At 44.8% G+C, this 57671-nt stretch carries 55 protein-coding genes (2 of these 55 running past the window's edge); 34 read left to right on the top strand and 21 right to left on the bottom strand.

Annotated features, from left to right (window positions below; translation table 11 throughout):
* The 3 genes in view from Q3W13_RS13270 to Q3W13_RS13260 are tightly spaced (at most 2 nt apart) and all read left to right on the top strand, a layout consistent with a single transcriptional unit that may run on beyond the window.
* Nucleotides 1-65, top strand: the 3' end of a protein-coding gene (locus tag Q3W13_RS13270) for a sugar transferase (protein WP_302864562.1). 544 nt of this gene lie to the left of the window's left edge; only the last 65 of its 609 coding nucleotides appear in the window; its start codon lies off the left edge, out of view; its stop codon occupies nucleotides 63-65.
* The gene (locus tag Q3W13_RS13265; protein WP_302864561.1) at nucleotides 62-667 is read left to right on the top strand and encodes an acetyltransferase; all 606 of its coding nucleotides are present in this window, start codon (nucleotides 62-64) and stop codon (nucleotides 665-667) included. The genes Q3W13_RS13270 and Q3W13_RS13265 overlap by 4 nt, the downstream gene beginning before the upstream one ends.
* A gap of 2 nt (nucleotides 668-669) precedes the next feature.
* Nucleotides 670-1797: a DegT/DnrJ/EryC1/StrS aminotransferase family protein gene (locus Q3W13_RS13260; RefSeq protein ID WP_302864559.1), complete on the top strand. Its 1128-nt coding sequence runs from the start codon at nucleotides 670-672 to the stop codon at nucleotides 1795-1797.
* Nucleotides 1798-1841: 44 nt separating this feature from the next.
* Here the strand turns inward: Q3W13_RS13260 and Q3W13_RS13255 are convergent, their stop codons facing one another.
* On the bottom strand, nucleotides 1842-7172 hold the full coding sequence (locus tag Q3W13_RS13255) for a PKD-like domain-containing protein (protein ID WP_302864557.1): 5331 nt from the start codon (nucleotides 7170-7172) through the stop codon (nucleotides 1842-1844).
* A gap of 838 nt (nucleotides 7173-8010) precedes the next feature.
* Between Q3W13_RS13255 and Q3W13_RS13250 the strand changes: the two genes are divergently transcribed.
* Both Q3W13_RS13250 and Q3W13_RS13245 read left to right on the top strand, forming a co-directional pair.
* A complete protein-coding gene (locus Q3W13_RS13250; protein ID WP_302864556.1) occupies nucleotides 8011-8163 on the top strand; it encodes a hypothetical protein in 153 nt (50 codons plus the stop codon).
* A gap of 82 nt (nucleotides 8164-8245) precedes the next feature.
* Nucleotides 8246-9655, top strand: a complete 1410-nt coding sequence (locus Q3W13_RS13245; RefSeq protein WP_302864554.1) for a glycoside hydrolase family 30 beta sandwich domain-containing protein — start codon at nucleotides 8246-8248, stop codon at nucleotides 9653-9655.
* Between the two features lie 95 nt (nucleotides 9656-9750).
* Here the strand turns inward: Q3W13_RS13245 and Q3W13_RS13240 are convergent, their stop codons facing one another.
* From Q3W13_RS13240 to Q3W13_RS13225, 4 genes are all read right to left on the bottom strand, one after another.
* On the bottom strand, nucleotides 9751-10596 hold the full coding sequence (locus Q3W13_RS13240; RefSeq protein ID WP_302864552.1) for an oxaloacetate decarboxylase: 846 nt from the start codon (nucleotides 10594-10596) through the stop codon (nucleotides 9751-9753).
* Between the two features lie 145 nt (nucleotides 10597-10741).
* A complete protein-coding gene (locus Q3W13_RS13235) occupies nucleotides 10742-11617 on the bottom strand; it encodes a YitT family protein (protein ID WP_302864550.1) in 876 nt (291 codons plus the stop codon).
* Between the two features lie 43 nt (nucleotides 11618-11660).
* A complete protein-coding gene (locus Q3W13_RS13230) occupies nucleotides 11661-12161 on the bottom strand; it encodes a hypothetical protein (RefSeq protein ID WP_302864548.1) in 501 nt (166 codons plus the stop codon).
* A 73-nt stretch (nucleotides 12162-12234) separates the two neighbouring features.
* Nucleotides 12235-12573 carry a hypothetical protein gene (locus tag Q3W13_RS13225; protein WP_302864546.1) on the bottom strand — a complete coding sequence of 113 codons (339 nt, stop codon included), beginning with the start codon at nucleotides 12571-12573 and terminating at the stop codon, nucleotides 12235-12237.
* A 172-nt stretch (nucleotides 12574-12745) separates the two neighbouring features.
* Here Q3W13_RS13225 and Q3W13_RS13220 point away from each other — a divergent pair, with 172 nt between their 5' ends.
* The 7 genes from Q3W13_RS13220 (at nucleotide 12746) to Q3W13_RS13190 (ending at nucleotide 17035) form a co-directional block, all read left to right on the top strand.
* The gene (locus tag Q3W13_RS13220; RefSeq protein WP_302864545.1) at nucleotides 12746-13279 is read left to right on the top strand and encodes an SRPBCC family protein; all 534 of its coding nucleotides are present in this window, start codon (nucleotides 12746-12748) and stop codon (nucleotides 13277-13279) included.
* Between the two features lie 45 nt (nucleotides 13280-13324).
* Nucleotides 13325-13729, top strand: coding sequence for a VOC family protein (locus tag Q3W13_RS13215; protein WP_302864543.1), 405 nt, complete (start codon nucleotides 13325-13327; stop codon nucleotides 13727-13729).
* A 16-nt stretch (nucleotides 13730-13745) separates the two neighbouring features.
* Nucleotides 13746-14168: a hypothetical protein gene (locus Q3W13_RS13210; RefSeq protein WP_302864541.1), complete on the top strand. Its 423-nt coding sequence runs from the start codon at nucleotides 13746-13748 to the stop codon at nucleotides 14166-14168.
* Between the two features lie 196 nt (nucleotides 14169-14364).
* The gene (locus Q3W13_RS13205; RefSeq protein ID WP_302864540.1) at nucleotides 14365-14883 is read left to right on the top strand and encodes a DinB family protein; all 519 of its coding nucleotides are present in this window, start codon (nucleotides 14365-14367) and stop codon (nucleotides 14881-14883) included.
* 39 nt (nucleotides 14884-14922) lie between these two features.
* Complete coding sequence (locus Q3W13_RS13200) at nucleotides 14923-15312, top strand: DoxX family protein (RefSeq protein WP_302864538.1); 390 nt, start codon at nucleotides 14923-14925, stop codon at nucleotides 15310-15312.
* Complete coding sequence (locus Q3W13_RS13195; protein WP_302864536.1) at nucleotides 15312-16721, top strand: MATE family efflux transporter; 1410 nt, start codon at nucleotides 15312-15314, stop codon at nucleotides 16719-16721. Before Q3W13_RS13200 ends, Q3W13_RS13195 begins: the two co-directional genes overlap by 1 nt.
* 71 nt (nucleotides 16722-16792) lie before the next feature.
* Nucleotides 16793-17035 carry a hypothetical protein gene (locus Q3W13_RS13190; RefSeq protein WP_302864535.1) on the top strand — a complete coding sequence of 81 codons (243 nt, stop codon included), beginning with the start codon at nucleotides 16793-16795 and terminating at the stop codon, nucleotides 17033-17035.
* 108 nt (nucleotides 17036-17143) lie between these two features.
* Here the strand turns inward: Q3W13_RS13190 and Q3W13_RS13185 are convergent, their stop codons facing one another.
* Nucleotides 17144-17755: a YhcH/YjgK/YiaL family protein gene (locus tag Q3W13_RS13185; RefSeq protein WP_302864533.1), complete on the bottom strand. Its 612-nt coding sequence runs from the start codon at nucleotides 17753-17755 to the stop codon at nucleotides 17144-17146.
* A 116-nt stretch (nucleotides 17756-17871) separates the two neighbouring features.
* Here Q3W13_RS13185 and kduI point away from each other — a divergent pair, with 116 nt between their 5' ends.
* The gene (kduI, locus tag Q3W13_RS13180; RefSeq protein WP_302864531.1) at nucleotides 17872-18702 is read left to right on the top strand and encodes a 5-dehydro-4-deoxy-D-glucuronate isomerase; all 831 of its coding nucleotides are present in this window, start codon (nucleotides 17872-17874) and stop codon (nucleotides 18700-18702) included.
* Nucleotides 18703-19012: 310 nt separating this feature from the next.
* On the opposite strand, the gene Q3W13_RS13175 is transcribed toward kduI, so the two are convergent.
* On the bottom strand, nucleotides 19013-19183 hold the full coding sequence (locus tag Q3W13_RS13175; protein WP_302864529.1) for a hypothetical protein: 171 nt from the start codon (nucleotides 19181-19183) through the stop codon (nucleotides 19013-19015).
* 216 nt (nucleotides 19184-19399) lie between these two features.
* Between Q3W13_RS13175 and Q3W13_RS13170 the strand changes: the two genes are divergently transcribed.
* From Q3W13_RS13170 to Q3W13_RS13160, 3 genes are all read left to right on the top strand, one after another.
* Nucleotides 19400-20686, top strand: coding sequence for a serine hydrolase (locus Q3W13_RS13170; RefSeq protein WP_302864527.1), 1287 nt, complete (start codon nucleotides 19400-19402; stop codon nucleotides 20684-20686).
* A gap of 85 nt (nucleotides 20687-20771) precedes the next feature.
* The gene (locus tag Q3W13_RS13165) at nucleotides 20772-22100 is read left to right on the top strand and encodes a Gfo/Idh/MocA family protein (protein ID WP_302864525.1); all 1329 of its coding nucleotides are present in this window, start codon (nucleotides 20772-20774) and stop codon (nucleotides 22098-22100) included.
* 63 nt (nucleotides 22101-22163) lie between these two features.
* The gene (locus Q3W13_RS13160) at nucleotides 22164-23531 is read left to right on the top strand and encodes a DUF1080 domain-containing protein (protein WP_302864524.1); all 1368 of its coding nucleotides are present in this window, start codon (nucleotides 22164-22166) and stop codon (nucleotides 23529-23531) included.
* An 89-nt stretch (nucleotides 23532-23620) separates the two neighbouring features.
* Here Q3W13_RS13160 and Q3W13_RS13155 read toward each other — a convergent pair whose 3' ends face one another.
* Nucleotides 23621-24631, bottom strand: a complete 1011-nt coding sequence (locus tag Q3W13_RS13155; protein WP_302864523.1) for a cytochrome d ubiquinol oxidase subunit II — start codon at nucleotides 24629-24631, stop codon at nucleotides 23621-23623.
* 7 nt (nucleotides 24632-24638) lie between these two features.
* Nucleotides 24639-25949, bottom strand: coding sequence for a cytochrome ubiquinol oxidase subunit I (locus Q3W13_RS13150; RefSeq protein WP_302864522.1), 1311 nt, complete (start codon nucleotides 25947-25949; stop codon nucleotides 24639-24641).
* Nucleotides 25950-26135: 186 nt separating this feature from the next.
* On the opposite strand from Q3W13_RS13150, the gene Q3W13_RS13145 reads away from it, so the two are divergent.
* From Q3W13_RS13145 to Q3W13_RS13110, 8 genes are all read left to right on the top strand, one after another.
* The gene (locus Q3W13_RS13145; protein WP_302864521.1) at nucleotides 26136-26684 is read left to right on the top strand and encodes a hypothetical protein; all 549 of its coding nucleotides are present in this window, start codon (nucleotides 26136-26138) and stop codon (nucleotides 26682-26684) included.
* A gap of 344 nt (nucleotides 26685-27028) precedes the next feature.
* Nucleotides 27029-27967: a hypothetical protein gene (locus Q3W13_RS13140; RefSeq protein ID WP_302864520.1), complete on the top strand. Its 939-nt coding sequence runs from the start codon at nucleotides 27029-27031 to the stop codon at nucleotides 27965-27967.
* 4 nt (nucleotides 27968-27971) lie between these two features.
* Complete coding sequence (locus tag Q3W13_RS13135; protein ID WP_302864519.1) at nucleotides 27972-29528, top strand: phosphatase PAP2 family protein; 1557 nt, start codon at nucleotides 27972-27974, stop codon at nucleotides 29526-29528.
* A gap of 45 nt (nucleotides 29529-29573) precedes the next feature.
* Nucleotides 29574-30674, top strand: coding sequence for a hypothetical protein (locus Q3W13_RS13130; RefSeq protein ID WP_302864518.1), 1101 nt, complete (start codon nucleotides 29574-29576; stop codon nucleotides 30672-30674).
* An 89-nt stretch (nucleotides 30675-30763) separates the two neighbouring features.
* Nucleotides 30764-31228, top strand: a complete 465-nt coding sequence (locus tag Q3W13_RS13125; RefSeq protein ID WP_302864517.1) for a RidA family protein — start codon at nucleotides 30764-30766, stop codon at nucleotides 31226-31228.
* A gap of 79 nt (nucleotides 31229-31307) precedes the next feature.
* Nucleotides 31308-32408: a D-TA family PLP-dependent enzyme gene (locus Q3W13_RS13120; RefSeq protein WP_302864515.1), complete on the top strand. Its 1101-nt coding sequence runs from the start codon at nucleotides 31308-31310 to the stop codon at nucleotides 32406-32408.
* Between the two features lie 42 nt (nucleotides 32409-32450).
* The gene (locus tag Q3W13_RS13115) at nucleotides 32451-33521 is read left to right on the top strand and encodes a dipeptidase (RefSeq protein ID WP_302864513.1); all 1071 of its coding nucleotides are present in this window, start codon (nucleotides 32451-32453) and stop codon (nucleotides 33519-33521) included.
* A 64-nt stretch (nucleotides 33522-33585) separates the two neighbouring features.
* Entirely contained in the window at nucleotides 33586-36177 is a 2592-nt protein-coding gene (locus Q3W13_RS13110; RefSeq protein WP_302864512.1) for a glucosidase, read from the top strand.
* 12 nt (nucleotides 36178-36189) lie between these two features.
* On the opposite strand, the gene Q3W13_RS13105 is transcribed toward Q3W13_RS13110, so the two are convergent.
* Nucleotides 36190-37032, bottom strand: coding sequence for a DNA/RNA non-specific endonuclease (locus tag Q3W13_RS13105; RefSeq protein ID WP_302864510.1), 843 nt, complete (start codon nucleotides 37030-37032; stop codon nucleotides 36190-36192).
* Nucleotides 37033-37218: 186 nt separating this feature from the next.
* On the opposite strand from Q3W13_RS13105, the gene Q3W13_RS13100 reads away from it, so the two are divergent.
* Nucleotides 37219-38148: a sugar phosphate isomerase/epimerase gene (locus Q3W13_RS13100; protein WP_302864508.1), complete on the top strand. Its 930-nt coding sequence runs from the start codon at nucleotides 37219-37221 to the stop codon at nucleotides 38146-38148.
* A 77-nt stretch (nucleotides 38149-38225) separates the two neighbouring features.
* Here Q3W13_RS13100 and Q3W13_RS13095 read toward each other — a convergent pair whose 3' ends face one another.
* On the bottom strand, nucleotides 38226-38573 hold the full coding sequence (locus Q3W13_RS13095) for a hypothetical protein (protein WP_302864506.1): 348 nt from the start codon (nucleotides 38571-38573) through the stop codon (nucleotides 38226-38228).
* Nucleotides 38574-38594: 21 nt separating this feature from the next.
* A complete protein-coding gene (locus tag Q3W13_RS13090) occupies nucleotides 38595-38873 on the bottom strand; it encodes a hypothetical protein (RefSeq protein ID WP_302864505.1) in 279 nt (92 codons plus the stop codon).
* Nucleotides 38874-39073: 200 nt separating this feature from the next.
* Between Q3W13_RS13090 and eat the strand changes: the two genes are divergently transcribed.
* Genes eat through eutC form a run of 3 tightly spaced genes read left to right on the top strand, consistent with a single transcriptional unit; the run spans nucleotide 39074 to nucleotide 42533 of the window.
* A complete protein-coding gene (eat, locus tag Q3W13_RS13085; RefSeq protein ID WP_302864504.1) occupies nucleotides 39074-40408 on the top strand; it encodes an ethanolamine permease in 1335 nt (444 codons plus the stop codon).
* Between the two features lie 5 nt (nucleotides 40409-40413).
* Nucleotides 40414-41787: an ethanolamine ammonia-lyase subunit EutB gene (locus Q3W13_RS13080; RefSeq protein ID WP_302864503.1), complete on the top strand. Its 1374-nt coding sequence runs from the start codon at nucleotides 40414-40416 to the stop codon at nucleotides 41785-41787.
* Entirely contained in the window at nucleotides 41784-42533 is a 750-nt protein-coding gene (eutC, locus tag Q3W13_RS13075; protein ID WP_302864501.1) for an ethanolamine ammonia-lyase subunit EutC, read from the top strand. Before Q3W13_RS13080 ends, eutC begins: the two co-directional genes overlap by 4 nt.
* Before the next feature lie 43 nt (nucleotides 42534-42576).
* On the opposite strand, the gene Q3W13_RS13070 is transcribed toward eutC, so the two are convergent.
* From Q3W13_RS13070 to Q3W13_RS13045, 6 genes are all read right to left on the bottom strand, one after another.
* Nucleotides 42577-43455: a diiron oxygenase gene (locus tag Q3W13_RS13070; RefSeq protein ID WP_302864499.1), complete on the bottom strand. Its 879-nt coding sequence runs from the start codon at nucleotides 43453-43455 to the stop codon at nucleotides 42577-42579.
* 205 nt (nucleotides 43456-43660) lie between these two features.
* Nucleotides 43661-44086 (bottom strand): VOC family protein, encoded by a 426-nt coding sequence (locus Q3W13_RS13065; RefSeq protein WP_302864498.1) that lies wholly within the window; start codon nucleotides 44084-44086, stop codon nucleotides 43661-43663.
* Nucleotides 44087-44165: 79 nt separating this feature from the next.
* Nucleotides 44166-46892, bottom strand: a complete 2727-nt coding sequence (locus tag Q3W13_RS13060) for a carboxypeptidase-like regulatory domain-containing protein (RefSeq protein WP_302864497.1) — start codon at nucleotides 46890-46892, stop codon at nucleotides 44166-44168.
* 105 nt (nucleotides 46893-46997) lie between these two features.
* Nucleotides 46998-48254, bottom strand: coding sequence for an aspartate kinase (locus Q3W13_RS13055; protein WP_302864496.1), 1257 nt, complete (start codon nucleotides 48252-48254; stop codon nucleotides 46998-47000).
* Nucleotides 48255-48317: 63 nt separating this feature from the next.
* On the bottom strand, nucleotides 48318-48788 hold the full coding sequence (locus Q3W13_RS13050; RefSeq protein ID WP_302864494.1) for a GNAT family N-acetyltransferase: 471 nt from the start codon (nucleotides 48786-48788) through the stop codon (nucleotides 48318-48320).
* Between the two features lie 63 nt (nucleotides 48789-48851).
* Nucleotides 48852-49541 (bottom strand): YggS family pyridoxal phosphate-dependent enzyme, encoded by a 690-nt coding sequence (locus tag Q3W13_RS13045; protein ID WP_302864493.1) that lies wholly within the window; start codon nucleotides 49539-49541, stop codon nucleotides 48852-48854.
* 42 nt (nucleotides 49542-49583) lie between these two features.
* Between Q3W13_RS13045 and Q3W13_RS13040 the strand changes: the two genes are divergently transcribed.
* The 3 genes from Q3W13_RS13040 to Q3W13_RS13030 all read left to right on the top strand — a co-directional run bounded on the left by Q3W13_RS13040 (nucleotide 49584) and on the right by Q3W13_RS13030 (nucleotide 53551).
* Complete coding sequence (locus Q3W13_RS13040) at nucleotides 49584-49982, top strand: DUF4296 domain-containing protein (protein WP_302864492.1); 399 nt, start codon at nucleotides 49584-49586, stop codon at nucleotides 49980-49982.
* On the top strand, nucleotides 49982-52342 hold the full coding sequence (locus Q3W13_RS13035; RefSeq protein ID WP_302864491.1) for an endonuclease MutS2: 2361 nt from the start codon (nucleotides 49982-49984) through the stop codon (nucleotides 52340-52342). The genes Q3W13_RS13040 and Q3W13_RS13035 overlap by 1 nt, the downstream gene beginning before the upstream one ends.
* 129 nt (nucleotides 52343-52471) lie before the next feature.
* Nucleotides 52472-53551, top strand: a complete 1080-nt coding sequence (locus Q3W13_RS13030) for an SGNH/GDSL hydrolase family protein (RefSeq protein ID WP_302864490.1) — start codon at nucleotides 52472-52474, stop codon at nucleotides 53549-53551.
* A gap of 58 nt (nucleotides 53552-53609) precedes the next feature.
* On the opposite strand, the gene Q3W13_RS13025 is transcribed toward Q3W13_RS13030, so the two are convergent.
* Entirely contained in the window at nucleotides 53610-54188 is a 579-nt protein-coding gene (locus Q3W13_RS13025) for a hypothetical protein (protein WP_302864489.1), read from the bottom strand.
* A gap of 165 nt (nucleotides 54189-54353) precedes the next feature.
* Between Q3W13_RS13025 and Q3W13_RS13020 the strand changes: the two genes are divergently transcribed.
* From Q3W13_RS13020 to Q3W13_RS13010, 3 genes are all read left to right on the top strand, one after another.
* Nucleotides 54354-55052, top strand: coding sequence for a CoA transferase subunit A (locus Q3W13_RS13020; protein WP_302864488.1), 699 nt, complete (start codon nucleotides 54354-54356; stop codon nucleotides 55050-55052).
* A gap of 69 nt (nucleotides 55053-55121) precedes the next feature.
* Entirely contained in the window at nucleotides 55122-55505 is a 384-nt protein-coding gene (locus tag Q3W13_RS13015; RefSeq protein ID WP_302864485.1) for a four helix bundle protein, read from the top strand.
* Nucleotides 55506-55508: 3 nt separating this feature from the next.
* Nucleotides 55509-56165 (top strand): 3-oxoacid CoA-transferase subunit B, encoded by a 657-nt coding sequence (locus Q3W13_RS13010; RefSeq protein ID WP_302864483.1) that lies wholly within the window; start codon nucleotides 55509-55511, stop codon nucleotides 56163-56165.
* 64 nt (nucleotides 56166-56229) lie between these two features.
* Here Q3W13_RS13010 and Q3W13_RS13005 read toward each other — a convergent pair whose 3' ends face one another.
* Both Q3W13_RS13005 and Q3W13_RS13000 read right to left on the bottom strand, forming a co-directional pair.
* A complete protein-coding gene (locus tag Q3W13_RS13005) occupies nucleotides 56230-56862 on the bottom strand; it encodes a uridine kinase (RefSeq protein ID WP_302864481.1) in 633 nt (210 codons plus the stop codon).
* Nucleotides 56855-57671 carry the 3' portion of a LysM peptidoglycan-binding domain-containing protein gene (locus tag Q3W13_RS13000; protein WP_302864479.1) on the bottom strand. It continues 332 nt past the right edge of the window, so only the last 817 of its 1149 coding nucleotides appear in the window; its start codon lies off the right edge, out of view; the stop codon is at nucleotides 56855-56857. Before Q3W13_RS13000 ends, Q3W13_RS13005 begins: the two co-directional genes overlap by 8 nt.

The raw sequence follows: 57671 nt of genomic DNA, 5'->3' as shown, positions 1-57671 counted from the left end.
TTTCAGAAGGCATTAATTCTGCAACATCGGCAACAATGGAAAAATTCACAGGAGAAGGGGTATGATATATTTGTATGGTGCAAGCGGACATGCAAAAGTAATCATTGATATATTGGAAAAGAATGGCATGATTATATCCGGGCTAATAGACGGCAATCCTGAGATAAAAAAGCTCATGGAATACGCAGTAAAACCGGAAGTTGAAATTACCAATTCAGATTGCGGTGTTTTAGTGAGTATAGGGAATAACACCTCCAGAAAGCGGGTAGCCGAATCATTAAATTCAAAATTTATAAACGCCATTCATCCAAACGCTGTTCTTGCGGGCCGCGTATCATTAGGAAGCGGTGTGTCAATAATGGCAGGCGCCGTAGTTAATTCTGACGTGACCGTGGGTAACCATGTGATATTGAACACAAATTGCACAGTAGATCATGATTGCAGTATAAGCGATTTTGTGCATATATCGCCGAACGCAGCTCTCGCGGGGAACGTAGAAGTAGGTGAGGGAAGCCACGTTGGGATAGGCGCATGTGTAATACAGGGAATTAAGATAGGGTGCTGGGCTACTATTGGGGCAGGTGCTGTTGTTATAAGAAACGTTCCAGACTATGCGGTTGTTGTCGGCAACCCTGGAAAAATTATTAAATATAATCATCCTAAATAAATATGAATTCAAAAATCTGGCTTTCGAGCCCACACTTAGGACCCGGCGAATTTAATTTCGTTAAAGAGGCGTTTGATACAAATTGGATTGCGCCCTTGGGTCCGCATGTTGATGGTTTTGAAAGCGATTTGGCTAAGTTTACCGGTTCTGCTCATGCAGCAGCTTTAAGCTCAGGAACCGCAGCTTTGCACCTGGCTTTAATTATGCTCGGCGTAGAAGCTGGTGACGAAGTGATCTGTCAAAGTTTTACATTTTCAGCCAGCGCAAATCCTATAGTTTACCAGGGCGCAACGCCGGTTTTTATCGACAGCGAGGAGCAAACCTGGAATATGGACCCGGCATTGCTTGAGCAGGCTATAATTGATCGTATAGCGAAGGGCAAAAAGCCCAAAGCCATTATACCCGTGCATTTATACGGCATGCCTGCGCAAATGGGCAGGATAATGGAAATTGCCAATAAGTATGACATCCCGGTTATCGAAGATGCAGCTGAGGCTTTGGGCTCAACTATAAACGGAAAAGCCGCCGGAACTTTTGGATTGATGGGCATTCTATCTTTTAACGGTAATAAAATAATTACTACCAGCGGGGGAGGTGCACTTATTTCGAATGACGAAAACTACATCAGGCAAGCTCATTTCCTGGCAACGCAGGCACGTGACGCAGCGCCGCATTACCAGCATTCTTCTATCGGTTATAATTATCGTTTAAGTAATGTTTCCGCCGGCATAGGCCGCGGTCAAATGCAGGTTCTGAAAGAACGAATTGAACAACGGCGGGCTGTCTACGAATTTTACAAAGAGCAACTTTCCGACATTCCTGCAATAGAATTTCTAAGTGAATCAACAGGTTCTTTCAGCAACCGGTGGCTTACTGCAGTATTGGTACATCCGAACCTATCAAACGGTGTTACACGGGAAACACTCAGGGCGTCATTACAAAATGACAACATCGAATCGCGGCCACTGTGGAAGCCCATGCATCTGCAACCCGTATTTGAATCGTACCCCGCCTACATTAATGGCGTCAGTGAAAAATTATTTAACGACGGATTGTGTCTTCCTTCTGGGTCAAATTTGACCAGGGAAGATTTGAAAAGGGTTGTTGATAACATCAGGAGCAACTTTTAAACAAATGCTTGTGGTGTAACCTACCGAAGTTCAGGCAGGATACATCACCTCAATAGCGTCAGGCTTCCAGATAACACCTGGTTAAATAGTTTAGTATCAATTACATAGTAATACACCCCTGTGGGTAATTGTTTTCCATTGAAGATACCATCCCATGGCTTGTCGTATCCGATGGAATGATACACCTTTTGACCGTACCGTGTGTAAATGTCTACTACCGCGTCAGTATAAGCAATAAGCCCGGTGATGTTCCAAAAATCGTTTATGCCATCGTTATTTGGAGTAAAGGTGTTGGGTACTACAAGCTTTGGCGCTACTTTTACCATAGTGGTGTCGGAACTGATACACCCGCGGGAATCGGTGATTGTTAATTTATAAGTGATATCATCCACGCCGGTAATCACCGGGTTCTTTACGGTGTTATCTTCTATATTAATATTAGGTGTCCATAAATAGGTAACGCTGTCGCTGCTTATGTTTGGATGAAGGGTGATTGTTCTGTCCTTTAAAACATATCTTAGTTTTTCGGTAGCAACAGTTGGCGGCGGTATAAAGTTTATTTTTACGGTATCGGTTTCGATCTCGCATGGCCCGTTCTTAACAACGTGCAGCACTAATTTTACCGATCCGCTTGCTGCATCTGCCGCACTTGGGAAATATTGGGCATTGTAATCAGTAACTGACGAAAAATTGCCTGTGCCGGTCGTAGTCCAGCTTCCTCTTGTGCCGCTAACTAAAGGAATACCGTGTAATTGTATTACGGGACTTTGTGAACAAACACTTTGATCAGGCCCTGCATTCACAGCAGGCAACGGACCGAAATTTACCACTACGGTATCTGTAGAAATGGCACAATCATCGTCGCTGGTGGTGGTAAGTACAAAAGTTACCTTAGCGGCATCTCTTTCCTGCTGTGTTGGCGTGTAATGCGCATTCAGGTCTGTAAGTGAAGAAAATTTACCAGGCGTCGCGCTTGTAGATGACCAGATGCCCTGGCCGGTGCCACCAGTTACTTTACCGGCAAGTTTGATTTCGGGGTCGGTGATACAAATAATCTGATCCGGACCAGCATTGGCAACGCCGGGGCTTCTAACTACCACAGATGCTGTCGAAACTTCGCTTGAGCAGCCGTTAACAGTAACCACAAGGTGATAATCGCCAATATTGGCCATGGTAGCATTCGGGATATTCGGATTCTGATCTGTCGAACTAAATCCGTTAGGGCCGGTCCATAAAAACGATCCGTTCGCTACATCCTCGGTCTTTAACTGTATGGTACTTCCTATGCAAATGGGCGAATTACTATTGGCGACGGGCTTTACCGGTTGCGGATTGACGATTACTACATAAAAAAGTGCCGAATCGGCCGGGCAGCCATTAGCCATAGCCTGAATTTTATAAACTGCATGCGTAGGAATAGGCAGCGTATTAATCAACGTTTCGGTAATGGTAGAAGTTGTTTGTCCGCTTAAAGGCGGGTTGCTTATGCCCGGCGAACCTTCGGCGCTACGGCTCCAGACATAAGTGGCTGTAGGTATATTTGAGGTAATTACATAATTCTGTGGTACATTGCTGCAGGCGACACCCGTTTGCGGACTTGTTATTCTTACAGTAGGGTTCACTGTTACGGTAACCTGGAATGGGGTACCGGCACAAGTTGCAGTCCTGGAATTGATTACGTACACCACATCAACCGGTGCATTGGTTGTATTGATCAGCGTCTCCCTGATCGTTGCAGTATTTTGGCCCGATACTGCAGCGTTGCTGATCCCGGGCACAGCGGCGCGGCTCCAGTCAAAATCGGCGGCGGTATTGAATGTAATTACATAATTCACCGGCGCTTTATTACAGATAGCAGGTGGCTTAGCAGCGCTGGTAACGGCGGGTGTGGGATATACCGTAACAATATAGGTAAATGGCGTACCCGGGCAACCATTGTTTATTGGTGTAATGATATATTTAACGTCAATAGCGTTTCTGCTGGTATTGATCAATGTTTCGGTAATAGGATTAGCAGTCTGACCGGTCGCTGCCGGATTGCTGATGCCGTTAATTGCAGCCCGGCTCCACGAGAAGGTGGCAGCAGGTACACTTGCTGTAATAGTGTAGTTTAAAGGATTACCACTGCACACAGAACCCGCGCTTGAACTGGTAACGGCGGCCAGCGGTATAACTGTTACATCAACCTGCGCCATGGGGCCGGTGCATCCATTGATGGTTTGTTGTACAAAATACGTTTTATTCGCTGTCAATGCCGGAGTAGTATACGTGCTGGTTTTAGCAAGCAGGGTACCCCCGGTGGCGGCATCAAACCATTCAAAAGTGCCTGTTTGGTCGTTAGGGGTTAATGTTATGTTATTGCCCGCGCAAACAGGAGTTACCGGAACGACCGGTGCAGCAGGAATAGCGTTAACGGTGACGTCTACCTGTGTCCGGGGGCTTGCAACACCAGCAGCATTTACCGTTTCCACATAATATGTAGTGTTAGCCGTGAGTATAGGTGTAGTAAAATTAGCGCCGGTATGCAGAAGGGTGCCTCCGGCTGCAGCATCGTACCATTTATAAGTCCCGCCGGGAGCAATGGCTGACAAATTAGCGGCACTGCCCGAACATGTTGAGTTGCCCGTTACTGTAGGTTTTGGCAAAGTGTTTTTAAATGCGATGACTACTTTATCCGATTTTGCCAAGCATGAACCGGTTGGATCATCGGATGTGTAGGTGAGTGTAGCAGATGTTTCGCCAGCGCCAGGCGTATAAACAGGATTAGGAATAGTTTTATCTGAAAAAGTTCCGGTACCGCCAGTCGACCATGTGCCTTTTGGCACGCCGCTAACCTTGCCCGCCAGTTGGACAGGTGTACCTGCTGCCACAGTTTGATCTGCGCCTGCGCTTATGGTTACGCCCTGGTCGATAGTTACCGTAGCCGTTTTGGTGTCGCCGCTGCAGCCTCCGGCCGAAGATATCGTATTGGTAATGGTATAAGTGCCCGGAGTACTCTTCTTGAGGTCGATTTCGCCGGTGCTGCTGTTAGCAAAAACCAACCCGGCCGGGGATGCTGTAAAGGTGCCTGCGCTGCCGACGCCCCCGAAGTTAGGTTTGGGGTTTTTGGCATCCTGGCAATAAGCAGCATTATAGGTAAATGAAGCATTTGCCGCTGTAAATATTTTAAAGCTTACAGATTCCGCTGTTACACATGTACCGTTACCTGCAAAGGTGATGGTATATGTGCCGGGAGCGCTGTTGCCGGGATTGATTTTACCGCTTGCCGGGTCTATATCAAGGCCAGCGGGCGTTGCACTAAAGGTACCGCCGGAGGTATTATTTATAGTAGGAGTGGGACTTCCCGGATCAGATTGGCAAACAGAGCCTGATGGATAAATAAACTGCGGCTCAGCCGGCGACGTTATAGTTATGTTAACTGCGGTGCGTGCACTTATGCAGCCGCCCAGTGTACTTTGCACATAATAGGTGGTATTAGCTGTGAGCGCCGGCGTTGTAAACGTCGTCCCGGCTTTCACCTGGTTTCCACCGGTAGCAGCGTCAAACCATTGAAAGGTACTCCCAGCAGGCCCACTGGCGGTGAGTGTTGTTCCAGACCCGGAACACACGTTAAGATTACCACTCACTGAGGGGGCCGCCGGGACAGGATTTATACTTACTGTTACAGATGTTCGTGCGCTGGTACACCCGTTAACCGTCCGCTCCACGTAGTAGGTGGTATTTGCCGTTAACGGGGGTGTTGTAAACGCCTGCGTCGTAGCGACCGGTGTACCACCGGTTTGTACGGAATACCAGGCGTAGCTACCACCGCCGGATGCCACAAGCGTAGCTGGGCTTCCTGAGCAGGTTGTTACATTAGCTGCTGTGGGCGGAGAAACAACGGCGTTTACCGTTACAGTTACCAGTTTACGCGAACTGATACAGCCTGATACGTTAGTTTCGACATAGTATTTTGCAGTGGCAGTTAGCGCTGGCGTTGTAAATGTTGAACCTGTGTACAAGGGAGTGCCCCTGGTAGCTACATTATACCAGCTATACGTGCCGCCGGGCCCTGTTGCGGTTAAAGTTGTGGATGAGCCATTACAAATTATAGCGCCAGCCACCGATGGGGCAGCGGGTGGAGGACTGATGATCACACTTATTTTCGAGCGCACGCTGCTGCATCCGCCGTTGTTTAGTAAAACATAGTAATTTGTATTGGTGCTAAGCACAGGAGTTTGGTAGGTTAAGCCGGTGGCTACGGGCGTAGTGCCCGTAGCGCTCGTATACCATTCATAAGTACCGGATGCCGGAGGTGATGCTGAAGCTGTCAGTAATACAGATGAGCCCTTGCAGATTGTCTGCGTCTGATCTCCCGGAGCCGCCGGTATCTGGTTAACGGTTACCTCGACACGTGTCCGTGCGCTTTCACAGCCGTTCCTTATATTCTGAACATAGTAAGTTTTATTAGCAGTTAAGGGGGGCGTAGTGTAGTCCGGGCTTAAGATGAGCGCTGTGCCGCCGCTTTCTACATCGTACCAGGCAAAAATACCAGGTCCGGGAGTTGCATGAAGGCTGGCCGTGGAGCCGGAACAAATGGTTACATTGGAAGCCACGGGTACCTGCGGGGAGGGCGTTACAATAGCATGTACAGGCGTTCTTGCGCTTAAACACCCGTTGATGGTAGCCTGAACATAGTAGGTTGTAGTTGCAGTTAACACAGGGGTAGTAAAGTTAGCACCTGTGCCAACCATAGTCCCCCCGGTCTGTGCATCGAACCATTGATAATTGCTGCCGCCTGTAGCTGTGAGAACGGTGCTTGTGCCGGAGCATGTCTGAACGTCGTTAGCTACGGGGTTGCCTGTTGCATTACAGAAAACACCAGTACGTAAACTGGGACAACCGTTAATAGTTGTTTGTACATAAAATGTTATACCTGAATTTATTGGGGGGGTAGTGTAAGTATCTCCGGTAAATAAAAAGTTACCTCCGATGGGTGCGTCGTACCACTGATATGTTCCGCCCGGGCCTGTTGCCTGCAGCGTTGCTGATGTGCCAGGACAAACCAGTGTGTTACCGGTTACTGTCGGCGCCGCCGGGCTTGTTCCCACGCTGATATTTATGCTTTGTTGCACACCCGGGCAGCCTGGTGTTTGATCGGTTACCGTCACGGTATAAGTGCCCGCTTTATTTACGTTGATAGACTGCGTGCTTTCGCCGGTATTCCATACATACGCAAGCGAACCGGCGCCTCCGCTCGCATTGGCGGTCAGTAATACCTTATTTCCGGAACAAATACTTGTATTAGACGCAGAAATGCTAACGTTCAGGGTGCACTGACCGTAGCCGGATGCTGATACTAAAAGAAAAATCAAAACAAATAAACGGTTCAGCATAGCGGCTAAAAATCTTTTTTTAATTCCAGGTAGATCGTTTGTTGAACCATTACTGCTTTAGTTGCCCCTCATTTTTATTTGGCGCAAGGGGCCGCTGTCATTACCGTGTTTACGTAACAACGGTTGCTTTGGTTTAATAATAACCAGCATTTAACCTTTGATTCAGGCCGCCGCTTAATTATTAAGTAAAAGTAATAAAAAACCTGTTTTATGTAACAAACTTATGACGATATAAGTTATTCGCTGTTACGCAGAGCGTGCGTGACAGGCTAAATGCCTGTCAACAAAATTACAACAGCATTAATGCGTGGAAGTTTTCCTAAAAAGCAACAATTTTCCCGGAAACATTTGTGTTTAAATTGTCTTATTGACTTAAATGGATATCAATTTTCTCAATAATTAAATTCAATATTCAAAAAGCATTATTATCTATAAATTAAATCATTAATCCTATGAAAAGAAAAACTACTTTACTGGTAGTTATTTTGCTTGCGCAATGTCTGACATTGTTTGCTCAAAATAGCACCACTGTAAAGGGAGGATCAAAGACGAACGGGGCGGCCCTATGGCCGTGACCGTTAAGGGAACGACGAGCGGCACAGTCTAGGTTACTGCCGGAGATTTCTGGAACATATTCATTTAAAAAATTCGACCTCCCTGCAAATGATCTGGTGGATTTGTTTAAAAGCCAGGGCGATGATACTCGTTTACATGCGTCTGTTTATACCGCAACTGTCGGTGCTGATGTCATGGCGGCGGCGACCCTATAGCAGCACCGTATATCGATAAATCGCCAATCATTCCGTTTTTATATAGCGGAAAACAAACATATCGCAATTTGGAAGCGGTACAGATAATGAAAGCGCAGGTGGGGCCGTTTGGTAAGGCGTTAAATTACCATGTTACCCAAAACAAGCTGCTGTTCCCGGTTCCGCTGAATGAGATCCAGCTGGTTGGTAATCTTACAAAATCCCGGGTATTAAATACGTGAGACAATTAAAGCGGCAAGGAGATGACTTCAAATTGCCGTTTTAGTTATATTAGTCCGCGGTAATTATCTAAACAAAATCATTATGACTTTCATTTTCAGGAAATTCTCTTTAATACTATTGGCCCTGTGTGCTTCAGTTTTTGTTGAAGCCCAGCATGCTAATCGCTCTAAAAACAGTGCTGAGCTATGGCTAACCGATCCGGCTGATTCCGTATTGTTTAAAAGACAGCCTGTTGAAACGGGCGAAGTTGCTGGTAAACAAACCATAACTGTCAATAAATCTAAAGTCTATCAATCTATGGATGGTTTTGGATATGCATTGACGGGCGGCAGCGCGATGCTGATACATAAAATGAGTGCACCGGCGCGGGCGAAATTGCTTAACGAATTATTTTCGACCGACGGCAATTCTATAGGAGCGAGCTATTTGCGGATAAGCGTTGGCTCGTCGGACTTAGACGACCACGTTTTCTCGTATGACGATTTGCCTGCCGGCGAAACCGACCCGCAGTTGAAAAAATTCAGCCTGGCAAATGACGAAAAGTATTTGATACCGGTGCTCAAGCAGATACTCACCATCAACCCGAAAATAAAAATACTGGCATCGCCATGGTCGCCTCCGGCCTGGATGAAAACTAATCGCCAGACCTATGGCGGCAACCTGAAACCCGGGTATTATCAAACGTATGCGCAATACTTTGTGAAATATATTAAAGGGATGAAAATGCATGGCATCCCGATTGACGCTTTAACCATCCAGAACGAGCCGCTTAATCCAAAAAATAACCCAAGCATGGTAATGGAAGCTCCTGAGCAGGCTGATTTTATCATTAAAGCGTTAGGCCCGGCTTTTCAAAAAGCGATGGTTAAAACCAAGATTGTTTTGTACGACCACAATGCAGACAGGCCCGACTACCCGATATTGATACTGGATAATAAGGAAGCTGCAAAATATGTAGATGGCTCCGCATTTCACCTATATGGCGGAAAGATTGATACCTTAACCAGCGTTCATAATGCACATCCCGACAAGAACTTATACTTTACTGAACAATGGGTGGGAGCGCCGGGAAATTTAAGAAATGAGCTGAAATTCCATATTAAAGAACTGATCATCGGTGCGCCGCGTAACTGGTGCCGAAATGTGATAGAGTGGAATTTGGCCTCCGATCAAAACCAGGAACCGCATACCCCTGGCGGTTGCGACCGCTGCCTGGGTGCAGTAACCATTAACGGCGAGAATGTAACGCGCAATCCGGCTTATTACATTATTGCCCAGGCGGCTAAATTTGTACGGCCAGGCTCCAGACGGGTTGAATCGAACTTGCTGCCGAACTTGCCGAATGTAGCTTTTGTTAACCCTAAAGGAGAAACCATAGTTATTGTGTATAACGATGGTGATGCTAAAGAAAGCTTTAATATAAAGGACGGTAAGATGATGATTACATCGTCATTGAATGCCGGTGCTGTCGGCACATATCTATTGAGATGAATTGTTAAAGTATAAAGAATCCCCCTCCTTCGGCGCAGCACCACCCTGCGCAGAAGGAGGGTTAGCTGTAATTCTTGTTTACATTATTTAACCGGCTATCCTCCAAACATCCTGTTAAACTCCGCATACGGAACCGTGCCATTGGCAAAGTTAAATGTGCCATATTTACTAACTTCTTCCGCGCCTTTTAAAAATGCTCCATAAGCAGCGCGGGCCAATGATGAACCCAGGCTAATCCTTTTTACGCCAAGCGCAGCAAGGGCGTCAATGGTAAAATTGGATGAGCTAAGCCCCATCACGACACTTACCGGCTTTGGCGCAACTGCCTTAACTACCGCTTTGATATCTTCTTCGGTTTTTAAACCCGGCGCGAAAAGCACATCTGCGCCGGCTTCGGCAAATGCCTGCAGACGACGAATGGTGTCGTTTAAATCCGGCCGCCCATGTATCAGGTTTTCGGCACGGGCTGTTAAGGTAAAATGAAAGGGCAGGGTCCTCGCTGCTTCTACCGCTGCCTTTACACGCTCAACAGCAAGTTCAAAAGGGATGATCGGATCGGTGGGATCGCCGGTGCTATCTTCGATAGACCCGCCTACCAGTCCGGCTTTTGCGGCCATCAATATCGTTTCAGCACAAGTTTCAGGTGATAATCCAAACCCGTTTTCCAGATCGGCTGCCACAGGCAAATGTGTTGCTGCAGCAATATCGCCTGCATTTTTTAAGGTTTCCCCGCGTGTTACTTTGCCGAGTCCGTCGGGCTTACCCAACAAATAGGCAAGCCCCGCACTGGTGGTAGTTAAGGCTTCGAAGCCCAGGCTTGTCAATATTTTGGCTGAGCCTGCATCCCATGGATTTGGAATTACAAAGGTACCTTCGCGCTGATGCAGCGCTTTCATGGCGTCGGCTTTCGCAGATTGGGTGGGGGTAGTTGGTGTTTCCATTATCATAGATGATTATACATGTCGTTTTATAATCCTTTATTGCCAAGCTGCCTAACTCAGCTTCGCCCGGCTATCAAAGTCGTATCACAGGGCAAAGCCCACGTTTGGTTAATTGTCAATGGTCTAAGCATTATCAACCATTCAATCAATGCGACAATACATGCCGTTTAATTAAACCACCTTTAACCTCTGACACAGAGTGCGTTATTATAAAAGCGGCAGGGTCTATCTGTTGTACTGTGTTTACCAGGCGCGATACATCAAGCCGGGTAATTACCACATATAGTATGTCGATGTCCTTTTCATTGATTGCATTTTTGCCATAGCCGCGTTCCCCTTTATAAACGGTAACACCCCGGCGCAATTGCCGGATAATAACGTTCTTTATCAGTTCACTTTTAGGTGAAATAATCGTTACCGCCGTGTATTCGTCAAAACCCTGGACAATATAATTTATCATTTGCGAGGCAGATAGATATGTGAGGATTGAATATAAAGCTGATTGTATCCCCAGGAAAAATGCGGCGATACCAAATATCACTATATTTATTACCAGGATGATTTGGCCAACCGAAAGGAATGACTTTGGATTGATATAAACGGCCAGGAGCTCTGTCCCGTCAATTACACAACCTCCGCGCATGGCCAACCCTATACCCGTGCCCAGAAAAAATCCGCCGAAAACCGCTGTAAGCAGTTTGTCATCAGTAACGTGCGGGAATTTGACAAGAAACAAAATAACCGACAGCACAAATATGGCTGCCAGTGTTTTAATAGCATATAATTTGTTAATGCGTTTATAGCCCAGCCAAATAAACGGCAGGTTAATGGCCACGATCAAAGCTGATATGGGCGCCCCGGTAATCGAACTGATCAGTAATGATATACCGGTAACACCTCCGTCAATGAAATGATTGGGTATCAGGAAGCCCTTCAGGCCAAAGGCGGCGCTGAAGGTTCCTGTTAAAATAAACAAAGCATTGGTAACTTCTTTTCGTGGTTTTACCCTTGTTCTTTTCATATAAAAAGATGATGCTTTAAAATTATTGAAAATTTGCGGCAGTTTAATCGGCCTTACCTAAAATCACAAATGGCGTCGTTTGGATAATTACACTTTTAACCATTTCGTGCCATTCCTCTGCCAGCACCCGGGTGCTTTTTAGATTGCCTTCATTATCGGCATATTGCTTGTAGAAAATTATCGGTGGCAGAGATCTGTCTTTTTTGTCAGTAAGTATCAACTGCAGCAACTGTGTAGTTTTGCCCTGCGTTCTTTCCTCAAGCCGGCAGTCGTCCATCTCCTTTAAATCGAATATTTCTGATTCGAAATCGTTCAGTCTTAATGTTACCATAAATTTCTTGATTTTACCGATCGCGACGGTGACAGAATCGAATTGAGCCATTTTTTGAAGCGAAATATTATGCTGCGTTTCAAGCAAATGAAGGGCGTCCAAAATTTTATTCATTTTCCGTTTTTTGGCATTACGTATTGAAATATAAATGGGTATGGCTATAATTATCATCAGAACGGCCGCAATAAGGGCGTTCTCAATAGAGTTACTCATGTATTTTGGATTTTTAGTGTAATAAAATGTGTTTAAATATGCCTTGCGGCATCAGCGGGAAGTCACACAAGTATTAACCAAAAAAATGCGGAGGATAGAGCAGCAATTGCAAATATTGCTGGAAGTGAATATTTTCCGATTGCCTGGGCAAAGCCGCACAACCACAACCGGCTGCCGGGCAACCTGGGATGCTTCCGGTCCATAAAGGTTTGGCAAAGCAGGGCTGCGGGCTGGCAACGTTATCTTTGGTATGCACATATTTTACCAATGGTAAAACCTGCGATTGCTTATTAGTACAAGCCTTGTAATAATCGTTTAAACCGGTGTTTGCAGCAATGGCATTGCCTGCACCGGGATAAATAACCCCAAGTATAAAAACCGCCAATATGAGCTTCAACATTGCCTTCTGCATGGTACAAATGTAGCATTTATCCTCTCCAGAAAGCTAATTAAGGGCTTTTTTGCCATCTGCACCGGATAATCGTTGTCACAATTACCCCCTTATGTTGTCGCGCACAGCACCCACGTATGCAAATTTTGCGCTGTATGTTTGTATCGTTCAACCAAATAAAAAATAGAACGTCATGAGTATCCTGTTAGCATTACTTGGAATTATCGCCGGCCTGTTCATCTTCATTTTTACAGCCGCTTTGTTTATCAAAAAGAAATATGTCATTCGTGAGCAAATTACCGTCGACAAAAACAGCCGGCAAGTATATGATTACGTAAAGCTGCTGAAGAACCAGGAATTTTATAATAAATGGGTGATGATGGATCCTAACGTTAAACGCGGCTACGAAGGCGCCGATGGCACGGTTGGAGCTATAGTTACCTGGGACAGTGAGAATAAAAACGTTGGCAAAGGCGAGCAGGAAATAATGAGCCTGACAGATGGCTCGCGAATAGATTGTGAGGTGCGTTTTGAAAAACCTTTTAAGAACGTAGCGCAGGTATATATGAAACTGACCCCAATATCCGAAAGTACAACCAATGTGGAGTGGACAATGATGGGCCAAAATAAATATCCGTTCAACTTTACAAACCTGTTTATTACCGGTATGCTGGCTAAAGATATGCAAACCAGTCTGCAGAACCTTAAGAAAGAGCTGGAGGCTTAATCCGCGATACAACACTAAAACAACCCAATATTTAAAACTAAAATTATGGCAACTAAAATTTTTGTAAATCTGCCGGTAAAAGACCTTGATAAATCAAAAGAATTCTTCGGCAAACTTGGATATACTTTCAACCCGCAGTTTACCGATGAAAAGGCAGCTTGCATGGTGATAAGCGAAGATATTTACGCCATGCTGCTTACTGAACCTTTCTTCAAGACGTTTATCAGCAAAGAAATCACCGATACATCAAAATCGACTGAAATGCTGATATGCCTGTCGGCCGATAGCCGTGAGCAAGTAGACGAACTTTATGAAAAAGCTGTTGCTGCCGGCGCTAAAACCCCTCGTGACAAAAACGACATGGGCTTTATGTACAACGTTAGCTTTGAAGACCTTGACGGGCACACCTGGGAAATTATGTGGATGGATCCTGCCGCTATACAAGGCTAAACCGTTGTAATAGAGCATGATCATAAAAAAGAATCCGAAACCCAACCCCGAACTGCATAAGCTTGACAGGCTTGTGGGGATATGGAATGTGAGTGGCGAAGTGCGCGGACAGGTGAGTTACAGTTGGATGGAAGGCGGCTTCTTTTTGGTGCAGTACGTGGATATTGAGGGAGAGAAGGGACTGGAATTTATTGGGTACGACGAGGACAGCGGCATGTTGAAGTCGCATTATTTTGACGGTGACGGAAAGGTTTTGGAATATCAGTACGATATTACCGATACTGACCATATTATCACCATTGATATGCCGGGGATAAAGGGTTGCTTTTGTGGCAAATACAGCAACAATGGCAATACAATAACCGGGTGCTGGCATTGGAAACAGGGAGAAGAAGAAATGGGCTACCGGGCTGTTTTCAGCAGATTAAATTTAAGCTGAACTTAAGCGATTAATCCTGTTCCACTGGGCTTAATCAACATCAATACTTAAGAAAAAGCTTCTCGGTTCTCCGTTATAACGCTTTGCTAAAACCGGTGCAGTTACACAACCTATCCGCCAGCCCACTTTTATTGAATTAACAACATTTATTTTAATCTGCTGGGTGACATTTGCGTCATTCCGGTATAAATGATTTATGATGAAAGCTAACCAGGAATTAATTAAAGAAACAAATAACACGCTGGATGAGTTGATTGGCCTTTTGGATGACATACCAGCAGCGCAATTTAACACAGTTCCGTTTGAAGGAAGCTGGACAGCCGGCCAATTGGCGCAGCATCTTACACTGGCAAATTCAGGCTTCCCGGCCCTGGCAACCGGACCGGTAGCTGAAACAGACCGTGCACCTGACCAAATGGTAGCGCCAATTGCTGAAAGCTTCCTGAATTTTGACACCAAATTTGAAAGTCCTGATTTTATACGCCCGGAGGCACGCGATTATGACAAAGATAAAATGATCAGCGGATTGAAAAAGATTAAAGCGGATATTGCAGCAGAGATTGGCGATTTGGATCTAACCAAAACATGCATGGCGTTTGCCTTCCCGGTTTTAGGCAACCTCACCAGGTATGAAGCTGCAAATTTTGTTATCATCCATACAACCAGGCATATCCATCAGCTAAAAAATATTTATAAAGTATTAAATAAGAAATAACAGTACATCAACCTAAGTAATCACTTAAAACAATTAACAATGAAAACAACAAAAATCTTGTTCTGGGTATTTAATGGCCTGCTATGCGCCATGATGCTTTTTTCGGCATACAGCTATTTTGGCACTCCCGAAGAAATGAATAAAATAGTGGTGGGGCATTTTCAATACCCTCCGTATTTTATGGGGCTTTTAAGTACCGCTAAAATATTGGCGATCATAGTGATCATGATACCCGGCTTCCCGAGGCTGAAGGAGTGGGCTTATGCCGGCTTCGCCTTCGATCTGGTATTCTTAATTTATTCAATGATGGCATTGCACGATCCATCTGACGGCTATTTATTCATGAGTCCGTTCATCGTGGTCTTTGTGCTTGCTTACTATTTTCATATTAAAAAACAACGCGCCGTCGCGACCGGCGGCAATAGTTAATGGAAACTTCAGGTACATTAAGCCTTAAGGGCTTTTTCAAATTATTAAAACAAGCCATAGCAGGCAGCCAACAGGACTATACAGCCCTGAGCATCCGCAGGGCGGTATTTTTGCTGGCCATCCCCATGATCATGGAGATGATAATGGAATCGGTGTTTGCGGTGGTAGATATATTTTTTGTCGGTAAGCTGGGCAACGAGGCCGTGGCCACTGTCGGGCTTACTGAGTCGGTGCTTAGCCTGGTCTATTCGGTAGCCATAGGCTTAAGTATGGCAGCAACTGCGCTGGTAGCCCGCCGCGTTGGCGAAAAGAACCTGGATGAGGCCGCACACGCAGGCATGCAAACCATTGTGTTTTCGGTGGCGCTGTCGATAGTTATTGCAATAGTGGGCGTAACTTTTGCTGAAGGGATTTTACGCCTGATGGGCGCTAACGACAAAATGATTGCTGAGAACATTGTGTACACCCGTGTAATGTTTGGTGGCAATGTGGTTATCATGTTATTGTTTTTGATCAATGGGATCTTCAGGGGCGCCGGCGACGCCAGTATAGCCATGCGCAGCCTTTGGATAGCCAATATTTGCAACATTATTTTGTGCCCGCTGCTTATTTACGGCTGGGGACCGGTACCTGCATTAGGGCTCAAGGGCGCCGCATTCGCAACTACGTTTGGCCGTGCGATGGGGGTGGCTTATCAGATGTACCGCTTGTTCATCAAACGAGGGTTGCTGCATTTTTACGCCTCACACATACGCCCGCATAAAGAATTGCTAAAACAGATTGTTAAAATTGGCAGTACAGGTACCATACAGTTCCTGGTAAGTTCGGCCAGCTGGATTTTTTTAGCAAGGCTGATGGCCGGTTTTCATGAAGCTGCGATGGCTGGCTACCAGGTATCTATCAGGATATTAATATTTTTCCTGTTGCCGGCCTGGGGATTGAGCAATGCGGCGGCGACGCTGGTAGGGCAGAACCTCGGGGCAGGCAAACCCGAGCGGGCAGAACAAAGTGTTATAACTACGGGAATTTATACCACCATTTTTATGGCGGCTGTAAGCTTGTTCTTTTTTCTATTTGGTACGCCGGTAGTAAACTTTATGAACAGCGACCCGCTGGCAAGGCATTATGCCATTCAATCATTACGGATAGTGAGCCTGGGGTATGTATTCTTCGGAATTGAAATGGTAACCATGAATGCCTTTAACGGGGCCGGAGACACGCGCACACCGACCATGGTTAACCTGTTAGCATTCTGGCTGTTCCAGATACCGCTGGCGTGGTTTTTAGCAGAACGTTACTTCAGGGAACCCAGAGGCGTATTCTTTGCGATACTGATATCCCAACTGGTGGCAGCCACATTGAGTTATACGCTGTTTAAAAGAGGGCGATGGAAAACGGTTAAAGTATAGGTTAGCTATCAGGCATCAGTGTTTAGAGATTAACAGAGACAGGGAATGCCTTTTTTAAACATCCGAAATATTTGAAAACTTCACATACTATGGTAGAGATATTCAGAACTAATGTGAAAAATAAAAAACTGGCGGGCAAAGTGTTAAAGGCCTTGCATCTGCACTTGCCCGCCTTTAAATTCAACTTCGACCTGGATGATTGCGACCGTATCCTTCGTGCTCAAAGCAATGGATGCCCTGTAGCATGCCGGGAAATTATACAAATTGTGCGGGGATACGCTGTTGAGATAAGTGTGTGGGAAGAGGGCCATTAATGTGTGAATATGCAGATGTGCGAATGAAGAAGCCGGACGTGTATATAAAGTCATGGCGGTCAAGCCCTATCGTTCCTACATCCGTACATTGAAAATTTGCCTATCAAATTACTCCACGTACCTGATCTTTACTACCACCTTTTTCACAACATCGTACCCGGCGACCTTGATATTGGGCCGGTGCGCGTCCTGGGGGAAAAATAGAAAGAAAAGGGCGGGCGTAGCTACAAAATATTGCCCCTTGGCGTTATAATTGGCTGCATCCGTAGTTTCGTTGTACGGTTTGGTAACAGTGGCTTTTGACACCGGGGCCATGCCGATGGTCTCTTGCCCTTTGATTATATAATGCAGGTCGGTATATTTACGATGCGATTCCCAGGCGGATGCCTCGAATTCTTTTGATGGCGCCTCGGTAACAATAGCATAAACATTATCGCCATCTATAGGGTACTTTCCGGGCTGAATTTTAGTTAAGTCGGTGTCGCGCAAAAAAGCAAAAGCTTTATCCCACGCCGTCCGGTTTTTGTGGTATTGCTGGGCAAACACAACTTTATTTACTGCCGTAAACAGCTCGGGCTTAAAGCCATTCTTCCATTCCTTCTTATCGAGCCATTGTTTAGCGGTGGTTTCATTCCATGTTTCCTGTGCTGCTGCCACATAGGCGAGGTTGCAGAAAGCAAGCAGCAATATGGTCTTTTTTGTGATGTCCGAAAGTTTCATGGCGGAAGGTGTTTAATAGAATGTAATTTAGCTATTTTAACTTTTTTTGAAAAATCAAACTGTTAACTTTGGCCGTTATCGGCAATAACGCGATAAATTTCTAACCATCAACAGCTTTGAAAGTTTTACATGGCGTTCACCCGGACGATTTTAAAAGATATGATACGGGCCAGATCAGGGACCGCTTTTTAATAGAAGATATCGTTCGCTCCGGCGAGATCAATTGCGTTTACACACACTACGACCGTGTGATAGTAGGTGCGGCGAACCCGGCCGGGAATACGCTTTCATTGCCTGCTTATCCTAATCTGCGTGCTGATTATTTTCTTGAACGACGGGAAATGGGTATAATAAATATTGGAGGCGACGGAACTATAGTTGTTGATGGTGAGCTTTTTAACCTTTCAAGGCTGGATTGTTTGTACATCGGTAAAGGCGCCCGGGAAATTGCTTTCCAGAGTAAAAGCAGCACCGATATGGCGATATTCTATATATTATCGACCCCGGCGCATGCTGTTTATCCGACCACGTTTATGAGTATTGACGAGGCTGATAAAGTGGAAGCAGGCAGTGCGTCGTTAGCAAATGAACGCACTATTCATAAATACATTCATGCCAATGGTATTAAAAGCTGCCAGTTGGTAATGGGGTTAACGACATTAAAACCAGGCAGCGTATGGAACACCATGCCACCGCATGTGCACGATCGCCGTATGGAAGCTTATTTTTATTTTGATCTGGCTGTTGGACAAAGAATTATGCATTTTATGGGGCAGAGTAATGAAACCCGTCACCTGGTAATGAAGAATCACGACGCTGTAATATCATCGCCCTGGAGCATACATTCCGGTGCAGGCACCAGTAATTATAGCTTCATCTGGGGCATGGGGGGCGAGAATTTGGATTACACGGATATGGATGTTATCAGCATCGGGGAAATTAAATAAACTCCTTAAAAGGAGGATTCCTGACATTCTGGGCGTTAAACATAACCTCGATTTAGCGAATCCTGTCAATTAATATTTTTCAGCCCCTTATCCAAAGGTTTCACGCTTAAGAGGGTATAGTGGTCAGCTAATTTTTTATACAGAAGGTTGACTGCTGACAAACTTGTGTCAGCAGAAAAACAAAAAAAATCGTTATCTTGGTGTCGTTTTCAATCTGAGGCTACCAATACAAAAAATGTTAACCCGTCACCCTTTTCAAAAAGTTCTTTAAATACTTTTAAGCCTCCGGAGCGGCATAAACGCCTCCCAATTAAGCCATTTTACCGCCTCCTGAATTGTAGAAGCTGTTTTTATACCGAACGGGCATAATGGTTCCGGAGCGTTCAAGGGCTGTTTTTGTAGATGGGCTAAATGACTTTTGCCCATTTTTGCCCCCTTTTTTGTTATGGGCTAAACCCATTATGCCCGTTTTTAGGGCCATTTTTGTTACGGGCATACCGGCTTTTGCCCATCTGCAAATTAACTACCTGTCCTTTCCTGGCAAATAGGTTTAGCATGGTTCGATCTATTCGACACCAAACTATAATTGTAACAAACCTATTGCAAATGAGGTAAGTTACAGTCAAATCTCACTACATTAGTGTCGAACTGACAGTTTAGGCTGCTCCAAATTATAACCTTTGTAACCAACTTATTTATGATGAATAAAAAGCCGTTTGCGCTGTTGCTGCCTATGTTTTTGTTTTACAGCGCATTCGCACAAGGTCCGGTACTTACCCCCGGCAATCCGGCTGCTGAAAAATTTATTCCCGAAAGACTGCAGCGTATTGATGGACTAATAAAGCAATACGTAGATTCTGGCTGGATAGCCGGTGCAGATGCCCTGATTGCACGGAATGGCAAAATTGTTTATGATAAGGCTTTCGGACTAGCCGATATTGATAAAAAGGCGCCGATGAAAACCGGTGAAATATTCCGCATTGCCTCGCAAACCAAGGCTATTACCAGCGTGGCGGTTATGACTCTGTTTGAAGAGGGTAAATTTTTGCTCGACGATCCGATTTCTAAATATATACCGTCATTTGCTCACCCAAAGGTGCTGGCTTCATTTAATCCTAAAGATTCCAGCTATACCACTATAAATGTAAGGCGTGAAGTTACCATTCGCGATCTGCTCACCCATAACTCAGGGGTGGATTATGCGCAGATTGGTTCGAATAGTATGAAAGCAATTTACGCTAAAAATGGAATCTACGCAGGTTTTGTAAGCGATAAGCTGAGGCTTGGCGACGCTATCAACAAGCTTGGAACGTTGCCCCTGGTTCATCAACCCGGCGAGAAGTTCACCTACGGCATGAGTATCGATGTACTGGGTTACTTAATTGAAAAGCTTTCGGGTAAAAGCCTCGACCAGTTCCTGCGTGAGCGGATATTTCAGCCACTGGGTATGAATGATACTTACTTCTACCTGCCGCCATCAAAATACAACCGCCTGGCGACAGTTTACACGCCCGATAAACAATATAAGTACCTGATTAAATGGGATAAAACAACCTTTCCGGGTGTAGATTTCGACTATCCGTTATCCAATGGCACCTATTATTCAGGGGGAGCAGGGTTAAGTTCAACCACAAAAGATTATGCCATATTTCTACAGATGATGCTGAACAACGGAGAATACAATGGCCACCGCATTTTATCGAGGCATACTGTGGAAATGATGACGATGAACCAAATCGGCAATGCTAACCTGAATGCCGAGGGCAATAAATTCGGGTTGGGTTTTGAAATAACCACTAAAAGCGGGCAGGCTAAATTAGGCCAAACTGAAGGCTCGTTTGCCTGGGGAGGGTTCTTCGGTACGGTTTACTGGGCTGATCCGGAAGAAAAAATGGTTTGCCTGTTATATGTACAGGAGTGGCCATACCCCCACGGCGAATTGAGCGATAAGTTTAAGGCGCTGGTGTATGCCTCTTTGCAGTAAACAGGGCTAGTAAGACTGGAAAGAATATTAGCGTCAAAAAATCAGAGTAATCATTCTCAAATCGGTGTAAATCACAAAAAATAAAATGGAAAGAAGAAGATTCATCAAAAATGCGTCTGTGGCCGGAACGAGCTTTCTGCTTGCACCGCAATTAGGAAAAGCTGCCGGTTTTTTTAAAGGTTCGCCTAATGATAAAGTAGTGCTGGGCATGATGGGTACGCACAGCCGGGGCTTGTACCTTGCCCAAAATTTTGCCAAGATACCCAATGTTGAAATCGGTTATATATGCGATGTAGATTCGAAGGTTGTTGACAGTACGATTGCCGACATCTACAAACGGACAGGCAAGAAACCTGAGGGCATAACTGATATCAGGAAACTGCTTGAAAAGAAAGACGTTGACGCTATAGTGATTGCCGCGCCTGACCATTGGCATGCTCCGGCCGCAATTATGGCCTGCCAGGCCGGTAAGAATGTTTATGTGGAAAAACCCTGCAGCCACAATCCGCATGAAGGTGAATTACTGGTGGCCGCTGCTAAAAAATACAACAGGCTGGTGCAAATGGGCAGCCAGCGCCGCTCTTTTAACAACGTGCAAAAGATGGTGGGCGAATTGCACAATGGTGTAATCGGCAGAGTTTATTACGCCAAAGGCTGGTATACCAATCACCGGGAATCTATCGGCATAGGCAAACAGACGCCGGTTCCCGCCAATCTGAACTACGAACTATGGCAGGGCCCTGCGCCGCGCAAGCCCTATAAAGATAACCTGATACATTATAACTGGCATTGGTTCTGGAACTGGGGCACCGGTGAAGCGTTAAATAATGGGACACATGAGCTGGATGTGATCCGCTGGGGGCTGGGCGTTGATTTTCCAAATAAAGTGGTTTCAACCGGTGGCCGCTTTCATTTTAAGGATGACTGGCAAACGCCTGATACGCAAAATATACTTTATAATTTCCCTAATAATACCGCTGCCGAATGGGAGGGACGCAGCTGCAACGGCTATAACATAGAAGGTTTGGGCCGCGGTGTTATATTTTATGGCGATAAGGGCACTGTGTTTTATTCCGGCGGCAACGGCTATAAAATTTACGACGGTGAAAGCAAATTTGTGCGCGAAGTAAAAGATGAAGTGCCTGTGGATGCAACTAACAAGGTTAGTCCGACCGAAGCGCTCGACGGCATGCACATGAAAAACTTTATTGAGGCAGTACAGGGAAAAACGAAGCTGAATTGCCCGATTGAGGTTGGTTTTAAATCAACCCTGTTGCCCCAATTGGGCAATATATCATACAGGGTTGACCGTGTGCTGCATATCGACCCAACAAACGGCCATATTTTGAACGACCCCGAAGCGCAAAAGCTCTGGAGCAGGGAATATGAAAAAGGCTGGGCGCCTAAAGTATAATTCGTTTTATATTGGTATAAATAAACACTGGCAAGAATTTTCAATAACACACATCTATAAAAAATGAGAAAAACTATTATTAACTCTACACTGATATTAGCAGCCGCAATTGCTCCTTCATTAGTTCAAGCCCAAAGCACACCGGGTTTGTTTGATGGTAAAACGCTGAAAGGCTGGAAAAAACTGGCAGGTACGGCAGATTACAAGGTAGAAAACGGCGCTATCGTCGGCACTACAGTAATGAACTCCGGTAATACTTTCCTGGTTACTGAAAAAGAGTACGGAGATTTTATATTGGAGCTGGATACAAAGATTGAAAGTACTTTAAGCAATTCAGGCGTGCAAACGCGCAGCCATTACGACCCGGCGGGAAATAACGGCAAAGGCAAAGTTTATGGCCGGCAGTTTGAAATTGACCCGTCGGACAGGAAATGGTCGGGCGGGGTTTATGACGAAGGCCGCCGCGACTGGCTTTACCCGCTTGATTTGCACGAGAACGCAAAAAACGTATTTAAAGTCGGCGAGTATAATCACGTGCGGATTGAGTGTATCGGTAACGAAATGCGTACATGGTTAAATGGTGTGGCTATTGCCGACGTGGTTGACACCGTAGATAGCAAAGGCTTTATCGGCCTGCAGGTGCATGGTATAACCAAAGCGGAGCAGGCCGGCAAGAAGGTATATTTTAAAAATCTTCGCATCCAGACTCAAAACCTGAAAAGGCTGCCATTTCCAAAAGACATCTATACGGTGAATTTACAGCCTAATTCTCTTTCGGCGAATGAAAAAGCGGCAGGATGGAAGTTGTTGTATGATGGCCATACAAACAAAGGCTGGCACGGCGCAACGTTTACCACGTTCCCAACAAAAGGCTGGGAGTATGCAGACGGCGTAATGCATGTTTTGCCTTCAGAAGGGAAGGAAGAGTCTGGCGGCGGCGATATTGTTACCGATGATCTGTACGGTGCATTCGATCTTTCATTCGAATTTAAGCTTACGCCGGGCGCTAACAGCGGCGTAAAATATTTTGTGACACTGAATGAGCAAACAAAAGGTTCGGCGATAGGGCTGGAGTACCAGGTTTTGGATGATAAGCTGCACCCTGACGCAAAGTTAGGCCGCAACGGAGACCGCACGCTTGCTTCGTTATACGACCTGATCCCCGCTAAAAAACAGCCGCGTTTTGTACATCCGATAGGTGCATGGAATATCGGCCGTGTGGTGGTTTATCCCAACAATCATGTTGAACATTACCTTAACGGGGTAAAAGTGCTGGAATATGAACGCGGCTCAAAGGCTTATAAAGACCTGGTGGCCATCAGTAAATACGTAATCTGGAAAAACTTCGGCGAAGCTAAGGAAGGGCATTTATTGCTTCAGGATCATGGAAATGAAGTATTTTTCAGGAGCATAAAAGTGAGGAGGCTGTAACGCTTCAGGCTATATAACATGTCATTTCGACGAGAGAAGGGAAGAAGGATATTCACTATCGCTTGAAATGACATGTTTTTTATCAGGGTTTACACAATCTCTTTCTTCTGAAAACTATAATACAAATAGAACAGCGAGGGCAGTATCAAAAAGCTGCCGATAAATAATCCCCATCCCAGGTCGTTAATAGTAGTTTCGGGAGCACGATATACAAAAAGCGACAGGTTTTGCCCGCCTTTTACCATTAAAAGGTAAGGGTAGTGCATATAACCTACGGCCAGCAATATCATAGTTACCTGGAAACCGGCGCCGATACGGATGATTTTCCGCTTGCCTGTATTGATTAATATCCATGACGCGATAAGTGAGACAGAGGCTGCTATTACGGCTGTGAGGCTAACAGGATTGCCAAAAATCCAATGTGCTAAGTGAATATTCTCTACCTCGGACGCAATGAACACCAGGCCGCCAAAAGCAACCGCAATTATATTCATTGCTTTCGCTTTTACTATAAAACGGCGGGCATCATGATCGTTGTCTGCTTCTCCGATGAGGTAGATGGCAGCAAGATAACCGCTCAATGCAACAGTAAATAAGCCTACTGCCACCGAGAAATAGTTGAACCAGCTGAATACGTAGGCGCCTAAAAAAGAACCCGCGTGTAAGTCGATCTGCCGCGAGATGGTGCTGCCTGCAATTATCCCTAAAAATAAGGGCGTTATAAAACTCGAGTAAACAAATACCTGGTTGTATATTCTTTGCGTATTCTCGCCCTTAATGGCATCGTAACTGCGGAAAGCAAAAGCCGTCCCGCGGGCAGTGATACCCAAAAGCATAATTAACATGGGTATATGCAGATAAGTGCACATGGTGCTATACACAACGGGGAATCCCACGAACATGATCACTACAGCAATAATAAGCCACATGTGGTTGGCTTCCCAGATCGGGCCGATGGCATGATAGCTGGTCTGCCGTGTTTTATGCTTGTTTTTCTCTGATGTAAAAAGTTCTATGATCCCTGCGCCAAAATCAGCCCCGCCCAACAGGAAATACAGCACTATGGATAGAAACAGGAAGGTGATAACAACATATATCATTATAACATCATTTAACATCGTACAACTCAGGAACCATTTTAATTTGCCGGCTTAATAAAAATATCACCGCAATGCTTAGTATTAAATAAACTGCCGTAAACAGGTAAAATGAATAGGCAATACCCGGCATCGGCGTAACGGCTTCGCTGGTGCGCATAACGCCCTGGATAATCCAAGGCTGGCGGCCAACTTCCGTGACGGTCCATCCCGCCTCTACAGCTATAAAACCAAACGGCGTTGATAGTATAAACAACTTGAGAAACCAGCCTTTGGTGAGCCAGCTTCTTTTCTTCCAGATAGCTGTAAAATATAACAGTCCAACCAGCATCATTGCCGAGCCTATAGCGATCATTATCTCGAAAGCAATATGCGTAACAGCTATAGGCGGATGATCTTTCACAGGTATTTGATCAAGGGCCTTTACGGGTTGCTGAAAATTATCATATACCAAAAAACTAAGCAGCCCCGGGATTTCAAGTCCATATTTGTTTTTCTTAGCGGCGGTATCCGGAAAGCCGCCAATAGTTAAAGGAGAATAAGGCTGCGTATGAAAGTAAGCTTCCATAGCCGCCAGCTTTGCAGGTTGTTTTGCGGCGGCATTTTTGGCGGATAAATCTCCGCTGAACGGCTGCAGAATGGCCGCTATAGCCCCGAAAACGATGGCAATCCGGAAGGCTTTCGTATGAAATAACACATTCTTCTTTCGGGCGATCATCAGCGCATGGATACCGGCGACTGCAAATCCTGTAGCTGAAAAGGCGGCGATGATCATATGCAGCGATTCGGAAAACCACGAGCCGTTGAACATAGCTTTTACAGGGTCGATGTTGATGTATTGACCATTAATGAAGTCGAACCCGGACGGGTTGTTCATCCATGAATTAGCTGATACTACCAGAATGCCGGAAGCTATGCCGCTTACCCCGACCAATATGCCGGTGAACCAGTGGAACCATTTATTGAACTTATTCCAGCCATAAAGAAAAAAGCCGAGCGCTATTGCCTCGATAAAAAAGGCGATACCTTCCAGCGAGAATGGCATACCAAATATTGGCCCCGCGTGTGCCATAAACTTAGGCCACAGCAAACCAAGCTCGAATGACAATATTGTTCCGGATACTGCGCCGGTAGCAAAAAAGATAGCGACACCCTTGCTCCAGGCCTGGGTAATATTTTTATAAACAGGTTCACCGGTCTTTATCCACTTGTAATGCGAAACGGCCATAAAAACCGGCATCACCATGCCGATGCACGAATATATGATATGAAACCCCAGTGAGATAGCCATTTGTGACCGTGCAGCGATGAAATCGTTCATATTATCCGTTTTAATAATACCCGTGCAAATATACCCACCATTTAAGCCCCTAACAGGCCTGTTACAATTGTTAATTATTAAATAGAATATTTCTAAATATGAGGCGCTTAAATAATACTTTAAAAAATGTTTTCCTTTTTAAAGAAAATTTTATATAGATTTACTACCGATTATAAACCCGATTACTTGAAACGACTGTTTGCTATAGTATTGTTAGGTATCCACCTGTTCAGCATAGGCGGATATACCTTGCTTTATCGATACTACATGCATCAATCGGATGTACAGATCGTAAAGGAAATTTTTGACAATAAAGTAAACGACGCAAAACTCATCGAACTTAAAATACCCGTTCACATGCCTACTGTACAGGATTGGGATGAGTATGAGGTTATCCAGGGCCAGATACAATTAAAGGACACCTATTACAATTACGTGCGAATGAAATTAACGCGCGACACGATGTATTTTGTTTGTATACCCAATAACGTAAAGACCCGTCTTGCAAAAGCAAATGTAATTGCGGCCCGGGAGTTCAGCGATGTACCCTTTAGTAAGAAAGGCCATGAAGCGCCGGTTAAAAAAGTAAACAGCCTTAGCGACTATACATTAGAAACATTTGGTTATACATATACCAATTTCGAAACACGTATTACCCCGATAAACAGGAGGGTATCGTTTATATTGGATAGACCATTCATTGAATCTCCCGGGAAACCTCCCAATTTTTCATAAAGCTGTTTTATCGACACTCTGTGTTGAGGCTGTCTTCTCTTAATTCCATTCGGTTTTAAACGTTACCGGTTTTAATAATATTGGTTTTTTGCATGCATCTATGTGTGTATCCGCTACACCAGGATATTAAAAGCACCAAAATACATGCATCGGTAATTAAACCTTTTGGAGAAACATCCAACACGCAATATTTACAGTACTAAGCTCAATCTGTATAGTGCAAGTTATCCTGTAAGGCGTTGACAATCCAGCAGCTTTTCCTTTATATAATGCCGGCTTAATTCTTACCTGGCATTTAACCGCGTACTTACTTTTTAACCTTTTTACATTTTTTAATTAACATCATGATTAAATCTTTACGCTCGTGTTTGCACCGGGCCGGTTTGATGGCAGGTGGCCTGTTGATTTTTTCAGCAACCGCTAAAGCCCAAACCGATGCCGATGCACTAATGATTCCCAAAAACTATTTCTGTACCGGTGTGATGTATGCACACAGCAGCTGGAAGGATTATTGGGAAGGGACTTTTAAACGCGATAATGGTAATATCGGGACATTGTCGGCGAATTCGTTTACTTATGTGGGTAACTATGGAATAACCAACAAACTGGATGTAATAGCGATGGCGCCTTACATCAAAACCAACGCGTCGGCCGGCACGCTACACGGACAAAGCGGCCTGCAGGACTTAACAGTGGCCTTAAAATATATGGCACTTAATACCGAACTGGGCAAAGGTATTTTCAGCGCACATGCTATCGCTGAAGGTTCTATCCCCTTATCAAACTATGAAAACGACTTTTTACCCGTGTCGATCGGTCTTCATACAAAAAACTTTGCACTTCGCGGGCTTTTAAATTACCAGGTGGGCCGGTTCTTTGTGGCCGGCGCGGGTCAGTATGTGTGGCGCAGCAATACCTCTATCGACAGGGATGCGTATTATACCGATCATATAATTTACAGCCACGATGTGGAAATGCCGAACGTATCTAACTTTTTAGGAAGTTTTGGCTACCGCAGCCTTAAACTGAATGTGGAAGCTATAGTAAGTAAAACGACCACTCTCGGCGGCTTCGATATCCGCAAAAATGACATGCCTTTTGCCAGCAATAAAATGAACATGACCACTATAGGCGGTTTGGCTAAATACAGTTTTGACAATCTTACCGGCTTTGAAGTTGTTGCAGGCGGTAATTACGTGGTTAGCGGCCGCAATGTTGGCCAGGCCACAACTTTTTTTGCAACCGTATTATATGTTTTCGATTTCAACAAAAAAAATAAATAAAACCATGAAAAGACCGATACTTAATGTGATTCCGATGTTGGCTGTAGCAGCATCAGTTTTTTTAGGGGCCTGCCATAAAAACATAGCCGACCGTTCGCTGGTGTATCCGGCACTGGCGCCGTCGAACATCGACATCAATGCCGATACATGGAAAACGGTTTTGGTTAAAGACCCATCGGTGTTTAACGTGCCTGCCCCTGACGCAACTAACTCGCCCGCTTATGCCGCTGACATAAACGAAATAAAAGCTTACCAGGGTAAATTAACTGACGAGCAGAAAGCTATTATTAAATACTGGAGCGCCGGTTCAGTTTTGAGGTGGAACGAAATTTTGCGGGACCTGGTAGCCAAACACAATGTGCCGCCTTATCAGAATGCAGATGGCACTTACCCTGCGCCAAGTGCGACTAATCCCTTTGCCTACCCGGTATTTCCTTTTGCCAATCCGCCGTATGCGGCGCGTGCCTATGCGTATGTAAGCGCAGCCCAGTATGACGCTTTGGTAACTGCTTATCATTTTAAAAACATGTATAACCGTGCTGCACCTTATAACTTTGATGCATCGATAAAGCCGTCAATACCTAAATCAGCACTGCCATCATATCCAAGCGAGGATGCTGTTGTTGCCGGTGCATCTGTTGAGATAATGAAATTATTATTCCCTGCTGATATTGACTATATAGAGCAAAAAGCGGCAGAGGAAATGCAGTACCGTATTATGGCCGGCGCAAATACCCGTGGGGAACTTACGGCAGGCCGGGCTTTAGGTGCGCAGGTGGCTGACATTTTTACAGCGCGCGCCCGCGGCGACCGTGCAGGAAAAGCCGTCGGCACCCCAACCGACTGGCTGCAGCTGCAAACCAAAACCACTGCCCGCGGCGAAACCTATTGGGTTAGCCAGGAAGCCCCAAAACGCCCGCCAATGCTTCCTTTGTTTGGCAAGGTTACGCCATTTCTTTTCGATACACTTACAGTGGCTGCAATACGTCCTGCACCGCCGTACGCTACAAACTCACCTGAATTTAAGAAGGAAACCGAGGAGGTGTTGTCTTATACAAATAACCCAACCCGCGAACACCAGGCAATAGTGGAATTTTGGGCTGACGGCGTGGGAACTTCAACGCCAACAGGTCATTGGAATACGATTGCTGCAGACGAGTTTGTAAAACAAAACTATAGCGAGGTACGCTGGGCACGCAATTTTGCGCTGTTGAACATGGGGCAGATGGATGCCGCCATTGTATGCTGGGATACCAAATATTTTTACTTTAACCAACGTCCAACCCAGGCTAATCCCAAAATTAAAACGCTTACAGGTTTGCCAAACTTTCCGGCATATACCTCAGGCCACTCAAATTTCAGCGGCGCTGCTGCAACCGTGCTTACCTATTTATTGCCCGACAGGGGTAGCAAGTTTACAGACCTGGCTAACCAGGCATCGATGTCGAGGTTATATGGTGGCATACACTATCGTTCGGACGTGGAAGTTGGTTTGCAAACCGGCATAAAAGTGGGCCAATATGCTGTACAACGAGGTAAAACAGACGGCGCAGGAAACTAATTAACTATTAACACAAATACCCTATTAAACAGAACCCAATTCATCATGAAAAAAACGCTTAAAGCAATTTTCACCGTGGCAATAATTTTGGCCTTTGCAAAATCAAACACATTTGCCCAAGGCTGTGTGGCTATCAGGAGTACCGGCGGCTTATGCACTATGAGTGAGCATCCCGATAGCCTTGCGCCACAGGGAAGCTGGCTTTTCAATACAAATAGCCGCTATTTCAGGTCGTACAAACACTTTGTTGGTAAGGATGAACAAAAGCAACGTATAGAGCAAAAGACAAACGTAATTAATCATGCTTTTACCCAGGATTTTTCGCTTACCCGCAATTTTAATAACCGTTGGTCGGCTGCGATTGATCTGCCACTTATCATTAACAACAGGTCATCGTTATACGAGCATGGCGGCTCGGACAGGCGGTCGACACAGGCGGCTGGAATCGGCGATATAAGGCTGACCGGTTATGCCTGGCTTTTGAATCCGCAAAAGTCGCATAACGGAAATATACAAGTGGGGCTTGGTATAAAACTTCCAACCGGCAAGGATGATGTTATGGATGATTTTTATAATGTCGGCCCAAACGGAGCCTCGCGCCGCGGCCCTGTTGACCAGTCGATACAGCCAGGCGATGGCGGTTTCGGTATCACGACCGAAATCAACGCCTATTACAACTTTACCCACAACTTTGGTATGTATGGCACCTTCTTTTATTTGTTTAACCCGCGCGACGTGAATGGTGTTTCAACAACACGCGGCGGAACGGCTAGCGCAACATCAATAGCGGTTACAAGCAATGTAATGAGCGTTCCTGACCAGGAACTGGTTCGCCTGGGCTTTGGCCTGGGTACAAAACACCTGGATTTTTCGGGCGGTGTACGTTATGAATGCCTGCCTGTGCGCGATGTGTTTGGTAAAAGCGATGGCTTCAGGAGGCCAGGATATATATTATCGGCTGAGCCGGGAGTTACCTACAGGCTGAAAAGATTCTCTGTTTATGCTTTCGTACCAGTAGCCCTGATGCGCGACCGTACGCGAAGCGTTGCTGACATAAGAACAACTGAACTAACAGGAAAATATGCACACGGCGATGCCGCATTTGCTGATTATGTAATCAATGCGGGCCTAAGCTTCAGATTTTAATATAAAGTTGATTATTTGATTTAGTTAAGCCGGGCGTGAGATACCCGGCTTTTTATTTATGTTTGTTTTTAATTATTTACCTGATAAAAATGAAGACAGCTGAAGAAAACTTCGCCGCCCTTGGGCTTAATCTTCCACCGGCGCCGAAACCGCTCGGTGTGTACAAACCTTGCCTTATCGATGGCAAATATTTATATGTATCCGGCCACGGAACGGTGCAGGAGGACGGAAGTCTTATCATCGGACGTGTAGGAAAAGACCTAACCATGGAAGAAGGTAAGCTGGCTGCGCGCCAGGTTGGACTTGCTATACTGGCTACTATTAAAGCAAACATCGGCAGCCTGGATAAAATAAAGCGGGTGATAAAGGTATTAGGCATGGTTAATTGTACACCCGATTTTGAGCGCCACCCTTTTATTATCAACGGTTGCAGTGAACTGTTTGCAAAGGTTTGGGGCGATGAAAATGGCATTGGTGTACGCAGTGCAGTAGGCATGGGCTCGTTGCCGGATAATATTCCGGTGGAGATAGAGGCATTATTTGAGCTTTATTAAGCCTGGAATATTATGATAATTCCGGGTGCTTTGGCTTGGGATATAAGCGGCGGCTAATTACCGCAGGCTAAGATTGAAAATGGACTGGTATACAATAGACAACATAGACGAATTAGATACGCCCGCCCTGGTCGTATATCCCGATAGGGTGAAGCAAAATATAGCTGCCGCTATTAATATTGTTGGCGATGTTGCCCGCTTGCGCCCGCATGTAAAAACGCATAAGAGCCCTGATGTTACTAAACTGATGCTTGACGCAGGGATTACCAAGTATAAGTGCGCCACTATAGCAGAGGCAGAAATGCTATGTATTTGCAAATGCCCGGACGTGTTGCTGGCGTATCAGCCAATCGGCCCCAAGCTGAAAAGGTTTATCAGACTGATAAAAACTTATCCTGGCACAAAGCTTTCATGCCTTATTGACAACATGATCGCCGCTACGGCCGTATCGGAAGGGGCAATAGCAAATAATATCATTATTCCTGTTTATATCGATTTGAACGTTGGTCAGAACCGCACCGGTATAAGGCCAAATGAAGCTTTTGAGCTGTATAAACAATGCAAACTCCTGCATGGAATCAAAGTGATAGGGCTGCATGCATACGATGGACATATTTATGATCCGGATATAAATATACGAACAACGGAAAGCAATAAAGCCTTTGAATCAGCAGCTACGCTGAAAGACAGAATTGAAAAAGATGGCGATGCGGGTCTCAACGTGATAACAGGCGGCTCGCCAACGTTTCCTATCCATGCAAAACGACATAACGTGGAATGCAGCCCCGGTACCTTTGTATATTGGGATAAGGGCTACAGCAGCTTTACTGAGCAACCTTTTTTACCGGCGGCGCTGGTAATTACCCGTGTTATCTCGCAGCCTGACGCGAATAAACTATGCCTCGACCTGGGTCATAAATCCATTGCAGCGGAAAGAGAATTGAAGACGCGTGTATTGTTAATGGATGCGCCGGGACTGGAAGCGGTCAGCCAGAGTGAGGAACACCTGGTAGTTGAAGCAGGAGAGGGGCATCAGTATAAAGAGGGCGATGTAATTTACGGCATGCCTTATCATGTTTGTCCGACGGTAGCGCTTTATGAACGCGCTATAACTATAGAAAACGGACAAATTACGGGTGAATGGAAAAATATGGCCCGTGACAGGAAGATAAATATATAAAAAAGATCCGCCACTAAACTTAATTACTAACTAGCTCAACCTATGTTAACGATCGATGCTCATTTAGACCTCAGCATGAACGCGCTGGAATGGAACCGCGACCTGCGGAAGCCCATTGCCGAAATTAACGCCAGGGAAGCTGGTCTCACTGACAAGCCCGATCGTGGTAAAGGCGTAGTATCGCTGCCCGAGCTGCGTAAAGGAAATATTGGTTTGGTAGTAGCCACCCAGATTGCGCGATTTGTTGCGCCTGACAATCCCCTGCCGGGTTGGCATTCCCCGGAGCAGGCCTGGGCACAAACACAGGGGCAAGTGGCCTGGTACAAAGCTATGGAAGATGCCGGTGAAATGGTGCAGGTGAAAGATGTAGAAGGGTTGGAAAAACATATCGCCTTTTGGAATAACGGTCAGCCTAATGAAAATAAGCCGGTTGGATATATTTTAAGCTTAGAAGGAGCAGATTCCATCGTCACGATCAGCCACCTGGAGCGGGCCTATAGTTATGGTTTGCGCGCCGTTGGCCCGGCTCATTACGGGCCTGGTCGTTACGCGCAAGGGACAGATGCTACAGGCTTTATGGGCAATGCCGGCCGTGAATTATTGAAGGAGATGGAGCGCTTAAACATTATCCTGGATGCAACTCATCTTTGCGATGATAGTTTTTGGGAAGCGCTCGCCAACTTTAACGGAAATGTTTGGGCAAGCCATAACAACTGCAGGGCGCTGGTGAATCATAATCGCCAGTTTAGCGACGAGCAAATAAAGGAGCTGATCAACCGCGACGCAGTCATCGGCGGCGCGCTTGATGCCTGGATGATGGTCCCGGGATGGGTTAGGGGGCAGTCGGACCCTAAAGCCATGAATTGCAGCCTGGAAGTAATGATTGATCATCTCGACCATATTTGCCAGATCGCCGGTAACGCATTACATATTGGAATCGGGTCAGATCTGGATGGCGCGTTCGGCCGCGAGCAATGCCCCTATGACCTGGAAACGATCGCCGATTTGCAAAAGATACCAGGTATGCTTAAAAAACGGGGCTACACTGATATCGACATTGAAAATGTAATGCATGGTAACTGGCTGCGGTTTTTGCGCCGCGCGTTGCAGTGAACTCATCAACTGCCAATCGGGTGTAATCACTAATAAATAATCTGTGTAATCACACAAAAGTAATATGAATGCTGAAAGGGAGCGGCTGAAAGATCCCGCCTGGAAAAAGTGGGGGCCTTACGTGAGCGACCGCCAATGGGGGACAGTGCGTGAGGATTATAGTGCCAACGGCGATGCCTGGAACTACCTTACCCATGATATGGCGCGCAGCAAGGCCTACCGCTGGGGCGAGGAGGGAATCGCTGGCATTTGCGATAATGAGCAGTTACTATGCTTTGCAGTAGCTTTTTGGAATAAAAAAGATCCGATCATTAAGGAACGATATTTCGGCCTTAGCAATCCCGAAGGTAATCACGGCGAGGATGTAAAGGAGTTGTATTATTATCTCGACAATACGCCTACGCATTCGTACCAGAAAATGCTATATAAATATCCGCAGCGCGAATATCCATACGCTTGGCTCGTAAACGAAAATAAAGCCCGCGGCCGCAATCAACCGGAATTTGAATTGATTGACACTGGCATATTTGATAAAGATGAATACTTCGACATATTTATTGAGTATGCTAAAAATACCCCGGAAGATATATTGATTAAAATCACAGTTCATAACCGCGGCGGCATAGATGCTGCTCTGAATGTTCTGCCTACCATCTGGTTCAGGAATACATGGAGTTGGGGATATGACAACTATATGCCTGAATTAACTGCAGACTCCCACGGCGTTATTGAGGTTTATCATGAGCATTTGGGACAACTTTGGCTTAACGCTGAGGGTGGAACGGAATTGTTATTCTGCGACAACGAAACCAATACGCAACGTTTATATGGCGTAAACGGAGGGCATAAATATTGTAAAGATGGAATAAACGATTATATAGTTAACAGTACGAATACAATTAATCCAAAACAAAAAGGCACAAAGGCAGCCATAAATTTCGACATAAATGTGCCTGCAAAGCAAAGCAAAGTGTTACGCCTGCGTTTATCAAAAGACGCGGCAAATGGCTTTGATGATTTTGACAAGTTATTCGGCGAACGTAAAGCAGAGGCCGGCGATTTCTATGCCGGAATAAGCCAGGCAGGGCAAAACCGGGATAAAATGCTGATTGAGCGGCAAGCGCTAGCCGGTATGTTATGGAATAAGCAATTTTATTATTACGATATTAATCATTGGCTGCATGGCGACCCAGCTCAGCCTTCGCCTCCCAAAGAAAGGCTAAACGCACGTAACAGAAAGTGGACCCACTTTAATACGCGCGACATTATCTCTATGCCCGATAAGTGGGAGTATCCCTGGTTTGCAGCCTGGGACCTCGCATTCCATTGCATTCCGCTCGCCAGGGTAGATATGGCCTTTGCCAAAAGCCAGCTAACCTTACTGGTACGCGACTGGTATATGCATCCTAACGGACAACTGCCTGCATATGAATGGGATTTCAACGATGCTAACCCGCCGGTGCATGCCATGATAACATGGAAGATATACCAGCAGGATAAAGCGGCGAATGGCACGGGCGATACCTATTTTCTTGAACGTATCTTCCATAAGTTGATGCTGAATTTTACCTGGTGGGTAAACCGCAAGGATGCATTAGGCAATAATATTTTTGAAGGAGGCTTTTTAGGACTGGATAATATCGGCGTATTTGACAGGAACGCTGACTTGCCCATGGGCGAATACCTGGAACAGGCCGATGGTACTAGCTGGATGGCCATTTATTCGCTTAATTTATTGCGCATAGCCGCTGAACTCGCGGAAACGAATAAAGCTTACAATGGCATAGCAAGTAAATTTTTTGAGCACTTTATCTATATTGCCGGCGCGATGTCAAACCTCGGCGAAAACAACGAAGGGCTTTGGGATGACGCGGACGGCTTTTTTTACGACCAATTACGCCTTCCGGACAACGGCACGAAAAAATTGCGCGTACGCAGTATAGTGGGGCTTATACCGCTGATTGCTGCTGAGATATTAAGCGAAGACGACATTACCAACAACCCGATATTCAGCTATCGGCTGAAATGGTTTGCAGAAAACAGGCCTGATTTAGCCTCGCTGGTATCACGCTGGAATGAAACTAAAACCCCTGGTTCGCACCTGGTAAGTTTATTGCGTGGCTACCGGATGAAATCATTGTTAAAATACCTGCTTGATGAAAACGAGTTTTTAAGCGAATATGGCATCCGCTCCGTATCAAAGTATCATTTAAATAATCCTTACCGGGTATCGCTTGATGGCATACAATTCGATGTTAAATATACACCAGCCGAAAGTGACAGCGGCCTGTTTGGTGGCAACAGTAATTGGCGTGGGCCGATATGGATGCCTGTAAACTATCTGCTTATAGAAAGTATCCGCAAGTTTTACTTGTATTATGGCGATGATTTTAAAATAGAATGCCCGACAGGATCGGGAACTTTTATGAACCTGCAGCAGGTTGCAGACGAGCTTTACAGTCGTATTTGCAAATTATTTTTAAAAGATAATGCATCCCGCAGGGCAGTATTTGGCAACTATGAAAAAATGCAGACCGATCCTAATTTTAACGACTATATACTTTTTTACGAATATTTTGACGGCGACACCGGCCGCGGGCTGGGTGCTTCGCATCAAACAGGCTGGACCGGGCTGGTTGCAGCTTGCTTTAAATGAGACCGGGATGAATTAATTGCCGCCCCTGAAAATTTTATTTTCAAGTGCTTGTTGAACAGGCAAAGGCAGGGCCGAAAGGAGATTGTAACCGGTAGCATCCTCAATGCTTTTAATGGTACATATGTAATTCATCCAATTGTTAGAAATACTATTGTCGTTTGGGGTATTTACCGCAATTACCTGTGTGTCTTCGTCAACGCGTGCAAGATCATCGTCTCCTTCCGGTATAATAATTACCACCTTCCAGATATGCGCAGGCACGGTGATCCTCCCGTTATCAATAACCGTTGCGTAGCCATTGCGCCCCGTTCCGCCGCTGCCATAGGCGCCCATAATGATATAGGCCTCGTTTCCTCGTTTAACTTTATTTCGGCAGTAGCTTTCCAAATGCTCCCAGGTATGCTGATTATTGTTAGGCGCCTGCGGAATAATATTATCCATTAAAAAAGTGGCGGAATTAGCATCCGGGGTACTGGTGCGGTCGCCGCTGGGGCAATTATGCCCCTTATCGAATCCGCTGCGTTTGTAGCTGTTATTATCGGCTTCGTACCAGCCATCAGGCAAGGTCTCGTCTGGTCTGAAATTATTTAGCCGGTCTGTTTCGCCTAAATCGGCCGAACACAAGTGCCAGCTTACCCAGTTTGGTTCACTTTTGTCCTTGTTGTAACTTTCAATGTAATATTTATGGTCTATAAGGTAGTTATCAGCGTTTAACAGATTGGCGGTGGCATTGCTTGGGTTACCGAAAAGCAGGTTACTGTTATCGTTAAGCTGAGCTTCGTGCTTCTGTTTACAACCGGTAATACTTATACTGGCGGCAGCCAACAAACACAGCGCAAGAAATTTAAATCGCATCTTCAACTGTAAAGGAAACAGGCCCGAAGATAAAAACATCACCCGGAAACCGCTTACTCAATTTCTCAACATCATCAAAAATGCTTATTAAAATCTAATGTGTGAAAATGACACAATAAATTTCTTTATTCAATTTTATTGGTTTAGATTTACGAAACCACTTAAACAAACCAACTAAACTAAACAATGAATTACAACAGGCGTAAATTTCTGCAGAGCACCGGGGCGCTGGTGCTTGGCGGCATGGCTTTATCGGGCAAGGCCAACTCATTGCTATCAGGTTTCGCAGCCCGTCCAGTAGGCTTGCAGTTGTTTACATTTTTCGGAGTTATTGACGAAGATGTAAAAGGCATATTAACCAAAATAGCTGATGTAGGCTACAAAGAACTGGAATCGGCATTCAGTAAAAAGGGCGGCTACTACGGCATGAAGCCAAAAGAATTTAAGGCGATGGTAAACGGACTTGGCATGCAATGGACATCGCACCACGTAATTGGCGCCCCCTTTAAACTACCTAAAGGCTATAAGATGCCGAACGGTCCGGATGGAAAACCTATGGTGATTCCCCCCATGCTTAACCTGCGCGACAACATGCAGCAACTGGTTGATGAGGCTGCAGAAGGCGGCCTGAAATACCTGGTTTGTGCTAATGCTCCAACCGGAACACTTGAAGAAATTAAGGAAACTTTAGCAACGCTGAATAAAACCGGTGAAGCTGCAAGAAAGGCAGGCCTGCAATTTTGTTACCATAACCACGATATGGAATTTAAAGCTGTTGACGGTAAGGTGCCTTATCATTTACTGCTTACCGAAACAGATGCTAAAAACGTAAAAATGGAGCTCGACCTTGCGTGGGCGATAAAAGGCGGGCAAAATCCTGTTCAGATGTTTAAAGAGCACCCTGGCCGTTTCCCGCTGTGGCATGTTAAAGATCTTGACGCGTCTCACAATACAATATTACCTGTGGGAAGCGGCACAATTGATTTTAAGCCTATTTTTGCCGCGGCGGCAAGTTCGGGTATGCAACATTTCTTTGTGGAGCATGATATGCCGAAGGACGCTATGGCCAGCATAAAAAGCAGCTACGGATATATTACAAAAACATTAAAAGCCTGAATGTAAACGCGAAAGCCGCCCTGGATACATGGCGGCTTTCGCGTTTAACAATATTACAAGCAACGGTGTGTTCCAGGTTACGAAATTGGAGACGGCTTTATCCGCATCCTTAAGGTCTTAACCCAGTTCTTCATCCACTGGTAAATGGTCGAATATTCTAAATAATTCCTGATCGAATCGTCATTTCGGATGGTGGTAACCAGGTCACGCAACATGCTTCTCATGGGGGAGGTTTTACTCACGGTAGTAACAATTTCCTCAAGCTGGTCCGCATATACCACGGCCTCATACTCATTGTCAAAAATCAGCTCAGTTTCGCTTTTCTTTTCTTTAATGCCTTTTGAAGGAATAGGCAATTTGTAATTCTTAAAGTCGGCTGAAGTCAGTCTTTTTGCACCGGTCGGCGGAATGTTGATACGTAACATAGGATTAATATTTAGTTCTTTTTACCTCGAATAACTCTGAACAAATTCATCATTTCTAATTGACATGATAATATCGTTTATAGCCCGATATTGTGGCGTGTCTTTATCATCTAACTGATTTGACAGGTTTTCCAACTGTTCTGCGTAAGTAATAGCATCTTCTTCATCATCAAACTTCAGCAGAAGATGATTGTCACCTTCAACGTCAGCGCCGCCCGTTGGCGCTGGTATCTCATATTGCTCAAACGCCGCAAATGTTAAATTTGTATTATCACCCGGTTGAATAGTAATATTAAGCATGGTTTTAATGATAAATTAGCAAGCTTTTTATAACAGTTCAACACTGTAAAGTTAATGCTGTTTTAACAATTTTGCATTTAATTAATGTTAAATTTTATGCAGCAAGTGCTTTGTTCACTTAACTATTACATAATACGTGCCATTTTGAAATAACGTTGTCTTTGGGTAACTTGAAGCGGAAATAAAAATAGCTTTTTACAATGACAGTAACCCCAGCCACGCAGCTAAAAAAGGTGCTTAAACCTATACATCTTTGGGCTATAGCAGTAAGTCTGGTTATCTCAGGAGAGTATTTTGGCTGGAATCTTGGCTGGGCATCGGCAGGCACTACCGGTTTTCTGCTGGCATCTGTAATAGTTACCATCATGTACGTAACTTTCATTTTTAGTTATACTGAACTTACTGCCGCCATTCCGCATGCGGGTGGCGCTTTTGCGTACGCATATCGTGCAATGGGGCCTTTCGGGGGCTTATTTGCAGGTTACGCTACGCTGATAGATTTTTTGTTTGCCACGCCAGCAATCGCATTTGCCCTGGGAGCCTATCTGCATTTTCTGGAACCGGGGGTCCCGGTCTTGTATTCTGCCATATTTTTTAATGTTGTATTTATTGTAATAAATATCCTGGGTGTTAAAGAATCTGCCACGTTTTCACTCATCATTACTCTTTTAGCTGTGGCAGAGTTGCTGATTTTTATGGGAATAGTCTCGCCGCACTTTAAAGCGGATAACTTCTTCAGCCATTCCATGCCTTTGAGTTTTCCTGGGATTTTCGCATCGCTGCCTTACGCGGTATGGTTTTACCTGGCTATCGAGGGAGTGGCTATGGTGGCCGAAGAAGTAAAAGACCCTAAACGCAATATTCCCAAGGGATATATTTCAGGCCTTACCACGCTGATACTGCTCGCTTTTGGCGTTATGATTTTTACAGGCGGTGTTACTGACTGGCGAAAACTAAGTAAACTTGATTACCCGCTGCCTGAAGCTATCAGTATCGTGCTGGGAAAAGCCAGCAGCCTCACCAAAATATTTGCCAGCATCGGTTTATTTGGACTGATAGCATCTTTTCATGGCACCATACTGGCCTCGTCACGACAGGTGTTCGCTATGGCCAGGAGTGGTTACCTTCCGAGGGCACTGTCAACAGTTAATCGCAAATTTAAAACTCCCCATTGGGCAATTATTGCAGGAGGTATAGTCAGTGCTGTTGCCCTTTACACCGGTACGACCGATAAAATAGTGATCATGTCGGTAATGGGCGCTATCAGCATGTATATGATGAGTATGCTCAGCCTCTTTATATTGCGAAAAAAGGAGCCCGCTTTGGAACGACCCTTTACAGCCCCTTTTTATCCTGCCTTTCCATTTATTGCCCTGCTGATATCAGCCATAACCCTAATAACAATGATCTATTTTTATCCTTGGTTAAGCCTGATATTTTTTAGCGGCCTTATGATGGCGATAATAGTATTTACACTAATGGGTAAACATAAAATTAAACTGGTTGAAGAGTTTATGGTTTCACCGATAACATGACATAAGTGTACAGGTATACCATTCGCAATACAACTTACAGCTTCCGGGATTTAAAAAGCCTGATGGCTAAAGCGTCGCCATACCGTAGCGGGGATGTCCTTGCGGGGGTATGTGCGGAAAGCTACGAGGAGCGGGTTGCAGCGCAGATTACCCTTGCAGATGTGCCCTTGAAAACCTTTTTGAACGAGGCTATTATACCGTATGAAACCGACGAGGTTACGAGGCTGATTATGGATAGCCACGATGCAATTGCTTTTGGGCCCATCGGTAGCTTCACCATTGGCGAATTCCGCGACTGGCTTTTAGGCGATGATGCGGACAGCGCTATGTTAAAATCTATTGCAGCAGGCATAACCCCCGAAATGGCTGCCGCCGTATCTAAGTTAATGCGCAACCAGGATCTCATCGCGGTAGCAAAAAAATGTGAAATAGTCACCAGCTTCAGAAATACTATCGGTCTAAAAGGGCATTTCTCAACTCGCCTGCAGCCTAACCATCCGACTGACGATCCTAAAGGTGTGGCGGCAAGCATCATCGATGGCTTGCTTTATGGCAGTGGCGATGCCTGCATAGGTATTAATCCTGCAACAGATAGCCCTGCCGCTGTGTTGAAATTATTGAACCTGATCGACAAGTTGCGGCAGCAGTTTGATATCCCTACTCAATCGTGCGTGTTAAGCCATATTACCACTACTTTAAATCTGATCAACCAGGGTGCGCCTGTCGATCTCTGTTTTCAATCCATAGGCGGAACTGAACAAACCAACAGCAGCTTTGGCATAAACCTGGCTTTAATTGATGAAGCTTACGAGGCTACCCTTTCGCTTAACCGCGGAACTGCCGGCCGGAATGTTATGTATTTTGAAACAGGGCAGGGAAGCTCGCTATCGGCAAATGCACATCATGGCGCCGACCAGCAAACGTGCGAAACGAGAGCCTACGCTGTTGCGCGCAGGTACAAACCGCTACTGGTAAATACCGTTGTCGGTTTTATAGGCCCTGAATATTTGTATGACGGTAAACAAATAATCCGCGCAGCGCTCGAAGATCATTTCTGCGGTAAATTACTTGGCTTGCCAATGGGTGTTGACGTCTGCTATACTAATCATGCCGAAGCCGACCAGGACGATATGGACAACCTGCTGACCTTACTCGGTGTAGCCGGTTGCAATTTTACCATGGGCATACCAGGTTCTGACGACATTATGCTGAACTATCAATCCACATCCTTTCATGATGCGCTTTATTTAAGAAAGACTTTAGACTTAAAACCTGCCCCGGAGTTTGAGAAATGGCTGGTGAGGCAGGGAATAATGAGCGAAAACGGTGAAATGCTTAGCATTAATCCGTCCCATAAACTGCTGACCGGGGTAATATGAGCAACGAAATAACAGGAACAAACCCGTTAACTCAATTACGTAGCTGTACAACTGCCCGGATATTTATCGGGCGTACGGGCAACGCCATTCCGCTAAAACAATCCCTGGCGTTTAAACTTGCCCACGCGCATGCACGGGATGCGGTTTACTCGCGTTTAAACGTTGATGTGCTGACAGACAAACTGAAATTATTTGATTTGCTATTGCTGCATGTACATAGCCAAGCAACCAACCGGCAAAAGTATCTTCAACGCCCGGATTATGGCCGGCGGCTGGATGACACCAGCAAAGCTCAATTGAAAGGTTATTGTGGTGAGGATATTGTAATTATTATCGCCGACGGCCTGTCTGCAGAAGCAGTAAATGAAAATGCTTTAGGGCTATTGAAGATACTCATTCCCAAATTTAGAGCTGCTGACTTACGGGTTGGCTGCATTTGTCTTGCAGAAGAGGGGCGGGTTGCCCTCGGGGACGATATAGGTGAGGGGTTGAATGCCGGACTTTCGATAATGCTGATAGGAGAGCGCCCCGGCTTAAGTGCGGCGGACAGCATGGGAGTATATTTAACTTATAAGCCGAGGCCCGGCCTTACTGATGAATCGCGAAATTGTGTGTCAAATATCCGGAAACATGGGATGAGTTATAAACAGGCAGCGGAAAAGATATTTTACCTGGTAAATGAGGCTTTTAAACGGAAATTATCGGGAGTAGCTTTAAAGGATAACGAAGGTTTACTGGATCATTAATAACAGCCGCGTTCATTAACCAACCATCTTGAATACGTTTAGTTTATACTTTTGCTCCAAGCACGCGTCGCCATGCCCAGCGCGTCAAGCGGTTAAATCCACCCCAACTGGCTACAAATTTAGTGATATCATTCAAACAGGTTTCGGCGAATTTCTTCTTAAAATTGATCGAAGCGAGTTTATAAGCGTTATCGGGATCTTCCAAACCTATGCGCTCATATATCTCTCTTTTTACATACATGGTGCGCACAAAAAGTATATTAAACATGATTACATAACTGTAAAGCGTGCGTTTTACGTAACCGGCTTTGGCAGCATAATCCTTCAAAAGATTTTTAGTAAATAAGATATGCCTGCCTTCTTCAATATTATGCAAGTCAAACATCTTTTTAAGCACAGGGTAAATGTCTGCAGAGCGTCGTGCAAACGTTCCATAAACATCCGTAACCAGTTCGATAGATACGCTGCCCATAAAAAGATAATCGGCAGGCAGATACTTATTGCTAAAATTGCTGAAAAATTTATGCAAGCCTGTTTGTTTAATCGGGCTGCCGCCAAGTTTAGCAATAGCCTGTCCGAACATCTCCTGGTGCCTGAACTCTTCAATTAATTCGCGGAGCAAAAAGCGGTGCTCAATATTATCCAGCGGCAATGTAAGGATATGGCGCGTCATGAAAAGACAAAACAAGCATTCGCCCCAGGCGTACGAAGCGATCACCTGCACCAGTTCATGTCGGCCAAGCTCGAGCTTTTGGGCAGGAGTAAGGGTATCGTAAATTTCAAGCCCGTACAGCGAAGTCAGCATTTCCGGCAGGAAAATGTCGCCGGTGCCAGGCTCTAATTCCCAGGGGATATAGGTCTCCGGCATCAGCGGGTGTTCCCTGCTGATTTTTATCAGGCGCTCTACTTCTTTTACATCCATGATATTTGTGTCAGACCCAAACGTTTTTACATCTTGTCATTGAGAAGGAACGACCAAGCGAACTCATAAAGACGCATAGATAAACTGCGGAGTATCGGCAAGTTCGCAATGACCAAATTTTATATTTGCTTTGAACAACAACATCTGTTTCCGAAAGTTTGTCAGCTTTCCTTAAACTATACCGGCTGCCAGCTCACTAAGTTGCCTACACAGCAAATAATTGCCCCATATCCTTAAACGATTTAAATTCTAGGGCATTGCCCGATGGGTCCAGAAAAAAAAGGGTAGCCTGTTCTCCGGTTTCACCTTTAAAGCGGATGTAGGGCTCGATCACAAATTTTACATTATGGCTGCGTAACCGCTGCTCAAGCTCGTGCCACGCATCCCACTGCAGCACAACGCCATAATGTGGCACAGGCACATCGTGCCCGTCAACCGGGTTGAAATGATGGGCGGGTATTTCTGTTGGCCGCGGTTTCAGATGGATAACAAACTGGTGGCCATAAAGATTGAAGTCTGTCCATTGATCCGAACTGCGGCCTTCGCTGCAGCCCAGCACCTCGCGATAAAATTTCCGCGCCTCTTCAAGGTCATAAACAGGCACCGCTACGTGAAAAGGGGTTAATTTCATTTTTTTGTTTTAATGGCTGTAAAGTTGCAGCAGTTGAAGCTCATAGCCCTTACAGCTCTTATAACTCTGCAACCAATAACTACTTCACATTGTATCTATATAGCTGCCTTCCGATATGACCATCCTTATCAATGCCTTCAATTATTACCCGGCAGCTGCCAACGCCATCAGCATTAAAGTATTCCATTGACGCGTTTCCATTGGCATCGGTCACCACGTTAGGATTCCAATAAATGGTTGTACGTGTGTCTATACGGCCCGGCTGCAAACCACGCGGACCGCTGTAGCGCGGCAGATAGAACGACCTTTTTACCGCATAGCCCTTTGGTGTAAAAGTTACTTCGCTTTTTGACGGTATCAATGCCTTTAATTCTGCCAGGCTTATTTTTTGTCCTTCCGGCGCTTTTTTCATATTCACTACTATTGCGCCATTGCTTTGGTAGGTATTATTAACCAGACCAAGTTCGTCTTTCAAAAATATTTCAACGGATTCTACACCATCCGCGCTCATATTCGCCAGGTAAATGGGGTCCACAGGCATACCTTTAACAAATATCTGCACAGGGGTTCTATTACCGGCATTATAGTCACGCGTCACATAGAAGTTATCATCCCGGAACATCATTCCAGTCGCGGCTACTTTCAGGCAATCCAGCAGATTGGAGCAACCCTGCAATTGATTTGGGTTAATTAAATGGTCGGGCTCAGAGCTCAGGCTGGATAATGTACTGTAATCCCTGTGGCTCACTTTTGGAACTATCCTTGTGTCTTTAATCGTAACCTCTTTCAGCACGTTTGAATTGGCAAATTGTATTTTGCTGTTTTTAAGATATGGACTAAGTACACTATCGATATTCATAATTTCATCCGGCACGCTTGGGTTTACAGTTAACTTTTGATAGGGATCGCCGTCTACTGTTAAAACCATGTCTGCGCCATGTGGGTTATTTCGCGCGCTTACAAACACCTGTGTGGAATCCTGGAATACCAAACCCGGAAATTTAAAGCGGCCATCAGCGTCGGTTACTGTGTTCGCGGAATAGTTTTTATCCTTTATCTGGAGGCGTACATTGCCCCCGGGGATAGGCATACCGTTAGGCGCACGAAGCGTACCTGTGAGAGTTATCCCTTGTTCAGGCAAGAAACTTATTGCCGGGTATTTGTTTGACATAATCCCATCATACGAAAAGCGGCGGTAGCCCTGTGTCTGTAACAGAACATCCAGGTCGGCAAGTTTTTTTTCGTCTGTATGGTTGAAATAATAATTTGGCTTTTCTATATAACCGGTAATATCCGCGGTAAGCAGCAAATAGCTTAAAATGGTTGTTTCGGCATTTTCATCAAAAGGTACCTTTGTATCATCAACAACTGTTAATGAAAAATTGCCCTCAGCGGGCTTACCGTTATTCTTTGCGGTGACATTCAGCTTCACTTTTTGCCTGGTGTCGTAAGTTGGATGGTCGCTTGCGACAGTGAGATTAAGCTGATCCGGATGCAATATAAAGGCTATCCTTTCGCTAAGCGGCTCGCCGTCATCGGCAAAAAGCGTAACTTGTACAATCCCGGTCGGGAATTTGCTTTTGGGCACCGTTGCAGCATAAACCTGGTTTTGAAGTTTGGTCTGGGCCGCAAAACATATAATCCCGGCAGACTTGGCCAGGATAAAAAACGTCTTACCCTCATTCTCCTTTACAAAAGCAGCGTCTGATAATAAACGTATTTTCAGGTTGTCAGCATCACTATTATCAATACTAATAGTGGTTGCATCCGATAATACTTTCGGCATATCCGGCTTATCGGTCGTTCCATCGGCAAAGGTTAAGCTGGCTGTATAAGTTTTACCATCTTCCGGAGTTAATTGAAAAAAGCCCATCCCCAGATGAGATGAGGCGAACTGTGCCACCACTTTACCGGTATTATCAGTAACAGTGCCTTTAACGTCTATGCCAAGCCCGTCTGGTTTCAATGCCTTGAACGCTATTTTTGATGGTATGCCGGCTATCAGTTGCCCGCCCTCTGGAAAAAATTGTATATCATTAGGCTCGGAAACCGGCTTTAAAGCAAATTTGCTGGTGCCTTGTTTCCTGTCGCCACGGTCAATAACAGTGATCAGTTGAGCGGAATCAAGCCCGATATTTTTTATATTGGCATAATCGATATTGATAAAGCCGTCTTTATCTGTTTCGCCTTTGCCCTTGGCTATCTCGTCATAATCTTTTTCAATCGTCCAACTCACACGTTTACCTGCGTAGGGTTTACCCTCATTGTCCTTATAGTAAATACCTGCAGATATTTTTGTATACTTTGTTCCGGCGATACGTTTTAAAGCAATTTGGGTGGATAAATTATTGTTGATTGCATCGCCGATGGTGATATTTTTATTGAAAAAATATTGCGGACCGGCATTGTTCATCCAATTTGTATAAGCTACTATCCTATAATTACCTTTTTTAAACGTGTATTGGGAGATGGGGATGTCCGCCCACGAAACGCTGTTTTTTACCGGGATCTTCAATGATTGCACTAACGAATCTTTAGCAGTAAGAATATCTACATAAATTATCTTGCTGATGCCCGAAGGCTGGTGCATATCCATAGTGAGATAGGCCTTAAACCATATAGTATCACCCAATGCGTAATAAGGTTTATCAAAATGCAGGTACACCCGCTCAATAGGATTATCCTGGTAAATTTTGGCAGTTCTTGTCATTATTTTATTCAGTACCGAGCCATCCTGTGCAGACGCGGTTGAATAACAAAAAGGCATGGCTAAAACAAGTAAAAGTAAATTCTTTATAAATCTCATCAGTTTAGTTTGATCCGGATGTTAGGGCTAATATAGGCCATTAACGCTTAAATGCTAAAAATTAGCAGTGTGTTTAACATATTTTTACAAAATAAAACAGGAATGTTACTTAACCAGCATCTGTATAGTGTTGCGGCTAAGCTGCTCCATAAGTATAGTTTTACCGGCTTTTAGGTCGTTTAACCATTCGGCGGAGTAATGCCGCACGGTAATAAGCGTTAAGCCTTCGTTATATTTAACGTTAAAATCCTGCCTCAACGCGGTTAGTAGTTTTTTAAACCTGTTTTCTGAATAATCGATACAGACGCTGAAACTAAGGGCTGATGTTTGCATCATATTCACCTTTGCATGGCTTTGCGCAAACATCCCGAAAATATCGCTCAAATGATTCTCAGAAATAAATGAATAGTCTTTGGCTGATAACGAAACCAGCACCTGGTTTTGTTTTACTATGATAACGGGTTTGGTAAATATGTTGCGGCCGTTCTCTTTAATTACGGTACCTGGTGCGCCCGGATCGCCAAAAGGCTTAACCAACAATGGTATATTAGCATTTTGCAGCGGTTTGATAGTTTTTGGGTGTATCACCGTTGCGCCGTAATAGGTCATTTCGATAGCCTCAGAGTAGGAGAGTTCGTCAAACTTAATGGTGTCATTAAAAAGTTTAGGGTCGGCATTCAATACGCCGGGAACATCTTTCCATGTGGTAACGGACTCAGCGCCAAGGCATGAGGCGAATATGGAAGCTGTGTAGTCTGAACCTTCACGGCCAAGTGTAGTGGTAAAGTTTTCTGAGGTGCCGCCCAAAAAGCCCTGCGTAACCACTACGCCCTTATTGAGTAATGGCGGGATGCCCGTGCTGATGCTCTCCCTGGTCTTCGCCCATTGCACGCCGCCTTCACGATAATTATTGTCGGTATGTACATAGCCACGAACATCAACCCATTGGCTTTTTACACCGGCCTTATTCAGGTAAGCACTAACGATACGCGTGGATACCAGTTCGCCGATCGAAACGATCTGGTCATAAATAAAATCGTAATCGTCATGTGGCTCATCTTCAATTACCCAGTCAATTTCCACAAAAGTATTGGCCACTTCGTTGAAGATATTGTCTTGTTTATCAAATAGTTGCTCTATGATGTCGTAGTGATACTTCTTTATCTCGTCGAAAATGGCATGCATTTGCTCATCGCCGTCCACATACGCTTTGGTCAGTCTTTCCAGTGCGTTGGTAGTTTTCCCCATTGCCGACACAACGATCACCAACTGGTTACCTTCGAACCGTTTCACTACATTGGCGAGGTTTACTATATTATCGGCATCCTTTACCGATGCACCTCCGAATTTGAATACAAGCATTTACAATAATTTTTACCGCCGCTTATGGCAATGAGTTTAAACCGGGATAATCCCGGTTAGTCTTCATGGATTAATTTCAAAAAGCTGTTCTTTCGATAACGAGGCATTCAGCCAGCCAGCCTCTACCGCGGCGCCATATTTTTTTTGGTAGAAGCCGATCGCAGGCTCGTTCCAGTCGAGTACCTGCCAAACCATGCCATTAAAGCCTAATTCCCTGGCTTCAAGAATCAACCTGTCAAAAAGTAACTTGCCAATCCCTTTTCCCCGCGCCTCTTCCGTCACTATCAAATCCTCTAAATACATACGTTGCCCTTTCCAGGTAGAGTAGCGGATATAGTACACTGCAAAGCCAAGGATAACATCGTTTTCCTCTGCTACAAAAGCTTTCCAAACCGGCTTATCGCCAAATCCGGCATCTTCAAACTCCTGCAAAGTAACGGTAACTTCTTCCGGGGATTTTTCGAATATAGCAAGCTCATGCACAAGCTCCATCAAACGCGGGCAATCTTCTTTTCGGGCAATACGTATGTTCATCTAGTTTATTAGTACTTGGTCGGTAATCTATCTAATATGGGGGTGAAATCGGTGAAATCTCTATCAATTGTTTTTCCAGTGCTTTATCACCCTCTGGCCAAAAATAGTACTGCCAAGCCGCACCATATTGCTGCCTTGCTCAATAGCAATTTTGTAGTCGGACGACATACCCATAGACAGCGTATCAAAGCTCACATCCTTCCGGAAAAAACTTTGTTTTATGCCATCAAAAAGCGTTTTAAGCTCGTAATATTCCTCCTTTATCTGCTTTTCGTTGTCGGTATTGGTGGCAATGCCCATCAATCCGCGAATCCTGATATGTTTCAGTGCAGCGAATTCATCCGAGCGGAGCAGTTCTATCACCTCATCAAAACCGAGGCCGTATTTGGTTTCCTCGTCTGCAATATAAACCTGCAGAAGGCAATCGATTATGCGGTTATTTTTTTCGGCATGCTTTTCAATTTCCTGCAGCAACTTCAAACTATCGACCGATTGTATCATCGTGATAAACGGCGCAATGTATTTTACTTTGTTGCTTTGTAAGTGGCCGATCAGATGCCATTGAATATCTTTAGGTAACTGTTCGTATTTTTCCACCAGTTCCTGCACCATATTTTCGCCGAATATGCGTTGTCCTGTGTTATATGCCTCCAGGATTTCTTCAACAGGCTTAGTTTTGGATACGGCTATAAGGGTTACCTTTAATGCGCCGGTTTCTTTTTTTAAACTGTTGATGTTATCTGCTATGCTCATTTATCCGTAAATTTGCCTCATTATCGGCCGCTAAATTAAAGAATGTACAAATATATTGCCTTGTTTTTTTCGGTATCGCTTTTTTTAATATCCTGTAAAAGCGATAGTACACCCTCAGGAATCATTGAACAAAAAAAGATGATCAGCCTGCTCACTGAAGTTCACCTGGTTGACGGGCGTATGTACAGTGCCTTGCAGAGCCAGGATAGTCTGAATAAATATGGCACCACAAGATACGATGCACTTTTCAAAAGATATCATACAGACTCAGCCACGTTTAAGAAAAGCCTGCGATACTACGCAATGGAACCGGTACAGCTGCAAAAGATGTACGATACCATAGTAACACGGCTGAAAGCGAAATCAGACTCATTAAATAAAGTGCAGCAAAAGACCGATTCGCTCCGAAGACTTAATGATAAAAAACCTAAAATTTCATAATGCTTTACCCGGAAAATAGTACAGACAAGCTTGGGTTTACCGAGGTAAAAGAACTTATAAAAACGCATTGCCTTAGCGATATGGGCCGCCAGATGGTGGACAGAATACAGGTTATGAACAACTTTGACCAGATCAGGAAGTTTCTTAACCAGGCCAATGAGTTTAAAAATATCCTGGTGAATGATGCTCCGTTGCCCATTCATCATTTTTTTGATATTAAATCCCTGGCGAATAAGGCAAAAATTGAAGGCGCTTTTTTGAGCGAGGAGGAATTTTACCAGGTACAGTCGTCCCTGCAAACCGTTTTTGCGGTGATCGGCTATTTTAATGAGCGCGAAGGGCAGTATCCTAACCTGGAAGCGCTTTTTGAGCACCTGCCGATTGAGAAGGCAATCATCAGGAAGATCGATGCCGTTATTGATCAGAAAGGCAAAATACGCCCAAATGCCTCGCGTGAATTACAGGAAATTACTGCCGGCATCGCAAAAGCCGAGCAGGAAGCCCGCAGAAAAATAGATCAGGTATTTAAAAGCGCAACTGCTAATGGGTGGACAGCCGACGGTTCATTAACTGTCCGGGATGGTCGTTTATGTATTCCGTTATTAGCTGAAAATAAACGAAAGCTTAAGGGCTTTATTCATGACGAATCTTCATCAGGCCAAACGGTTTATATAGAGCCGGAAGAAGTCTTCAGCCTGAATAATAAAATCCGCGACCTGGAATTTGAGCGCCGCCGTGAAATTGTAAAAATTTTAACTGCTCTGACAAACGAATTGCGTCCGTATGTACCGCTGCTGCTGTCCTATCACGGCCTGCTTACCAAACTCGACTTTGTGCGGGCAAAGGCACTTTTTGCAATAGACATAGATGGTACGATGCCTGAAGTGGTTAACGAAGCCAAGCTAAGGCTGGTAAACGCCAGGCACCCCTTATTGATGCTCAATTTTAAAAAGGAAAGCAAAATTGTTGTGCCGTTGAATGTGCAGATTGACGAGGGGATCAGGATAGTTGTAGTTTCGGGACCGAATGCCGGCGGTAAATCAGTTTGTATGAAAACCGTGGGCCTGCTGCAGATGATGGTGCAGGCAGGCTTGCTGATTTCCGCGGGAGAAGGCAGTGTGTCAGGGGTATTTAAGCAGCTTTTTGTGGACATCGGCGACGACCAATCTATCGAAAGCGATCTAAGTACATACAGCGCCCATTTGTCTAAAATGAAGAATTTTGTAGAGCAGGCGAATGGCAAAACGCTTATCCTGATTGATGAATTCGGTACAGGAACCGACCCGCAGTTTGGCGGACCGATAGCTGAGGCTGTGTTGGAATCGCTAAACCATAAAAAGGTTCGGGGAATGGTCACCACCCACTACTCGAACCTTAAGATTTTTGCCAGCCATACGGAAGGAATTGAAAATGCATCGATGCTATTCAATAATGTGGAGATGAAACCGCTCTATATCCTTGAGGTAGGCAAACCCGGCAGCTCATACGCGTTTGAAATAGCACAGAAGATCGGTTTACCGCAGAATGTGCTGAACCTGGCAAAAAACAAAGTCAGCGCAGGGCAAAAGAAGGTTGATACTTTATTGGTGGATCTTGAACGTGAGAAGAAAGAACTGTACGATAACAAAGTAAAACTTGAAAAGCAACAGCGCCAGGTAAATAGCCTTTTAGCCGAAAATGAAAAGCTGAAAAGCTACCTTGAAGAAAATAAAAAGAATTTGATCAGGCAGGCGAAAGATGAAGCGAAGAACATCATCATGAATGCTAATAAACTGGTTGAAAACACCATTTCAGAAATCAAGAGCAGTCAGGCCGATAAGGAAACGACGAAAAATTTGCGGGAAAAACTCAATGCTGAGTTGCAGAAAAACACTGTAAAACTGGTGGCAGTTAAACATCCTGTCGCCGAAGAGGAGCTTAAGCCCGGTGACTGGGTAAAACTTACTGACAGTGACACCACCGGTCAAATAATCGAGCTTATTAAGGACAACGTGGTGATTGCTATCGGCGATTTGCGCACTGTTGCTAAGCGGAAGCGTGTTGAAAAAGTGTCCAAATCAGCGGTACCGAAAGAAGTAAGGCGGGCAACTGTCGGAAATACCGGTGATGTTGCTAATTTTAGTCCGGAGATTGATGTCAGGGGGCAACGCACGGAGGATGCACTAAACAATATCGAACGTTTGCTCGACCGCGCCATCATGATGGGCTACGGCAACCTTAAGATAATACACGGCAAAGGCGACGGCATATTGCGCAAGATGATACGCCAATACCTGAAAAAGTATGAACAAGTGGATAGGATGGAAGATGAGCACGCCGACCGTGGAGGCGATGGGATTACTTATGTATATTTGAGATAGAACCTAATTTGTTTCATTGCGGGAAACGAAGCAATCTCATAGCTAAACACAGCGAACATGTACAAGGACATGACAATAGCTACGGGGATTCTTCCTTTCTCCTTACAGCGATCACGATAGTTTTAAATTATGAACTACAAGTATTTTATCTGCATTTTCGGTATAGCTGCATCTTTATCTGCTAACGCCCAAACTACTATCAAATTTAACGATCCGCATATTCATTACATGGGCCGTGTAGCGATGCGCGATAGCGCCGCGGAACTTTCATGGTCGGCTAATGCAGTGAAGGTCAACTTTAGCGGCACGGGCGTAAGCGCAACTTTGAGCGATGAACGATCTGATAACAACTACAATGTTATTGTTGACGACAGCGTGATAAGCGTATTGCACCCTGAGAAAGAAAAAAGAACCTACGTACTGGCTTCAGGATTAAAAAAAGGCAAGCATTCCCTCGAGTTATTCAAACGCACAGAATGGGCAATGGGTAAAACGTGGCTGTACTCCTTTACGCTAGAAAAAGGCAGTAAAATACTGTCTGCGCCGCCTATGCCGAAGCACAAAATAGAATTTTATGGCAACTCCATCACCTGCGGTTACGCAGATATCGATACAACAGGGCAGGACAGGGGAACAAGCCCATATGAAAATGGCTACATCAGCTATGCCGCAATAACTGCAAGACATTATAATGCTGAATTTTACAGCATCTCGAAAAGTGGTATAGGTATCACAGTCAGCTGGTTCCCTTTAATAATGCCTGAAATGTACGACAGGCTCGATGCTACAGACGCCAATAGCAAATGGGATTTCTCAAAATATACCCCCGATGTAGTGGTTATCAACCTTTTTCAGAATGATGCCTGGATAACCAAAATGTCAGACAACGAGCAATTCAAAGCGCGTTTCGGTACTACTCCTCCAACGCCTGAATTCATTATTAATGCATATCAAAACTTTGTTAAAAGCATTCGTGGCAAATATCCTAAGGCAAAAATAGTCTGCATTTTAGGAAGTATGGATGCTACCAGGACGGGCTCACCATGGCCTGTCTACATTAACAAGGCAATTGACGGATTACACGACAAAAATATTTATACGCATTTCATCCCTTATAAAAACACGCCAGGCCATCCGAATGCAAAAGAGCAGCAGGCGATGGCCGACGATTTGATTGCGTTTATGGACGAGAACAAGATAGTGAATTAGTCGATTTTGTTAGTTACTATCTCATCTAGCCTCTGATTAACAGGTCTCTGATAACTAACTAAGTCTCAATGTGCTCGATATCGTCGTCGTTTAGCTTTTCGCCAACCTTTTGCTGATCAGGGACCTCGTTGGGGCCGGGATTATTTATTTGGGGTTCGTTTTCATTATCCACCGTGCCTTCGCGATAGCCGGTTTCCTCATGAGGACGGTCATTCTCACCGTTGCCGCGTTCTGGCGGTTCGGGTTTTGGATTTTCGTTTGTCCAGTGAGCGTATGGCTGGGCCTTGGCATAATCGGGTGCGCCGTCCTGGTCTTTTGTTTTAAAATTACTGTCCTCCGGATGCTCTTCCATTGGCTCGGTGCGGGCAAAGTAGGCATTATTATATCCGGCTGTTCTGGAAGGATTGTTTTTATCGTCTCCGGCCGGAGTATTACTATTCTTACCGAAGCTATGTCCGCCCATAGCCTGACCTTCCTTAACCGGTTTCATATTACTTTCGGCTTTGCCATATAAGTTTCTTTCGAGCTTGCCTTCGTCAAGGTTTTTAGCTCCCTCCACGCGCCACGCATTGGGTTTATTGCTTTTTGTAGCTGAAAGGCCATGCTCGCCGTCCAGGTACGACTGATTAATTGCCATAGGATTGCTAATTGATGTATAACTAATTACGTTTTCGCTGCTATTTTGTTTTAAGTAAAAGTTAAGAAAATAAACAAAAAGTGTGGTTTAGTTAGATTGAAATACTATGCATACATAATATTTAATCGCTAAAAAAGACTACCTTTGCTTTACCAATTATCAACTATGAACAAAACTGTCAGTAGCGCTGATGAAGCCATTCGCGACATACGGGACGGCATGACCCTGATGCTGGGTGGCTTCGGGATGAGCGGCCTGCCCGAAAACTGCATTGCTGCGCTTGTGCGAAAAGGTGTTAAAGATTTAACCTGCATTTCCAACAACGCCGGGGTGGATGATTTCGGCATCGGACTGATGCTGAAACAGCGCCAGGTAAAAAAGATGATCTCGTCATACGTAGGTGAGAACGCCGAGTTTGAACGTCAGCTGTTAAGCGGCGAACTGGAAGTTGAACTAATACCTCAAGGCACACTTGCAACACGCTGTATGGCAGCTGGCTATGGTATGCCGGCAATATTTACACCAGCTGGTATTGGCACAGAAGTAGCCGTAGGAAAGGAAGTGAGAAACTTTAACGGTAAAGATTACCTGATGGAACTGGCATTCGAGGCCCATTTCGCCATCGTAAAAGCGTGGAAAGGAGATACGATGGGCAACCTTATTTACCGCGGAACATCGCGTAATTTCAATGCAGTAATGGCTATGGCCGGAAACGTTACTATCGCTGAGGTTGAGGAATTAGTAGAACCAGGGGAGCTTGACCCTAACTTTATTCATACGCCGGGTATTTACGTGCACAGGATTTTTCAGGGGAAGGATTATGAGAAACGGATAGAACAGCGTACAGTGCGTAAAAAAGTTTAATTTGGAAATTTGACAATGTGCTGATTTGAAGATGAAACCGCGAATAATGGCCTGAATACTTTTGAAAGTATGAGAAATGATAAAGACAACCTAATTGTAAATATAACTTTTGAATTTGCCTTAGAAATTATTGAATTTGTTGAAGAATTGAAAGGTCTGAGAAAATTTGTTTTGGCGAATCAACTATTAAAGTCAGGCACTTCGATAGGCGCTAACGTTAGAGAAGCTCAGAATGCCGAGAGCAAAAATGATTTTATCCATAAATTGAAAATTGCCGCGAAAGAAGCTGACGAGACAGAGTATTTTTTACTTTTATGCAAGCTCTCGAAAACCTATCCTTTCAATGAGGCTTTGATGGAAAAACTAAAATCGATTATCAAAGTTTTGTCTAAAATTATAGCCAGTTCAAAAAGCCAATCTTCAAATTTTCAAATCACCAAATCATCAAATTGAATAATGTTAGATAAAGATGGTATAGCAAAACGAATTGCTAAAGAAATTAAAGACGGCTATTATGTAAATCTTGGCATCGGTATACCTACGCTGGTTGCCAATTATATACCGGCCGGTATGGACGTAGTATTGCAGTCAGAAAATGGCTTGTTGGGTATGGGGCCGTTTCCATATGAGGGCGAAGAAGACCCGGACTTTATTAACGCAGGTAAGCAAACCATAACCATGCTGCCTGGCGCCGCTATATTCGATTCAGCAATGAGCTTCGGCATGATCCGCGCGAAAAAGGTTAATCTTACCATATTAGGCGCCATGGAAGTCTCCGAGAATGGCGATATCGCCAGTTGGAAAATCCCCGGCAAAATGGTAAAGGGTATGGGAGGCGCGATGGACCTGGTAGCTTCTGCAGAGAATATTATCGTGGCCATGCAACATGTAAACAAAGCAGGCGAGTCAAAGTTGTTAACACGCTGTAAACTGCCTTTAACCGGTATCAACTGCGTTAAAAAGATAGTGACTGAACTGGCCGTGCTCGACGTGTTGCCCGAAGGCGGTTTTAAACTGCTGGAAAGGGCGCCAGGGGTAACTATCGAACAGATTAAAAATGCTACTGAAGGGAAGCTGATTATTGAAGGCGAGGTACCGGAGATGGTAATTTAGTCCATAGTAGGTAATGGATGATAGACCCTGGTTTTTGTAACTGCTATGAACTATCGTCTATCGGCTAGAAAAGTTTTTCCCTCAAATCTCTGGAGATCTCTTCTGTTACGCAGATAATGTCTTCAGCTTTATGGGTGTTATTAACTATTACCCTGTCGCATTCATTCTTGTAAGGAAGCAAAAACTCTTTATAAGCCGGCACTACATGGTTTACCCATTTATACATCACATCATCATGCGAATAGCCGCGTTCTATTAAATCACGTTTCAGGCGGCGTTGCAGGGCAATATCGTCATCTGCCTCAATAAATACCTTTAGATCAAGCGTTTCAGATATTTTTTTGAAGTGAAGTATGAATAAGCCCTCAACAATAATAATAGGGGCGGGTTTTATCTCCAGCATTCTTGGAATGGCTTCCGAGTTATTAAAAGTATATTCTTTTTTCGTGATAGCCTTCCACGCCATAAGGCTTTCAATATCGGCTTCAAAATGATCGTGATCGATAGTATCAGGCAGATCGAAATTGTAAAGTTTATTTTCCTCTTTAGTCATATTGCCGGCCACCGGAAAATAATAATCGTCCTGCGATACCAGGCAAACTTCCTCAGGAGAAAAATGTTCCAGGAAACATTTTAGAAAAAAGGTTTTGCCGGAACCGCTTCCCCCGGCAATACCCATTACAAAAGGTCTATTCATTCGGGCTGCCGTAGCTGATGTTTACATGGAAACGTTTGTCCAAAGCGCCTAATGCGTCGGCAACATTTTTGGTCATCACTATAATAACGTCCTTTGTCGATTCATTATCAGTGAAACGTCCCACTACTTTAGCAAAAGTAGTACGGTTAGTCATCGGGTTGGTAATTTTTATTACAGTTCCTATCGGAGCGGTGCGGTGCAACACCAGTTTTTTGTTAGGATCCAGGCTGGGGTCATCAATCCAGGTAGCTGCCCCTTTTTCATCCTTTTCGTAGATGCCAAACTTGTTGGGGTTACTGATATGACGCTCAGCGCTGTCCTTTAAAAATGTGGCTGTTTTTAAATTGGAATCTTGTTTGGCAATCACACGCTGCGTGTCGGCGCCTGCAGCTGCCTGCTGCTGTGTTACCGTTTGTACGGCTTGCTGCACCTGCGCAACGGTTTGTGTATTTACCGTCGGCGTATTAGGGATCAGCAATATCTGTCCCGGCTGTAAGTTGGTAGAAGTAAGCTTATTAAATTTAGTAACCTGGTCTACCGTTGTACCAAAGCGTTTTGCTATAGAATACAAAGTCTCGCCTGCGCCAACTTTATATTGCGTGGGCGGTGTATTATCCTGTTGTACGGTTTGCTGGGGCTGTTGGGCTGGTTGTTGCGGCAGCTGTACATTTACCGCTACCGGAGCTTGTTCCGCCTGTTTGGGTTCGGGTTCTGGCGCCTCTTCAGCCTCCTCTTTATGCTTACGACGCTCAGCGGCCCGTTCTTCTTTAGCCTCGCGTGCTAGCCTGGCTTTTTTCTCTTTCTTGGTT

Origin of the sequence: Mucilaginibacter sp. L3T2-6 (genome assembly GCF_030519355.1) — a bacterium.
Taxonomy (GTDB): Bacteria; Bacteroidota; Bacteroidia; order Sphingobacteriales; family Sphingobacteriaceae; genus Mucilaginibacter.
The sequence above is the reverse complement of the archived record's forward strand: the minus strand, read 5'-3'. Positions and strand labels throughout refer to the sequence as shown.

Excerpts from the sequence above, each read along its gene's own strand:
- Q3W13_RS13265 (WP_302864561.1), top strand. The coding sequence starts at position 62 with ATGATATATTTGTATGGTGCAAGCGGACATGCAAAAGTAATCATTGAT.
- Q3W13_RS13260 (WP_302864559.1), top strand. The coding sequence starts at position 670 with ATGAATTCAAAAATCTGGCTTTCGAGCCCACACTTAGGACCCGGCGAA.
- Q3W13_RS13255 (WP_302864557.1), bottom strand. The coding sequence starts at position 7,172 with ATGCTGAACCGTTTATTTGTTTTGATTTTTCTTTTAGTATCAGCATCC.
- Q3W13_RS13245 (WP_302864554.1), top strand. The coding sequence starts at position 8,246 with ATGACTTTCATTTTCAGGAAATTCTCTTTAATACTATTGGCCCTGTGT.
- Q3W13_RS13240 (WP_302864552.1), bottom strand. The coding sequence starts at position 10,596 with ATGGAAACACCAACTACCCCCACCCAATCTGCGAAAGCCGACGCCATG.
- Q3W13_RS13235 (WP_302864550.1), bottom strand. The coding sequence starts at position 11,617 with ATGAAAAGAACAAGGGTAAAACCACGAAAAGAAGTTACCAATGCTTTG.
- Q3W13_RS13230 (WP_302864548.1), bottom strand. The coding sequence starts at position 12,161 with ATGAGTAACTCTATTGAGAACGCCCTTATTGCGGCCGTTCTGATGATA.
- Q3W13_RS13225 (WP_302864546.1), bottom strand. The coding sequence starts at position 12,573 with ATGCAGAAGGCAATGTTGAAGCTCATATTGGCGGTTTTTATACTTGGG.
- Q3W13_RS13220 (WP_302864545.1), top strand. The coding sequence starts at position 12,746 with ATGAGTATCCTGTTAGCATTACTTGGAATTATCGCCGGCCTGTTCATC.
- Q3W13_RS13215 (WP_302864543.1), top strand. The coding sequence starts at position 13,325 with ATGGCAACTAAAATTTTTGTAAATCTGCCGGTAAAAGACCTTGATAAA.
- Q3W13_RS13210 (WP_302864541.1), top strand. The coding sequence starts at position 13,746 with ATGATCATAAAAAAGAATCCGAAACCCAACCCCGAACTGCATAAGCTT.
- Q3W13_RS13205 (WP_302864540.1), top strand. The coding sequence starts at position 14,365 with ATGATGAAAGCTAACCAGGAATTAATTAAAGAAACAAATAACACGCTG.
- Q3W13_RS13200 (WP_302864538.1), top strand. The coding sequence starts at position 14,923 with ATGAAAACAACAAAAATCTTGTTCTGGGTATTTAATGGCCTGCTATGC.
- Q3W13_RS13195 (WP_302864536.1), top strand. The coding sequence starts at position 15,312 with ATGGAAACTTCAGGTACATTAAGCCTTAAGGGCTTTTTCAAATTATTA.
- Q3W13_RS13185 (WP_302864533.1), bottom strand. The coding sequence starts at position 17,755 with ATGAAACTTTCGGACATCACAAAAAAGACCATATTGCTGCTTGCTTTC.
- Q3W13_RS13175 (WP_302864529.1), bottom strand. The coding sequence starts at position 19,183 with ATGGCCCTAAAAACGGGCATAATGGGTTTAGCCCATAACAAAAAAGGG.
- Q3W13_RS13170 (WP_302864527.1), top strand. The coding sequence starts at position 19,400 with ATGATGAATAAAAAGCCGTTTGCGCTGTTGCTGCCTATGTTTTTGTTT.
- Q3W13_RS13165 (WP_302864525.1), top strand. The coding sequence starts at position 20,772 with ATGGAAAGAAGAAGATTCATCAAAAATGCGTCTGTGGCCGGAACGAGC.
- Q3W13_RS13160 (WP_302864524.1), top strand. The coding sequence starts at position 22,164 with ATGAGAAAAACTATTATTAACTCTACACTGATATTAGCAGCCGCAATT.
- Q3W13_RS13155 (WP_302864523.1), bottom strand. The coding sequence starts at position 24,631 with ATGATATATGTTGTTATCACCTTCCTGTTTCTATCCATAGTGCTGTAT.
- Q3W13_RS13150 (WP_302864522.1), bottom strand. The coding sequence starts at position 25,949 with ATGAACGATTTCATCGCTGCACGGTCACAAATGGCTATCTCACTGGGG.
- Q3W13_RS13140 (WP_302864520.1), top strand. The coding sequence starts at position 27,029 with ATGATTAAATCTTTACGCTCGTGTTTGCACCGGGCCGGTTTGATGGCA.
- Q3W13_RS13135 (WP_302864519.1), top strand. The coding sequence starts at position 27,972 with ATGAAAAGACCGATACTTAATGTGATTCCGATGTTGGCTGTAGCAGCA.
- Q3W13_RS13130 (WP_302864518.1), top strand. The coding sequence starts at position 29,574 with ATGAAAAAAACGCTTAAAGCAATTTTCACCGTGGCAATAATTTTGGCC.
- Q3W13_RS13125 (WP_302864517.1), top strand. The coding sequence starts at position 30,764 with ATGAAGACAGCTGAAGAAAACTTCGCCGCCCTTGGGCTTAATCTTCCA.
- Q3W13_RS13120 (WP_302864515.1), top strand. The coding sequence starts at position 31,308 with ATGGACTGGTATACAATAGACAACATAGACGAATTAGATACGCCCGCC.
- Q3W13_RS13115 (WP_302864513.1), top strand. The coding sequence starts at position 32,451 with ATGTTAACGATCGATGCTCATTTAGACCTCAGCATGAACGCGCTGGAA.
- Q3W13_RS13110 (WP_302864512.1), top strand. The coding sequence starts at position 33,586 with ATGAATGCTGAAAGGGAGCGGCTGAAAGATCCCGCCTGGAAAAAGTGG.
- Q3W13_RS13105 (WP_302864510.1), bottom strand. The coding sequence starts at position 37,032 with ATGCGATTTAAATTTCTTGCGCTGTGTTTGTTGGCTGCCGCCAGTATA.
- Q3W13_RS13100 (WP_302864508.1), top strand. The coding sequence starts at position 37,219 with ATGAATTACAACAGGCGTAAATTTCTGCAGAGCACCGGGGCGCTGGTG.
- Q3W13_RS13095 (WP_302864506.1), bottom strand. The coding sequence starts at position 38,573 with ATGTTACGTATCAACATTCCGCCGACCGGTGCAAAAAGACTGACTTCA.
- Q3W13_RS13090 (WP_302864505.1), bottom strand. The coding sequence starts at position 38,873 with ATGCTTAATATTACTATTCAACCGGGTGATAATACAAATTTAACATTT.
- eat (WP_302864504.1), top strand. The coding sequence starts at position 39,074 with ATGACAGTAACCCCAGCCACGCAGCTAAAAAAGGTGCTTAAACCTATA.
- eutC (WP_302864501.1), top strand. The coding sequence starts at position 41,784 with ATGAGCAACGAAATAACAGGAACAAACCCGTTAACTCAATTACGTAGC.
- Q3W13_RS13070 (WP_302864499.1), bottom strand. The coding sequence starts at position 43,455 with ATGGATGTAAAAGAAGTAGAGCGCCTGATAAAAATCAGCAGGGAACAC.
- Q3W13_RS13065 (WP_302864498.1), bottom strand. The coding sequence starts at position 44,086 with ATGAAATTAACCCCTTTTCACGTAGCGGTGCCTGTTTATGACCTTGAA.
- Q3W13_RS13060 (WP_302864497.1), bottom strand. The coding sequence starts at position 46,892 with ATGAGATTTATAAAGAATTTACTTTTACTTGTTTTAGCCATGCCTTTT.
- Q3W13_RS13055 (WP_302864496.1), bottom strand. The coding sequence starts at position 48,254 with ATGCTTGTATTCAAATTCGGAGGTGCATCGGTAAAGGATGCCGATAAT.
- Q3W13_RS13050 (WP_302864494.1), bottom strand. The coding sequence starts at position 48,788 with ATGAACATACGTATTGCCCGAAAAGAAGATTGCCCGCGTTTGATGGAG.
- Q3W13_RS13045 (WP_302864493.1), bottom strand. The coding sequence starts at position 49,541 with ATGAGCATAGCAGATAACATCAACAGTTTAAAAAAAGAAACCGGCGCA.
- Q3W13_RS13040 (WP_302864492.1), top strand. The coding sequence starts at position 49,584 with ATGTACAAATATATTGCCTTGTTTTTTTCGGTATCGCTTTTTTTAATA.
- Q3W13_RS13035 (WP_302864491.1), top strand. The coding sequence starts at position 49,982 with ATGCTTTACCCGGAAAATAGTACAGACAAGCTTGGGTTTACCGAGGTA.
- Q3W13_RS13030 (WP_302864490.1), top strand. The coding sequence starts at position 52,472 with ATGAACTACAAGTATTTTATCTGCATTTTCGGTATAGCTGCATCTTTA.
- Q3W13_RS13025 (WP_302864489.1), bottom strand. The coding sequence starts at position 54,188 with ATGGCAATTAATCAGTCGTACCTGGACGGCGAGCATGGCCTTTCAGCT.
- Q3W13_RS13020 (WP_302864488.1), top strand. The coding sequence starts at position 54,354 with ATGAACAAAACTGTCAGTAGCGCTGATGAAGCCATTCGCGACATACGG.
- Q3W13_RS13015 (WP_302864485.1), top strand. The coding sequence starts at position 55,122 with ATGAGAAATGATAAAGACAACCTAATTGTAAATATAACTTTTGAATTT.
- Q3W13_RS13010 (WP_302864483.1), top strand. The coding sequence starts at position 55,509 with ATGTTAGATAAAGATGGTATAGCAAAACGAATTGCTAAAGAAATTAAA.
- Q3W13_RS13005 (WP_302864481.1), bottom strand. The coding sequence starts at position 56,862 with ATGAATAGACCTTTTGTAATGGGTATTGCCGGGGGAAGCGGTTCCGGC.